This window comes from Actinosynnema sp. NPDC020468, from assembly GCF_040642015.1.
GTDB lineage: Bacteria > Actinomycetota > Actinomycetes > Mycobacteriales > Pseudonocardiaceae > Actinosynnema.
In genome coordinates this window covers 57,672-115,342 of sequence record NZ_JBFAEO010000008.1, presented here as the reverse complement: position 1 = coordinate 115,342, position 57,671 = coordinate 57,672, and the positions used below count along the sequence as shown (strand labels likewise).

Annotated in this window: 45 protein-coding genes (2 of these 45 cut by a window edge); 16 read left to right on the top strand and 29 right to left on the bottom strand. The window is 72.4% G+C overall.

Annotated features, from left to right (window positions below; all coding sequences use genetic code 11):
* From AB0G50_RS09185 to AB0G50_RS09175, 3 genes are all read left to right on the top strand, one after another.
* Positions 1 to 722, top strand: the final stretch of a protein-coding gene (locus AB0G50_RS09185) for an ABC transporter ATP-binding protein (RefSeq protein ID WP_360104322.1). 1,096 nt of this gene lie to the left of the window's left edge; only the last 722 of its 1,818 coding nucleotides appear in the window; its start codon lies beyond the left edge, outside the window; it ends in the stop codon at positions 720 to 722.
* 370 nt (positions 723 to 1,092) lie between these two features.
* The gene (gene ppk2, locus AB0G50_RS09180) at positions 1,093 to 2,001 is read left to right on the top strand and encodes a polyphosphate kinase 2 (protein ID WP_360104180.1); all 909 of its coding nucleotides are present in this window, start codon (positions 1,093 to 1,095) and stop codon (positions 1,999 to 2,001) included.
* A gap of 297 nt (positions 2,002 to 2,298) precedes the next feature.
* On the top strand, positions 2,299 to 2,547 hold the full coding sequence (locus AB0G50_RS09175; protein ID WP_360104177.1) for a hypothetical protein: 249 nt from the start codon (positions 2,299 to 2,301) through the stop codon (positions 2,545 to 2,547).
* Here the strand turns inward: AB0G50_RS09175 and AB0G50_RS09170 are convergent.
* A complete protein-coding gene (locus tag AB0G50_RS09170; protein ID WP_360104175.1) occupies positions 2,544 to 4,028 on the bottom strand; it encodes an amidase in 1,485 nt (494 codons plus the stop codon). The two genes, AB0G50_RS09175 and AB0G50_RS09170, sit on opposite strands and share 4 nt — an antisense overlap.
* Before the next feature lie 150 nt (positions 4,029 to 4,178).
* On the opposite strand from AB0G50_RS09170, the gene AB0G50_RS09165 reads away from it, so the two are divergent.
* Complete coding sequence (locus tag AB0G50_RS09165; protein WP_360104172.1) at positions 4,179 to 4,934, top strand: ion transporter; 756 nt, start codon at positions 4,179 to 4,181, stop codon at positions 4,932 to 4,934.
* Here the strand turns inward: AB0G50_RS09165 and AB0G50_RS09160 are convergent, their stop codons facing one another.
* Positions 4,935 to 5,774 carry a LysR family transcriptional regulator gene (locus AB0G50_RS09160; protein WP_360104169.1) on the bottom strand — a complete coding sequence of 280 codons (840 nt, stop codon included), beginning with the start codon at positions 5,772 to 5,774 and terminating at the stop codon, positions 4,935 to 4,937.
* Between the two features lie 70 nt (positions 5,775 to 5,844).
* On the opposite strand from AB0G50_RS09160, the gene AB0G50_RS09155 reads away from it, so the two are divergent.
* Positions 5,845 to 6,735, top strand: a complete 891-nt coding sequence (locus tag AB0G50_RS09155) for an EamA family transporter (RefSeq protein ID WP_360104166.1) — start codon at positions 5,845 to 5,847, stop codon at positions 6,733 to 6,735.
* 297 nt (positions 6,736 to 7,032) lie between these two features.
* Positions 7,033 to 7,737 carry a transglycosylase SLT domain-containing protein gene (locus AB0G50_RS09150; protein WP_360104163.1) on the top strand — a complete coding sequence of 235 codons (705 nt, stop codon included), beginning with the start codon at positions 7,033 to 7,035 and terminating at the stop codon, positions 7,735 to 7,737.
* Positions 7,738 to 7,785: 48 nt separating this feature from the next.
* Here the strand turns inward: AB0G50_RS09150 and AB0G50_RS09145 are convergent, their stop codons facing one another.
* Positions 7,786 to 8,343: a TetR/AcrR family transcriptional regulator gene (locus AB0G50_RS09145; protein WP_360104160.1), complete on the bottom strand. Its 558-nt coding sequence runs from the start codon at positions 8,341 to 8,343 to the stop codon at positions 7,786 to 7,788.
* A gap of 116 nt (positions 8,344 to 8,459) precedes the next feature.
* Between AB0G50_RS09145 and AB0G50_RS09140 the strand changes: the two genes are divergently transcribed.
* The gene (locus AB0G50_RS09140; RefSeq protein WP_360104157.1) at positions 8,460 to 9,401 is read left to right on the top strand and encodes an SDR family NAD(P)-dependent oxidoreductase; all 942 of its coding nucleotides are present in this window, start codon (positions 8,460 to 8,462) and stop codon (positions 9,399 to 9,401) included.
* A 1,263-nt stretch (positions 9,402 to 10,664) separates the two neighbouring features.
* Here the strand turns inward: AB0G50_RS09140 and AB0G50_RS09135 are convergent.
* Positions 10,665 to 11,111, bottom strand: a complete 447-nt coding sequence (locus AB0G50_RS09135; RefSeq protein WP_360104154.1) for a GNAT family N-acetyltransferase — start codon at positions 11,109 to 11,111, stop codon at positions 10,665 to 10,667.
* Between the two features lie 126 nt (positions 11,112 to 11,237).
* A complete protein-coding gene (locus AB0G50_RS09130; protein ID WP_360104151.1) occupies positions 11,238 to 12,101 on the bottom strand; it encodes a transglutaminase domain-containing protein in 864 nt (287 codons plus the stop codon).
* 357 nt (positions 12,102 to 12,458) lie between these two features.
* Between AB0G50_RS09130 and AB0G50_RS09125 the strand changes: the two genes are divergently transcribed.
* Both AB0G50_RS09125 and AB0G50_RS09120 read left to right on the top strand, forming a co-directional pair.
* Positions 12,459 to 16,241: a Pls/PosA family non-ribosomal peptide synthetase gene (locus AB0G50_RS09125; protein WP_360104148.1), complete on the top strand. Its 3,783-nt coding sequence runs from the start codon at positions 12,459 to 12,461 to the stop codon at positions 16,239 to 16,241.
* Positions 16,238 to 17,491 carry a M1 family metallopeptidase gene (locus AB0G50_RS09120; protein ID WP_360104145.1) on the top strand — a complete coding sequence of 418 codons (1,254 nt, stop codon included), beginning with the start codon at positions 16,238 to 16,240 and terminating at the stop codon, positions 17,489 to 17,491. The genes AB0G50_RS09125 and AB0G50_RS09120 overlap by 4 nt, the downstream gene beginning before the upstream one ends.
* Positions 17,492 to 17,896: 405 nt before the next feature.
* Here AB0G50_RS09120 and AB0G50_RS09115 read toward each other — a convergent pair whose 3' ends face one another.
* Genes AB0G50_RS09115 through AB0G50_RS09105 form a run of 3 tightly spaced genes read right to left on the bottom strand, consistent with a single transcriptional unit; the run spans position 17,897 to position 20,882 of the window.
* Entirely contained in the window at positions 17,897 to 19,204 is a 1,308-nt protein-coding gene (locus AB0G50_RS09115; protein WP_360104142.1) for an ABC transporter permease, read from the bottom strand.
* Positions 19,201 to 19,905, bottom strand: a complete 705-nt coding sequence (locus AB0G50_RS09110) for an ABC transporter ATP-binding protein (RefSeq protein WP_360104139.1) — start codon at positions 19,903 to 19,905, stop codon at positions 19,201 to 19,203. The genes AB0G50_RS09115 and AB0G50_RS09110 overlap by 4 nt, the downstream gene beginning before the upstream one ends.
* Positions 19,902 to 20,882, bottom strand: coding sequence for an efflux RND transporter periplasmic adaptor subunit (locus AB0G50_RS09105; RefSeq protein WP_360104136.1), 981 nt, complete (start codon positions 20,880 to 20,882; stop codon positions 19,902 to 19,904). Before AB0G50_RS09105 ends, AB0G50_RS09110 begins: the two co-directional genes overlap by 4 nt.
* A 264-nt stretch (positions 20,883 to 21,146) precedes the next feature.
* Here AB0G50_RS09105 and AB0G50_RS09100 point away from each other — a divergent pair, with 264 nt between their 5' ends.
* Together AB0G50_RS09100 and AB0G50_RS09095 are read left to right on the top strand one after the other, a co-directional pair.
* Positions 21,147 to 22,796 carry a heme peroxidase family protein gene (locus AB0G50_RS09100; RefSeq protein WP_360104133.1) on the top strand — a complete coding sequence of 550 codons (1,650 nt, stop codon included), beginning with the start codon at positions 21,147 to 21,149 and terminating at the stop codon, positions 22,794 to 22,796.
* 1 nt (position 22,797) lies between these two features.
* Positions 22,798 to 23,223, top strand: coding sequence for a DoxX family protein (locus tag AB0G50_RS09095; protein WP_360104130.1), 426 nt, complete (start codon positions 22,798 to 22,800; stop codon positions 23,221 to 23,223).
* A gap of 43 nt (positions 23,224 to 23,266) precedes the next feature.
* Here the strand turns inward: AB0G50_RS09095 and AB0G50_RS09090 are convergent, their stop codons facing one another.
* On the bottom strand, positions 23,267 to 25,036 hold the full coding sequence (locus AB0G50_RS09090; RefSeq protein WP_360104127.1) for a prolyl oligopeptidase family serine peptidase: 1,770 nt from the start codon (positions 25,034 to 25,036) through the stop codon (positions 23,267 to 23,269).
* A gap of 93 nt (positions 25,037 to 25,129) precedes the next feature.
* On the opposite strand from AB0G50_RS09090, the gene AB0G50_RS09085 reads away from it, so the two are divergent.
* The 3 genes from AB0G50_RS09085 to AB0G50_RS09075 all read left to right on the top strand — a co-directional run bounded on the left by AB0G50_RS09085 (position 25,130) and on the right by AB0G50_RS09075 (position 27,661).
* Positions 25,130 to 25,648 carry a helix-turn-helix domain-containing protein gene (locus AB0G50_RS09085; protein WP_360104124.1) on the top strand — a complete coding sequence of 173 codons (519 nt, stop codon included), beginning with the start codon at positions 25,130 to 25,132 and terminating at the stop codon, positions 25,646 to 25,648.
* Between the two features lie 62 nt (positions 25,649 to 25,710).
* Positions 25,711 to 26,868, top strand: a complete 1,158-nt coding sequence (locus AB0G50_RS09080) for a metallophosphoesterase (RefSeq protein ID WP_360104121.1) — start codon at positions 25,711 to 25,713, stop codon at positions 26,866 to 26,868.
* A gap of 34 nt (positions 26,869 to 26,902) precedes the next feature.
* Positions 26,903 to 27,661 (top strand): GntR family transcriptional regulator, encoded by a 759-nt coding sequence (locus AB0G50_RS09075; RefSeq protein ID WP_360104118.1) that lies wholly within the window; start codon positions 26,903 to 26,905, stop codon positions 27,659 to 27,661.
* A 27-nt stretch (positions 27,662 to 27,688) separates the two neighbouring features.
* Here AB0G50_RS09075 and AB0G50_RS09070 read toward each other — a convergent pair whose 3' ends face one another.
* The 8 genes from AB0G50_RS09070 to AB0G50_RS09035 all read right to left on the bottom strand — a co-directional run bounded on the left by AB0G50_RS09070 (position 27,689) and on the right by AB0G50_RS09035 (position 34,811).
* Positions 27,689 to 28,999, bottom strand: coding sequence for a hypothetical protein (locus AB0G50_RS09070; RefSeq protein WP_360104115.1), 1,311 nt, complete (start codon positions 28,997 to 28,999; stop codon positions 27,689 to 27,691).
* Complete coding sequence (locus tag AB0G50_RS09065) at positions 28,992 to 29,411, bottom strand: PTS sugar transporter subunit IIA (RefSeq protein ID WP_360104113.1); 420 nt, start codon at positions 29,409 to 29,411, stop codon at positions 28,992 to 28,994. Before AB0G50_RS09065 ends, AB0G50_RS09070 begins: the two co-directional genes overlap by 8 nt.
* Positions 29,408 to 30,298 (bottom strand): PTS system mannose/fructose/sorbose family transporter subunit IID, encoded by an 891-nt coding sequence (locus AB0G50_RS09060; RefSeq protein ID WP_360104110.1) that lies wholly within the window; start codon positions 30,296 to 30,298, stop codon positions 29,408 to 29,410. The genes AB0G50_RS09065 and AB0G50_RS09060 overlap by 4 nt, the downstream gene beginning before the upstream one ends.
* Positions 30,288 to 31,043, bottom strand: coding sequence for a PTS sugar transporter subunit IIC (locus AB0G50_RS09055; protein WP_360104107.1), 756 nt, complete (start codon positions 31,041 to 31,043; stop codon positions 30,288 to 30,290). The genes AB0G50_RS09060 and AB0G50_RS09055 overlap by 11 nt, the downstream gene beginning before the upstream one ends.
* Before the next feature lie 8 nt (positions 31,044 to 31,051).
* Positions 31,052 to 31,558 (bottom strand): PTS sugar transporter subunit IIB, encoded by a 507-nt coding sequence (locus tag AB0G50_RS09050; protein ID WP_360104104.1) that lies wholly within the window; start codon positions 31,556 to 31,558, stop codon positions 31,052 to 31,054.
* 177 nt (positions 31,559 to 31,735) lie between these two features.
* Positions 31,736 to 32,932, bottom strand: a complete 1,197-nt coding sequence (locus AB0G50_RS09045) for an NAD(P)/FAD-dependent oxidoreductase (RefSeq protein WP_360104101.1) — start codon at positions 32,930 to 32,932, stop codon at positions 31,736 to 31,738.
* A gap of 20 nt (positions 32,933 to 32,952) precedes the next feature.
* The gene (locus AB0G50_RS09040; RefSeq protein ID WP_360104098.1) at positions 32,953 to 34,182 is read right to left on the bottom strand and encodes an SLC13 family permease; all 1,230 of its coding nucleotides are present in this window, start codon (positions 34,180 to 34,182) and stop codon (positions 32,953 to 32,955) included.
* Between the two features lie 47 nt (positions 34,183 to 34,229).
* Positions 34,230 to 34,811: a TetR family transcriptional regulator gene (locus AB0G50_RS09035; RefSeq protein ID WP_360104095.1), complete on the bottom strand. Its 582-nt coding sequence runs from the start codon at positions 34,809 to 34,811 to the stop codon at positions 34,230 to 34,232.
* A gap of 109 nt (positions 34,812 to 34,920) precedes the next feature.
* Here AB0G50_RS09035 and AB0G50_RS09030 point away from each other — a divergent pair, with 109 nt between their 5' ends.
* Positions 34,921 to 35,388 (top strand): MarR family winged helix-turn-helix transcriptional regulator, encoded by a 468-nt coding sequence (locus tag AB0G50_RS09030; protein WP_360104093.1) that lies wholly within the window; start codon positions 34,921 to 34,923, stop codon positions 35,386 to 35,388.
* A complete protein-coding gene (locus AB0G50_RS09025; RefSeq protein ID WP_360104090.1) occupies positions 35,385 to 36,944 on the top strand; it encodes an MDR family MFS transporter in 1,560 nt (519 codons plus the stop codon). Before AB0G50_RS09030 ends, AB0G50_RS09025 begins: the two co-directional genes overlap by 4 nt.
* A gap of 38 nt (positions 36,945 to 36,982) precedes the next feature.
* Here the strand turns inward: AB0G50_RS09025 and AB0G50_RS09020 are convergent, their stop codons facing one another.
* The 12 genes from AB0G50_RS09020 to AB0G50_RS08965 form a co-directional block, all read right to left on the bottom strand.
* A complete protein-coding gene (locus AB0G50_RS09020) occupies positions 36,983 to 39,889 on the bottom strand; it encodes a hypothetical protein (RefSeq protein WP_360104088.1) in 2,907 nt (968 codons plus the stop codon).
* A 116-nt stretch (positions 39,890 to 40,005) separates the two neighbouring features.
* Positions 40,006 to 40,218, bottom strand: a complete 213-nt coding sequence (locus AB0G50_RS09015; protein WP_360104085.1) for a phosphopantetheine-binding protein — start codon at positions 40,216 to 40,218, stop codon at positions 40,006 to 40,008.
* On the bottom strand, positions 40,215 to 40,859 hold the full coding sequence (locus tag AB0G50_RS09010) for an isochorismatase family protein (protein ID WP_360104082.1): 645 nt from the start codon (positions 40,857 to 40,859) through the stop codon (positions 40,215 to 40,217). Before AB0G50_RS09010 ends, AB0G50_RS09015 begins: the two co-directional genes overlap by 4 nt.
* A gap of 1 nt (position 40,860) precedes the next feature.
* Positions 40,861 to 42,465 (bottom strand): AMP-binding protein, encoded by a 1,605-nt coding sequence (locus AB0G50_RS09005; protein ID WP_360104080.1) that lies wholly within the window; start codon positions 42,463 to 42,465, stop codon positions 40,861 to 40,863.
* Complete coding sequence (locus AB0G50_RS09000; protein ID WP_360104077.1) at positions 42,462 to 43,553, bottom strand: isochorismate synthase; 1,092 nt, start codon at positions 43,551 to 43,553, stop codon at positions 42,462 to 42,464. Before AB0G50_RS09000 ends, AB0G50_RS09005 begins: the two co-directional genes overlap by 4 nt.
* Before the next feature lie 24 nt (positions 43,554 to 43,577).
* Positions 43,578 to 44,312, bottom strand: a complete 735-nt coding sequence (locus AB0G50_RS08995; protein WP_360104074.1) for a 2,3-dihydro-2,3-dihydroxybenzoate dehydrogenase — start codon at positions 44,310 to 44,312, stop codon at positions 43,578 to 43,580.
* A gap of 105 nt (positions 44,313 to 44,417) precedes the next feature.
* The gene (locus tag AB0G50_RS08990) at positions 44,418 to 45,449 is read right to left on the bottom strand and encodes an iron chelate uptake ABC transporter family permease subunit (protein ID WP_360104072.1); all 1,032 of its coding nucleotides are present in this window, start codon (positions 45,447 to 45,449) and stop codon (positions 44,418 to 44,420) included.
* Positions 45,446 to 46,435: an iron chelate uptake ABC transporter family permease subunit gene (locus tag AB0G50_RS08985; RefSeq protein ID WP_360104070.1), complete on the bottom strand. Its 990-nt coding sequence runs from the start codon at positions 46,433 to 46,435 to the stop codon at positions 45,446 to 45,448. The genes AB0G50_RS08990 and AB0G50_RS08985 overlap by 4 nt, the downstream gene beginning before the upstream one ends.
* Positions 46,429 to 47,172, bottom strand: coding sequence for a hypothetical protein (locus AB0G50_RS08980; RefSeq protein WP_360104067.1), 744 nt, complete (start codon positions 47,170 to 47,172; stop codon positions 46,429 to 46,431). Before AB0G50_RS08980 ends, AB0G50_RS08985 begins: the two co-directional genes overlap by 7 nt.
* Positions 47,173 to 47,198: 26 nt before the next feature.
* Complete coding sequence (locus AB0G50_RS08975) at positions 47,199 to 48,179, bottom strand: iron-siderophore ABC transporter substrate-binding protein (RefSeq protein ID WP_360104064.1); 981 nt, start codon at positions 48,177 to 48,179, stop codon at positions 47,199 to 47,201.
* A gap of 64 nt (positions 48,180 to 48,243) precedes the next feature.
* Positions 48,244 to 50,436, bottom strand: a complete 2,193-nt coding sequence (locus AB0G50_RS08970; RefSeq protein WP_360104061.1) for a condensation domain-containing protein — start codon at positions 50,434 to 50,436, stop codon at positions 48,244 to 48,246.
* Positions 50,433 to 57,671: the final stretch of a non-ribosomal peptide synthase/polyketide synthase gene (locus tag AB0G50_RS08965; RefSeq protein WP_360104058.1), read on the bottom strand. Its footprint extends 12,816 nt past the window's final position; 7,239 of the gene's 20,055 nt are visible here — the last part of the coding sequence; its start codon lies beyond the right edge, outside the window — the gene reads right to left on this strand; the stop codon is at positions 50,433 to 50,435. The genes AB0G50_RS08970 and AB0G50_RS08965 overlap by 4 nt, the downstream gene beginning before the upstream one ends.

Sequence of the window (57,671 nt, the reverse complement as noted above, 5' to 3'; positions counted from 1 at the left end):
AGTTCCACCACGTCGGCTTCTCCTACCGCCCGGACCAACCCCTGATCGAAGACCTCTCCCTGGTCGCGGAACCCGGCCACACGGTGGCCATCGTCGGCCCGACCGGCGCCGGCAAGACCACCCTGGTCAACCTCGTCCTCCGGTTCTACGAACTGGACTCCGGCCACATCACCCTGGACGGTGTGGACATCACCCACCTGCGCCGCGACGACCTCCGCTCCAGAATCGGCATGGTCCTCCAGGACACCTGGCTGTTCGGCGGCACGATCCGCGACAACATCGCCTACGGCCGCCCGGAAGCCACCGAGGAGGACATCCTGGCCGCCGCCCAGGCGACCTACGTGGACCGCTTCGTCCGCACCCTCCCCGACGGCTACGACACGGTGATCGACGAGGAGGGCACCAACGTCAGCGCGGGCGAAAAGCAACTCCTGACCATCGCCCGAGCCTTCCTGGCCGACCCGGCCCTGCTGATCCTGGACGAGGCGACCTCCTCGGTGGACACGAGGACGGAATCCCTGGTCCAACACGCGATGGCCGCCCTCCGCTCCGCCCGGACGAGCTTCGTCATCGCCCACCGCCTCTCCACGATCCGGGACGCAGACCTGATCCTGGTCATGGAAGCGGGCCAAATCGTGGAACAGGGCACCCACGAAGAACTACTGGAATCCCACGGCGCCTACTACCGCCTGTACAACGCCCAATTCGCCGCCGCAGGCTAAAAACCGCCGGGCGCCAGCCCAAGCCAGGGGCCTCGTGTTCTCCCCGTATGGCCTGGGCGAAGCCCAACCGCATGTGTCAAGGGGGCGCGCTAAGCGCTACCGCCGGCCGAACTCGAAAACCGCCCCCTTGACGCATGTGGTTGCCTCTGGCAGGCCATACGGGGAGAACACGACGCCCTTCACCCCCGGAGGCGCTGCCCGTCCGGCGAGGACGCTTTTCACTCTCTCAACAGCACCTCATCACCCACCGCAACCACACCCCGCCCCACCACCCAGCCCAACCCCACCCGGAAACACCCCGACCAGCATGTTCAACCACAGGTGACACAGAAGTCGCCTGATGTTTCCACCAACGAGGTAAACCTTCCTCGTGTTCGACCAGTCGCCAGACATCGCCGCCCGCTTCCCCGAACTCCGGGACGACAGTCTCGTAGTCGACTACGAGGACGGAGACGACCCCGTCCTGCGGCGAGCCGACGGCTCCATGGTGGACACCTGGCGGGAGAACTACCCCTACGGCACCCGCCTGTCCCGCCAGGAGTACGACCTCCTCAAGCGCCTGCTCCAGATCGAGCTGCTGAAGCTCCAGTACTGGATCAAGGACACCGGCGGCCGGATGGTGATCCTCTTCGAGGGCCGCGACGCCGCCGGCAAGGGCGGCACCATCAAGCGCTTCACCGAGCACCTCAACCCCAGGGGCGCGCGCATCGTCGCCCTGGGCAAGCCCACCGACCGCGAGTCCGGCGAGTGGTACTTCCAGCGCTACGTCGACCACCTCCCCACCGCGGGCGAGATCGTGCTGTTCGACCGCTCCTGGTACAACCGCGCCGGCGTGGAACGGGTCATGGGCTTCTGCACCGACGACCAGTACCACCGCTTCACCCACCAGGCGCCGACGTTCGAGCGCATGCTCGTGGACGACGGCATCACCCTGGTGAAGCTGTGGTTCTCGGTCTCCAAGGCCGAGCAGCGCACCCGGTTCCTGATCCGCCAGGTCGACCCGGTCCGCCAGTGGAAGCTCAGCCCGAACGACCTGGCGTCGCTCGACCACTGGGACGCCTACACCGAGGCCAAGGTCGCGATGTTCCGCGCCACGGACACCGAGTCCGCGCCGTGGACCGTGGTGAAGAGCAACGACAAGAAGCGCGCCCGGGTCGAGGCGATGCGCAGCGTGCTGGCCCGCTTCGACTACTCGGACAAGGACGTGGAGGTCGTCGGCGAGCCCGACCCCCGCGTGGTCGGCCCCGCGTCGACCCTCTACGAGGAGGGCGAGGACTAGAGCCTCGCGCCCCCACAGCCCCGAGGAACGGCCGCGACGCCCCGTCGCGGCCTTCTCGCGCTCCCGCCGTCACGACCGCGGCGCGCAGCAGGGCCGAACTCGTTGCCACCGGCGGACTCCACGTCCCGAAGTCGACCTTCCCGGTGATCGACCGCCGACACGCGCCCCGACCGGACGACGGAGGGTGAGCACGACCGGACCTGCCCGGAGGACGTCACCCCCTGTGCGGGGTATCCGGCGGGCCGGCGCCGCGCGCCCGTCGTCTACTGACCCCACTCGACTCCAGGAGGTGGGCAGATGATCAAGGCACTGGTGCCGGCGGCGCTCGTCGCGCTGTCGGTGGCGGCCGGTCCGGTGGCGCACGCGGCGGACGCGACCGGGCGGACCGCCGCCGACTGCGTCGCGTACGCCGTGGACCGCGGCGTGGCGACCGGTCTCGCGCAGACCGCGTGCGGTCGACCGCTCACGGAGTGCCTCAGGACGTTCCACGAGTCGTCGGTGTCCGACCGGATCTCCTACACCGCCTGCAAGCGGGCCGGGTCCTAGCCGGGCAGGTACCGGGGCGCGCGACGGGCGTGCGCGACCTGTTCGAAGCCGTGCGCCAGGCGGAGCAGCCTCGCGTCCGCGCCCCGGCCGGCCATGAACGACACCCCGATGGGCAGTTCGCCCGCGAACCCCGCGGGCACCGACACGTTCGGGTAGCCCGCCACCGCGGCCGGTGTCGACGTGCCGAGCACGTAGGCGTCACCGTTGGCGTAGTCCGTCTTCCACGCGGCCGAGTTGGTCGGCGCCATGATCGCGTCCAACCGGTTCGCCGCGAGCACCTCGTCGATCGACCGCCGCGCCAACGTGGTCGCGGTCGCGCGCTGCTCCAGGTACGTCGGGTCGGTCAGCGGCGGCGCGACTGCGGCCTGCGCGAACAACTCCTGGCCGAACCGGCTCAGCTCCACCGGATCCCGCTCGTCGAACGCGATCAGCTCGGCCAGCGTGCGCGGCGCGCCCGGCCGCGACCCCAGGTACTGCTCGAGGTCGTGCTTGAACTCGGTGATCAGCGCCGGGTACTCGACCGCGTCGATCCGGTCCTGGTAGGGCAGGTCGACCTCGACCACGGTGGCGCCCGAGCGCCGCAGCAGGTCCACCGAGGACTGCACGACGCGGTCCGCGCCGGGGTCCGCGCCCGCCTTGCGCCACACGCCGATCCTCTTGCCCCGCAACGAGTCCGCCGTCAGGTTCGCCGCGTAGTCGCCGCCCGCGAGCACCGACAGCAGCAGCGCCGCGTCGACCACGTGCCTGGCCATCGGGCCCGCCGTGTCCTGCCGCGTCGAGATCGGCACGACGCCGTCGCCGCTGACCAGGCCGAGCGTCGGCTTCAGGCCCACCACGCCGTTCTGCCCCGACGGGCATACGATCGAGCCGTCCGTCTCGGTGCCCACGGCGACCTGCGCGAGCGACGCCGCGACCGCCGCGCCGGAGCCGGACGACGAGCCGCACGGGTTGCGGTCCAGCACGAAGGGGTTGTTCGTCTGACCGCCGACGCCCGACCAGCCCGAGGTCGACCGGGTGGACCGGAAGTTCGCCCACTCCGACAGGTTCGCCTTGCCCAGCAGCACGGCGCCCGCCCGGCGCAGGCGGGTGACCAGCTCGGCGTCGTCGCGCGGCGCGACCCGCAGCGCGCGGGAACCGGCCGTCGACGCCAGTCCGCGGGTGTCGATGTTGTCCTTGAGCAGCACCGGAATGCCGTCGAGCGGACCCCGGGCCCGGCCGTGCGACCGCCGCCGGTCGCTCTCCGCGGCCTGGGACAGCGCGGTCGGGTCGACCGCGAGGACGGCGTGCACCTTGGTGTCCACGGTGCGGATCCGGCCCAGGTACGCGCGGGTGAGGTCGACCGACGTCAGCCTCCCCGCGTCCATCCGCTGGACCAGGGAGGGGATGGTGGCCGCGTCCAGGTCGAACCCGAGGCCGGGCTCGGCGGACGCCGGTGGCGCCACGAGGGCGACGGCGACCAGGGCGGCGAGCAGGGGGCGCATGTGCCCACCCCAGTGCCGCCGGTGCGGCCGGTCAACCCGCCGATGGTCGCGATCATCCCCGGACCGGGTGAACCCGCTCAAGATCGTCCGCACGCCGTCCGATGCGGAAGTGGTCGGGAGGGGATCTTGGGGATGGTTTTTCGCGCGCGCGTGGGCGCTTTCGTGGACGGCAGGCGGTTCCAGCGGTTCGTCATCGCCGTCATCGTGGTCAACGCGGTGGCTCTGGGCTGCGAGACGTCACCGGCGCTGGTGCGGTCCTACGGCGGGTTGCTCGACGTGCTGGACTCGGCGGCGCTGGTGATCTTCGTGGCGGAGCTGGCCGCCCGGCTCTACGCGCACCGGTGGGAGTTCTTCCGCGATCCGTGGAACTGCTTCGACCTCGTGGTGGTCGGCATCTCGCTGCTGCCCGCGGCCGGCGCGCTGTCGGTGGTGCGGTCGCTGCGGATCCTGCGCGTGCTGCGGCTGGTGTCGATGGTGCCGAGCATGCGCCGGGTGGTCACCGCGCTGGTCCGCTCGATACCGGGGCTGCTGTCGTTGACCGGGTTGCTGCTCCTCATGTTGTACGTGGGCGGCGTGGTCGCGATCAACCTGTTCCGGTCCAGCGGCGACCCCCGGTTCGACGGGCTGGGCTCCACGCTGCTGACGTTGTTCCAGATCACCACCGGCGACGGCTGGTCGGACCTGATGCGCGACCTGATGGGCACCCAGCCGCTGGCGTGGATCTTCTTCGTCGTCTACCTGCTCGTGGGCACGTTCACCATGCTGAACCTGTTCATCGCGGTGGTGTGCAGCGCGATGGAGTCCGAGGTGTCCCAGCAGGAGAGCTCCGACGCGGCCGTGCTGGCCGAGGTGCGCGCGTTGCGCGAGGAGGTGCGTGCGCTCCGCTTGCAGCCGGCGGACGGGTAGCTACCCGGCCACCAGGGCGACGACCGCGGGGTGCCACTCGCGGTCGGGCGGCCCGCTGAGCACCAGCCGGCGGGTGAGCCGGGGCGTCAGCGGCACGAGCTTCAGCCCGGGCTGGAGCATGCCCGCCGCGAGCCCCGGCACGATCGAGACGCCGATGCCCGAGCGGACCATGGCGAACAGCGTGGCCAGCTCGCGGACCCGGTGCACCGGGTTGAACGGCGTGCCCTGGTGAGCCTGGCGCACGTGCCGCTCGCAGCCGCCCCGGGAGATCAGGAACGGGTCGTCGGCCAGGTCCCGCACGCGCACGACCGGCTCGCCGGCCATCGGGTGGTCGTTGCGCAGCAGCGCGTGGAAGGCGTCCTCGCCGACGAGGCGGCCCCCGGTGCCCGTCGGGTCGACCAGGACGGCGATGTCGACGGTGCCGTTGTGCAGCCAGTCGGCCACCTCGTCGTCCTCGCCCTCGAACACCCGGACCTCGATCCCCGGGTGGGTGACGCGCCAGCCGGCCAGCAGGTCGGGCAGCAGCCCCTGGCACACCGTCGGAGGGGCCGCCATTTTGACCGTGCCGCGTGGAACGCCCTGTCGGCGGTTCGAGAGGTCGGTGATCGCGCTCGAGGCCGCCACGGCCGTTCTGGCGTGCCCGAGGACCTCCGCGCCGAACGCGGTGGGCGTGACGCCGCCCTGACGGGTCAGCACGGGCTGCCCCAGGGTGCGCTCGAGAGCGGCCACGGCGTGGGACACGGCGGACTGGGTGAGCCCGAGCGCGTCGGCGGCCGTGCCGAAGCCGCCTTCGTCCACCACCGCCACGAAGGCCCTCAACTGGGCGAAGTTCAGCACCATGAGCTGCTCTCATGCGGGTCGCGAGCAAACTTGTTGGACTCATTGTGCCTGCTCGGGAGACGCTGCGGGGGTGTCGACTCCGGTGAAGTTCGTGCTGCTGTCCGCCATCTGGGGGTCCAGCTTCGCGTTGATCAAGGTCGCGGTGGACGCGGGTGTGCCGCCGGTCTGGGTGGCGTTCGCCCGGTGCCTCTTCGGCGCCGTGACGCTGTGGGCGATGTGCGGGCCGCGCCGGGTCGCGCGCCGCGTGTGGCTGCACGCGCTGGTCGTCGCGGCGCTGCTCAACTCGGTGCCGTTCACGCTGCTGGCGCTGGGCGAGAAGCTGGTGGGCTCGGTGGTGGCGGGCGTGGTGAACGCGACCACCCCGTTGACCACGCTGGTGTTCGCGCTGGCGCTGTCGGTGGAGCGGTTGACCGGGCGGCGGCTGGCGGGGTTGGCGATCGGGCTCTGCGGCGTGCTCGTGCTGCTCGGTGTCTGGGAGGGGTTGTCCGGGAACCTGCTGGTGGGCGGGTTGGCGTGCCTGGGCGCGACGGTCTGCTACGGGGCCGGGTTCGCCTACACGCGGCGGTTCTTCATGCCGGACGGGGAGAGCGCGCTGGTGCTGTCGGCGGTGCAGATCGGGTGCGCCTTCCTGCAACTGGCGGTGGCCGCCCCGCTGCTCGGTGGCGCTCCGTCGTGGCCCGGCGTGGGCGCGATGGCGGCGCTGGTGGTGCTCGGCGCGGTCGGGACCGGGTTCGCCTACGTGCTGAACTTCGACGTCATCCGGGGTTTCGGGCCGACCGCGGCGTCGACGGTGACATACGTGACGCCGCTGTGGTCGACCGCCCTGGGCGTGTGGTTGCTGGGCGAGTCGGTCGGGTGGAACGCGCTGGTCGGTGGGGTGATCGTGTTGGTGGGGGTGCTCCTGACTCGACCTCGTCACGTTGAGTCAACTAAGAGTGGGTCAATGGTCGAGAAAACGTGACCTGGGTCACCCATTTGTGGTGTCGCCTTGCCCGGACGCGTGACGAGCGGTTACGTTCCCGGCCGCAGATCACGGTTCGATTACTGAAAGGGCCAACGGGCGTGACATCCCCCGACACGTCCACCTGGATCCCCCGCCAGGTGCCCTGAATCGGACTCCCCGACGCAGGAGGCTGCTGCTTTGTCCCGCCACAGGCCGGCGAGCGGTCGCGCCGTACCCACGGTCGACACGCCGCCACCCCCCGGTTACAAGGGTGCCCACAGAGTCGAGCCCGAGAGGGCCAAGCTCGCGAGCAGGGTGTCCGCGGTCGCGATGGCCGTGGGTGTCGTGACCGGCTCCGGAGGCGCCGCCGCGTACGCGATGAGCGGCACGTTCAACCCCGTCGCGGGCGGCGCGGACTTCGGCGGCCTGCCGGACGAGAAGGCGTCGACGATCCAGGTCGACGAGCCGCAGACGGTCCACGCGATCGACCTCGGGTCGGAGACCGCGCGGATCCTCAAGCACGAGCAGTTGAACGCCCTGGCCGCGTTCACGCAGGCCTCCGACGTCGCCTCCGACGGGTACAACACCCGGCAGCAGGCGGCGGCCGAGCAGGCGGCGAAAGAGGCCAAGGAGGCCGAGGAGGCGCGCAAGTCGCCCCACCAGCGCCAGGTCGAGGGGTGGATCAAGGAGGCGATCGCGGTGCTCGCCGCGAACGGCACCCCGATCACCGAGGACGCGGTCGGCCAGCTGTACACGGTCATCGAGAAGGAGTCGACCGGCAACCCGAACGCCATCAACACCTGGGACTCCAACGCCGCGCGCGGCACGCCGTCCAAGGGCTTGATGCAGGTCATCGACCCGACGTTCCAGACCTACAAGCTCGCGGGCCACGACGACATCTACAACCCGGTGGACAACGTCATCGCCGGCGTGCGCTACATCTACGCCCGGTACGGCGGTCTCGCGGGTCACCCCGGTCTGGTCGGCATCTCGACGGGCTCGGGCTACCAGGGCTACTGATTCCCGTCAGGTCTCGGCGGGATTGTTGAACGATCCTACGATCACGGGTCAGCCCTGACCCGATCCCCGGTGCCGCAGGCCGTCCATCACGAGGTCGAGCATGCGCCCGGCCTGCTCCTGGTCGTTGGCCGCGAGCGCGACGCCGCCCACCGTGGTGAGCACGTCGAGCGGTTCGACGCCGGACAGCTCGGCCGCGTCCAGCAGCGTCGTGACGGCGCCCACGAGCCGGTCGCGACTGCCCGAGAACGGGTCCGCACCCGAGGCGATGACCGCCTTCAGCGCGTCCGCCATGCCCTGCTTCGTGGCCATGTACTCCACGAACAGGTCCATCCACTCGCGGGTCGCCTTCTCCGGCGCGTATTCGACCAGCAGCTGCGACGCCGCGTCGCAGAGCTTGCCCAACTCGGTGTGGTAGACGACGTCGATCAGCACCTCCCGCGTCGGGAAGTGCCGGTAGAGCGTGCCGATGCCCACGCCCGCCTTCTTCGCGATGGCCTCCATCGTCACCTCCCCGCCGGACCGCTCGCGGGTGAACTCCTCCAGCGCCGTTTCGATCAGGCGCTCACGGTTGCGCCGCGCGTCCGCGCGCAGGGGTCGCTCCACCACCGAACCTCCACGTGACACAGATCACACTCAAACCGGAGGCCCCTCCGGTTACGCTGTCCTCAGCCGGAGGCACCTCCGCTTGAGCGAGTCTACGACATCCACGACGAAGGAGAACCATGTCCGAGCCCAGCTACATCGACACCCCGTTCACCGGTGAGTCCACCGCGGCCGAGGTGGTGGAGGGCATCGACCTGACCGGAAGGCGCGTGGTGGTGACGGGCGGCGCGTCCGGCATCGGCGTCGAGACGGCGCGTGCGCTCGCGGGTGCCGGCGCGGAGGTCACCCTGGCCGTGCGCGACCCGGTCGCGGGTGAGCGCACCGCGGCCGACATCGAGTCCACGACGGGCCGCCGCGTGCACGTGGCGCCACTGGACCTGGCCGACCTGGCGTCCGTGCGGGCGTTCGCGGCGGCGTGGGAGGGTCCGCTGCACGTGCTGGTCAACAACGCGGGCGTGATGGCGTCACCGGAGACCAGGACGCCGCAGGGGTGGGAACTCCAGTTCGCGACCAACCACCTGGGCCACTTCGCCCTGGCGACAGGCCTGTACCCGGCGCTGGCGGCGGCGGGCGACGCGCGGGTGGTGTCGGTGAGTTCGAGCGCGCACCTGCGCTCGCCGGTGGTGTTCGAGGACATCCACTTCCACCGCAGGCCCTACGACCCGTGGCTGGCGTACGGCCAGAGCAAAACGGCGAACATCCTGTTCGCGATCGAGGCCACCAAGCGCTGGGCCGCCGCCGGCATCACCGCGAACTCCCTCATGCCGGGCAGCATCCGCACCAACCTCCAACGCCACGTCACCGAAGCCGAACTGGACCGCCTCCGCGCCGCCCTGAAGTCCACGACCCAACCGAAAACCCCGCAACAGGGCGCCGCCACCACCGTCCTGCTGGCCACCTCCCCCCTCCTGGCCGACACCGGCGGCCACTACTTCGAAGACTGCGCCGAAGCCCGCCCCACCACCCCCACCGCCCCGAACCGAGGCGTCGCCCCGTGGGCCCTGGACCCGGACGCCGCCACCCGCCTGTGGGAGGTGTCGGAACAAACCCTCAACTCCTGACCCCCGTGGCCCCGCAGACCGACACCCAGCAGCCGCTCGTCGACCGGCACCGCGCCCAGGACAACAGAGCCCCAGACCCTCGTGCGACACCCCACGAAGATCACCCCACACCGCACACCGCACCCTCGCTCAGCACTCCCCGCGCCCGCGCCGCTCACCCGCGCCGTCGCCCGATCCGTCCACCCGCCCAGGACGACCCCACTGGCGACGAGGAGCAGGCCACCCTCCTCAACTCCCGGGTGGCGCGAACCAGCCGGACCACACGAGAACGCAGGTGATCACCACTCCCCGACCAGCCCCAGGACCGGCACCCGGTGACCTCCGTCCCCCGGCGTCGAGACAGCACGCAGCGCCGACACCCAACACCCGGTGCCAAGCCACCCGGTCGACCTCGGACAGCGCTCCAAGCCGAACGGCGTGGTCGACCACGGGCACCACCGAGCTGATCCGGCAGGCGCGGGCAACTCCGAACAACACAGGCACCAAACCACGCGGTCCACCACAGACAACACCGAACCACCCCGGGCGCCACCGCCGGACCGAACGCGCCAATGCCGAACGAACCAGACGCCACACCGCACGCTCGAACACGGGCAACATCGACCTGTCCTGGCAAGCGCGGGCAGCGCCGGGCAACACCGGCACCGAACCACGTGGTCGGACACAGCCGGCACCAAACCGCCCCAGGCGCCAAACCCCCGGATCCAACGCGGCAACGCCGAACGAACCAGGGGCCGCGCGCGGTCGAGCACGGGCAACGTGGAGCTGACCTAGCAAGTGGTGGGCAGCACGGGCACCGAACCGCGCGGTCGGGCGCAGGCAACACCTATCGCCCCAGGCGCCAAACACCCGGACCGAACGCGCGAACGAACCAGGGGCCACGCCGCGCGGTCGAGCACGGGCGACACCGGCCTGCCCTGGCAAGCGCGGGCAGTGCCGAACGGCACAGGTGCCACACCGCGCGGTCGAACGCAGGCGGCCGGGTGGCGGGCGTGGGCGGGGTCGGGTTGCCCAGGTTCCCGGCTCCCGGGTCAGGCGCGGGCGGTGCGGAACTGACGGACAGGTGGGCGTGGGTGGCGAGCGGGCTGCGGTTGCCGTTGGTGCCGGGAGGCCGCACTCGAACCGATCGTGGCTGTGGAGGGCGGGCCGACCCGCGATGCCGCGGCTCGGCGTCCTCCATGAAGATCCTGACCAAGCTCAGCCGAGCGCGGTGAGTCCGGCCGACCGCGCCGCGTCCGACCGGTCCACCCGAGGTCCGTCCGGTCACTCCAGGTTCAGCTTGAACCCCTCGTGCGACCCGACGAACCCGAGCCGCTGGTAGAAGCGGTGCGCCCCCTCCCGGGACTTGTCCGACGTGAGCTGGACGAGCACGCAGCCCCGTGCGCGCGCCTCCTCCACGGCCCACCGCACGAGCACCTCGCCGATCCCCTCGCCCCGCGCCTCGCGCGCGACCCGGACCCCTTCGACCTGGCCCCGCACCGACCCACGCCGCGACAACCCGGCGAGCACCGTGAGCTGCAAGGTCCCCACCACCACCCCGTCCCGCTCGGCGACGACCAGCACCTCGTCGGGATCGGCGTCGATCTTCCGGAAGGCCGCGACGTAGGGCTCCAAGTCGTCCACCGCCTCGCGCTGCCTCCCGAGGTGGTCGTCGGCCAGCATCCCGACGATGGCCGGCACGTCCTCGACACCCGCACGACGAATGATCACCACGACACTCCGCTCCCCGACCTGCCCTTCCCCTGAATCCTGCCACCGGGTGGCAGTCCCCTGCCCTTGTTGAATGGTGGGATTGTTCAACAAGGGGACAAGTCGGGAGCGTGGAGTGACGCAGAATTAACGGAGGGTCACCTCTCGGGGGAGGTTCGTGGTCGGAGGGATGGTGACGATGGTGCCGGGGACCTGGTAGCGGTCGTTGGTGAAGGCCTCGGCGGATTGGGGGATTGTGGGGTTGTTCAACGATTGAGCGAGGATGTCGGCGGCGTGGGCGTCGTGCTCCGGGACGTGGTCGGCGGTGGTGAGGGCGCCCCAGATGTCCCACAGGATCATCTCGTGCTTGTTCAGGGCCGCCAGGTCCAGCACCAGGTTGTGGTGCAGGTAGGGGAAGCCGCGGAGGAAGGGCTCCGGGAGGTCCGGCGAGACCGCGAAGCGGGTCGGGTCGAGGGTGCCGGCGCGGGTGGCGAGCCAGGCTTCGGGTGCGGTCAGGAAGCTCGTCCGGGGGACGTCCAGGACGTCCACCGCGGCGTGGTCGCGGTCGAACTGCGGCTCCACCAGCCGCCACTCCCCCGCCACGAACACCTCGGCCACCACGTGGTCCAGGTGCCAGCCGGGCACCAGGTACGACGCGAAGCCCACCCGGGAGCGGGCCGGGATGCCGTGGTGGCGGGCCAACGAGACGAGCAGCAGCGTCGAATCCCGGCAACAGCCCAGGATTCGATCCGCCTCACGGCGTCGCGCGCCCAGCGGCGACGGGTCCAACTCGCGCAGCCGGCCGAACATGTCCGACGCGTACCGCAGGTTGATCTCCTCGTACCGCTCCGCCGCGATGCCCCGTCGCGCGATCTCCTCGTTCCCCCAGTAGTGGAACACCAGCCCGGACGCGATGTCCCGCAACGACTCCACGTCGCCCGGCGTCCCCCGCAACCACCGCTCGTGCGGCCCCGGGTCGCTGAACCTGCTGTGTTCCGCGTAGTACTCCATGAAGTACTCCATCACCACGCCCCCCTGCGTCGAAAAACTGTGCACCCCAAGGTGTAAGCCCTCCACCCTGGTCGCGGTCAAGACCCGGTCGTACACGGCAATTTGGCCCAGTCGTGGGTCGCCCGTTCAGGTGATCTTGCCTCTTTCGTGGCAGCACAAGGGGTTCGTTACCCACTGTGAGGTCCCGCACCTTGCGTCTCGTTGAGGCGACTACCGGGTTAATCACCGGTAAAGTCACTGTTCGGCTTGTTCGCGGTGCGAACGCCCAGGCTGCTTGGCCGGTCCCCGCCGGGGTGGAGCAGCTGCTTCCCGAACTCGGAGGACCGCCATGTTGTCCCGTTCCACCGGTACGCGCCGTTGACCGTCGCCGCCGATACCTCGATCTCACTCTCCGCTGTCTTCCACTCCGGACGCGCCGCCGCGCCGCGGACCCTGGTCGACGTGGTCGCCGACACCGCTCGGCGCCACCCGCACGCCGCCGCGCTCGACGACGGCTCCACGTCCCTCGACTACCGCGCCCTGCTCGACCGCGTCGAGTCGCGCCGCGAGGAACTCCTCGCGCACGGCATCGGCGTCGGCGACCGGGTCGGTGTCCGGATCGCCTCCGGCACCGTCGACCTCTACATCGCGATCCTCGCCGTGCTCGCGGCCGGCGCGGCCTACGTGCCGGTGGACGCCGAGGACCCGCAGGAGCGCGCCGACCTGGTGTTCGGCGAGGCCGCCGTGTGCGCGGTGCTCACGCCCGAGCTGACCGTCGTCGGCACGCCGCTGGGCCTGGGCGACCGGCCCTCCCCCGACGACGACGCGTGGATCATCTTCACCTCCGGTTCGACCGGCAAGCCCAAGGGCGTCGCCGTGTCCCACCGCTCCGCCGCCGCGTTCGTGGACGCCGAGGCGCGCCTGTTCCTCGCGGACGACCCGATCGCCGCCGACGACCGCGTGCTCGCGGGCCTGTCGGTCGCGTTCGACGCCTCCTGCGAGGAGATGTGGCTGGCCTGGCGCAACGGCGCGTGCCTGGTGCCCGCGCCGAGGTCGTTGGTGCGCACCGGTTTCGACCTCGGCCCGTGGCTGGTCGAGCACGAGATCACCGTGGTGTCGACGGTGCCGACGCTGGCCGCGCTGTGGCCGGTGGACGCGCTGGACGACGTGCGGCTGCTCATCTTCGGCGGCGAGGCGTGCCCGCCCGAGCTGGCCGAGCGGCTGGCGGTCGACGGTCGCGAGGTCTGGAACACCTACGGCCCCACCGAGGCCACCGTCGTGGCGTGCGCCGCGCGGATGACCGGCGAGGGCCCGGTGCGCATCGGGTTGCCGCTGGACGGCTGGGAACTCGCCGTCGTGGACGCCCAGGGCGAGCCGGTCGACCTCGGCGGCACCGGCGAACTCGTCATCGGCGGCGTCGGGCTCGCCCGGTACCTGGACCCGGTCAAGGACGCGGAGAAGTACGCGCCGCTGGCGTCGCTGGGGTGGGACCGCGCGTACCGCAGCGGCGACCTCGTGCGCGCCGACGCGGAGGGCCTGGTGTTCCTGGGCCGCACCGACGAGCAGGTCAAGCTCGGCGGGCGGCGGATCGAGCTGGGCGAGGTCGACGCCGCGTTGCAGGCGCTGCCGAACGTGGCGGGCGCGGCGGCCGCGGTCCGCACCACGGCGGGCGGCAACCAGATCCTCGTCGGCTACCTGGTGGCGCAGGACGGTTTCGACCGCCAGGAGGCGTTGACGACGCTGCGCTCCGCGCTGCCGTCCGCCCTGGTTCCGTTGCTGGCCCTGGTCGACACGCTGCCCACCCGCACGTCCGGCAAGGTGGACCGCAACGCCCTCCCGTGGCCGCTCGCGACCGCCTCCGACGACGAGGTCTCCGAACTCGCGGGCACCCAGGCGTGGCTCGCCGAGCAGTGGGGCGAGGTGCTGGGCTCGCGGATCACCGACCCGGCGACGGACTTCTTCGGCGCGGGCGGCGGCAGTCTCGCCGCGGCCAGGCTGGTGTCGCTGATCCGCGCGGAGTACCCGAGCGGCTCGGTGAGCGACATCTACCAGCACCCGACGCTGGAGACGCTGGCCGCCCGGCTGGACGAGCTGGCCGCGCACGACGCGCCCAGCCGCTCGGTCGCGCCGACCCCTCGGCGCGCGACGCTCGTGCAGACGTTGTTGCTGGCGCCGCTGATGACGCTGGTCGGGTTGCGCTGGACGGTCGCGCTCGCCGCGCTGTCCAACGTGCTGCACCTGGCCGCGCCGGTGTCCTGGTGGTGGGTCGCGGCCGGCTGGCTGCTGTTCGTGAGCCCGCCCGGCAAGGTCGCGATCGCGGCCGGTGGCGCGCGGGTGCTGCTGCGCGGCCTCAAGCCCGGCCGGTACCCGCGCGGCGGGAGTGTCCACTTGCGACTGTGGACGGCCGAGAAGCTGGCCGAGTACAGCGGCGCGACGAACCTGTCCGGCTCGTGGATCACCACCTATGCCCGCGCGCTGGGCGCGAAGGTCGGCGCGGACGTCGACCTGCACTCGCTGCCGCCGGTCACCGGCCTGCTGAAGCTGGGCCGCGGCGCGGCGATCGAGCCCGAGGTGGACCTGTCCGGCACGTGGGTCGACGGCGACGTGGTGCACGTCGGCAAGATCCGGGTCGGCGCGGGCGCCACGATCGGCGCGCGCAGCACGCTGCTGCCGGGCGCGCGGATCGGCAAGCGGGCCGAGGTGGCGCCGGGTTCCGGTGTCACGGGCTCGGTGCCGACCGGCCAGCGCTGGTCGGGTGTACCCGCGGCGCGGTCCGGCAAGGCGTCCCGGTCCACCGTGCGTCCGGGTCGGTCCGGGTGGTGGAAGTTCGTCTACAGCGTCACGACGTCCGCGCTCGGGTTGCTGCCGGCGCTCTCCGCGCTGCCCGCGCTGCTGGTGGTCGTGTCGCGTCCGCTGACGCTGTCCAGCGCGTTGCTCGCGGTGCCGCTGGCAACCGTGGCGTACCTGGGCACCTACGCGCTGCTGGTGCTGATCTCGGTGCGGCTGCTGGGCATCGGGCTGCGCGCGGGCACGTACCCGGTGCACAGCCGGGTCGCCTGGCAGGCCTGGACGACCGAGCGGTTGATGAACACCGCGCGCACCACGCTGTTCCCCTTGTACGCCAGTCTGTTCACGCCGGTGTGGCTGCGGGCGCTCGGCATGCGGGTCGGCCGCGGCGTCGAGGCCTCGACGGTGGTGGCGCTGCCGAAGATGGCACGGGTGGACGACGGCGCGTTCCTCGCCGACGACACCATGGTCGGCACCTACGAGCTGGGCGGCGGCTGGTTGCGGATCGGCTCCGCGCGGGTCGGCAAGCGGGCGTTCCTGGGCAACTCCGGGATGACCGCGCCGGGTCGCAGCGTGCCGAAGCGCGGTCTGGTCGGTGTGCTGTCGGCGACGCCGAAGGGCGCCAAGGCCGGCGACTCGTACCTGGGCATGCCGCCGATGAAGCTGCCGCGCGCGGCCGAGGAGGGCGACCAGAGCCGGACGTTCGACCCGCCCAAGCGGCTCGTCGTCGCGCGGGCGCTGGTCGAGCTGTGCCGGATCGTGCCGGTGATGGGGCACGTGGCGCTGGTCGTCGCGGTGCTGTTCACGTTGCGGGCGCTGGGTTTCTGGGCACCGCTGCTGGCCGGCGTCGTGCTGCTGGGCGCGGGCGTGCTGGCGTGCGCGGTGGCGGCGCTGGCGAAGTGGGTGCTGGTGGGGCGGTTCCGCACCCGCGAGTACCCGCTGTGGAGCGGTTTCGTGTGGCGCAACGAGTTGGCGGACACGTTCGTCGAGGTGCTGGCCGTGCCGTGGCTGGTGGGCTCGGCGGGCGGCTCGCCGGTGATGGGCGTGTGGCTGCGGTCGCTGGGCGCGAAGGTCGGCCGCGGCACGTGGATCGAGTCGCACTGGTTCCCCGAGTCGGACCTGGTGACGCTCGGCGACGGCGCGACGGTGAACCGGGGCTGCGTCGTGCAGACGCACCTGTTCCACGACCGGATCCTGCGGATGGACGAGGTGGCGGTCGCGGAGGGCGGCACGCTCGGGCCGCACGGGATTGTGCTGCCGGGCGCGACGATCGGCGCGCACACCACGGTCGGCCCGGCGTCGCTGGTGATGCGGGGCGAGCAGGTGCCCGCCGGCAGCCGCTGGCTGGGCAACCCGATCTCCGCGTGGCGATGACCCCGTACCTCCCCACGCACGGCAGCACGCGCCTGCGCGTCGAGCACTACGACCTCGACCTGGAGTACAAGCCGCTGTCCGGTCGGCTCGCCGGCCGGGCCCGGCTCACCGCAGTGGTCGGTGGGCCCGACCTGGAGCTGGACTTCGGGCCGCTGACGGTGAACCGCGTGCTGGTCGACGGCCGGGACGTCCGGTACGCGCACGGTGGCGGGAAGTTGCGGCTGCGCGGTCGGTTCCGCGGCCGGCACGAGGTCGAGGTGCGGTACGCGGGCATCGCGCGGCCGGTGCGCACGCGGCACTGGGGCGAGCTGGGCTGGGAGCAGCTGTCCGACGGCGCGCTGGTGGCGAGCCAGCCGGTGGGCGCGCCGTCGTGGTTCCCGTGCAACGACCTGGTGCGGGACAAGGCTCCGTACCGGATCGCGGTGACCGCGCCGTCGCAGTACACCGTGGTGGCCAACGGGTTGCTGGTGGACGGGCGCACCGGCGGGTCGACCACGCGCTGGGTGTACGAGCAGCGCGAGCCGATGGCGACCTACCTGGCGTCCGTCCAAATCGGACAGTACGAGCGCTTTCCGCTGTCCGTCGGGCAGGACGTGGTGTTCCCGTCGAGCCTCGCTCGGCGGGTGGAGCACGACTTCGCCCGGCAGCCGCGGATGATGGCGCTGTTCGAGGAGCTGTTCGGGCCGTACCCGTTCGCCGAGTACCACGTGGTGGTGACCGAGGACGAGCTCGAGGTGCCGGTCGAGGCGCAGGGCATGTCCGTGTTCGGGTCGAACCACGCGGACGGGCGGCGGTCGTTCGAGCGGTTGGTGGCGCACGAGTTGGCGCACCAGTGGTTCGGCAACAGCGTCGGGTTGGCGCAGTGGCGGGACATCTGGCTGAACGAGGGGTTCGCCTGCTACGCCGAGTGGTTGTGGTCGGAGAACTCCGGTGGCGACCCGGCGGCGGTGATCGCGGCGCGGACGCGGGCGCGGCTGGCGCGGGAGCCGCAGGACCTGCGGATCGGTGATCCCGGGGTGGCGGACATGTTCGACGACCGGGTGTACAAGCGGGGCGCGTTGACCGTGCACGCGGTGCGGCAGGTGTTGGGGGACCACGCTTTCTTCGCTGTGCTGCGCGAGTGGACCCGGACCCACCGGCACGGCACGGCGACGACGGCGGACTTCGTGCTGCTGGCGCAGCGGCACACCGACACGCCGCTGGCGCCGCTGTTCCACGCGTGGTTGCAGGAGACCCGGCTGCCGGCGTAAGCGGTTTTCGGCTTCGCCCGGGTGGTGGCCTGATGTCAGGCTTTCGGGTGACCGGCCGGTGTCTTGAGCTCGGCCCGCGCGGTGGCCTGGTTTCGGGGCGGCCTGCGCGGCGGCTTGCGCGGTGGCTTGCGGATGGCGCCGGGCGCGACGGGTGGTTCCGGGCGGGTGGCGGGCGGTTCGGGGCGTCGAGCGGCGGTTTCGCGGGGTGTTGTGCGCAGGCCGGTCGCCCGTGTGGGCGACCGGCCTGTGGCCTCCGGCCCCCGCTTCCATTGTCCCACGAGGCACCGACAGTTTTGGCGGGAGCACCGACAGGTCCGGCGGGAGCACCGACACGGCCGGCGGGAGCACCGACAGGTCTGGCGGGCCGCGCGGCGGGCAGGGGGTGGCGGGGGAACGGCGGGTCGGCTAGGCGCGCATCACCGTGGCGATCGGGATCCTGGCCGCGCGCAGGGCGGGGATCAGGCCGCCGAGGATGCCGGCCAGGAGGCCCGCGGCCACGCCTGCCACGCCTGCCTGCCAGGGGAACTGGGTGCCGATCAGGGACGGGAACCTGTTGCCCACCATGCTGATCGCCAGGGGTAGGCCCACGGCTCCCACGCCGATCGCGGCGGCCGCGGTGAGCAGGCCGGTCAGGAGGGTTTCGGCCAGGACGATGCCCGCCAGGAGCATTCTGGAGGTTCCGACGGCCCGGCGTAGCGCGAACTCCTCCACGCGTTCGCCCACTGTCGCCAGGCCCACGTTCAGGATGCCCGCCACGCCGATCAGCAGCACCAACGCCGCCATGCCGAGGAACAGCCAGCGCATCAGCGCCAACTGGCCCGCCATCTGCTCCAGCGAGTCGATGGTGCGGACGGCCAGCTGCTCGCGCGGGTAGCCGGCGCCGGCCAGCTTGGCGATCAGCAACTGCTCGGTGTCCGACGCCGTCGCCGCGAAGCGGACGTCCAGGCCCGGGCCGCGACTGCCGTCGGCCAGCTGGTCGGCGGGCATCCAGTTCAGGAGTTCGTCGATGCGCGTGTACGCGGCGGGTTGGTAGTCGCCGTCGTCCACGACGCCCAGGATGCGCGGTGTCGGGTTCGCGGTGGCGCCCTTGATCCGCATCTCGGCGGGCACCTGGTAGCGCAGGAACGCCTTCGCCGCCTCCTTGTTCAGCACCAGGCCCGGCGACAGCGAGGGCTCGCCGCCGAACTCGAGCCAGCGGCCCATCGACGGCCGGAACGGGCGGAACGGGCGGATGTCGCCGGTCAGGCCGCGCAGCGACAGCTCGACCGCCTGACCCTGCGGCGCGTCCGCGTTCGGGTCGACCACCTTCTGGCAGCCGTTCTCGTCGCACACCATCTGCGGACCGCTGTACCCGGGCTGGTCGATCGGGCCGCCGCCCTCGTTGACCGGTCGCACGCCGGGTTCGCCGATGATCACCTGGACGCTGGTCGTGGCGACCGCGTCGGACCGCCCGCGCAACGTCTCCAGCGTGGTGGACACGGCGCCGTTCTGCGCCGACAGGTAGAGCTCGCGGGTGCCGTCCTTGCCGACGGACAGCTCGACGTCGGTCAGCAGGGCGCGTTGCGCGATCTCCGCGCCCGCCTGCACCACCACGACCGCGAGCACGCCGAGGAACAGGCTGATCATGGACAGGAACGTGCGCAGCTTGCGCGACCTGATGCCCTGGCCGCCGATCACCAGCGCGGAGCGGAACCGCCCGGAGAACCCGATCACGCGTACACCTGCCCGGACACCGACACGGGGTGCAGCGTGCCCTCGGACAACCGCAGCACGCGACCCATCTTCGCCGCGTGGTCCTGGTCGTGGGTGACGAGGACCAGCCCGCAGCCCACGTCGGTGGTCGACCGCAGCACCTCGACCACCAGGTTGCCGGTCTCCGCGTCGAGCGCGCCGGTCGGCTCGTCGGCGAGCAGGATCCGGGGTTCGCGGACCAGCGCGCGGGCGATCGCCACCCGCTGCTGCTCACCGCCGGACAGCCGGGGTGGCCGGTGCTTGGCCAGGTGCGCGACGCCGACGCGCTCGAGCGCGGCCATCACCTTGGCCTTGCGCTTGCGGCGCGGCAGCCAGCCCTGGCCGTTCACCAGCGCCATGGCCACGTTCTGCGCCGCGGTGAGGTGCTTGAGCAGGAAGAAGCGCTGGAACACGAACCCGAACTCGGCGCTGCGCAGCGCGGCGGCCCGCCGTTCGGGAATCCGGGTGATGTCCCGCTCCCCCAGCAGGTACTGGCCGCCGTCGGGTCGGTCGAACAGCCCGATCAGGCTCAGCAGCGTGCTCTTGCCCGAACCGGAGCGGCCGAGGATGGCAACGCTGTCTCCACTGTGGACGGTCAGGTCGACGCCGGAGAGGATGGTGCGCGGCTCGTCCTGCCCCTTCAGCGTCTTGGTGACGCCGGTGAGTCGGAGCAGTGGGGTCATTTCCCGGGACCGTCCTGCTTCGGCTCGGCGCCCGCGGGCAGGTTCGGCCCCGGCACGGCCAGTGTCTCCTCGCCGGTGAGACCGGACTTGACCTCGACCACCTTGCCGTCGGTCAACCCCAGCACCACGTCGCGGGTCTGCCGGACGCCGTTCGGGTCGAGCACGTCGACCTTCCCCTTGCCCTGGCCGCCCGCGACCGCCTCGACCGGCACCACGAGCGCGTTCTGCACCGTCGCGGTCACCACCTCCAGGGTCGCCTCGGCGCCGTTGACCATCCTCACGTCGGCGGGCGGCGTGCAGATCAGCCGCAGCCCGGTGGCCTCGGACCCGGTGGAACCGGTCTGGCCCTGGGGTTCCTGGGCGGTGGTGGTGGCCGCCGGCGCGTCCTCGTCCTTCTTCTCGTCCTTCTTGTCCGGCGTCGGCACCGGCACGGTGCCCGCGGGCAGCGCGGCGATCGTGCCGAGCGGCGCGCACGCGAACGGGCCGGGCCCGTTCTTCACCTGCGCCTGGACCTTCGGCTGCCCCTCGGTGAGCTTGTAGGCCTGGGCGGAGCCGACGACGCCGACGAGCGCGTAGCCCGAGTACCGGGCCGACACGATCGGCATGCCGGCGGTGACCGTCGAGCGGTCCGCGACCAGCCTGCCCTCGAACGTGGAGCCGGCGGGAACGTCCACGTAGTACGGGACGTCGTCCACCCACACGGTGGCGGCGCGGGTCGCGTACGTCGGCGTGCCGTTCGCCTTCGGCACGTCCCAGTAGCGGATCTGGCCCGCGACCGGCGCGGTGAGCCCGAACACCGGGTCCATCGACACCGTGCCGGTCAGCGACACCTTGTTCGACAGGTCCTGCCTGGTCGGCTTCGCCGTCGTCATCGTCGTGCCACGCGGCGCGAGCGCGGGATCGGCCTCCGGGCCGCTCTGCGCGCTGCACGCGGTCAGCGCGAAGGCCGACGCGCACACCAATAGTCGTCCGGACACCAATGGTCCCCCCATTTGGAAATCCCGCGCGCGCGGGATCGTGCTCAGATTTCGGTCAACCTACCCACACGACGCCCGGCGCCGGGTCCGGGTTGCACTCAAAGACGATTCCCCGTCGGATGGCGTGGAAGCGTTACCACGGGCGATTTTCACTGTCTACCGCCGAAGGACGTATCCAGCGTCCGTTTCGTGGTACTTGTGGAGATGAGAGCGGCGCCCAGGGGAAGGCCGTCGCCTCGGTTGAGAGGCTTGGGGGAGTCTTCGGTGAAACAACACGGCAACAGCAGCTTCTTCGTGGTGGGCGAGGGAGTTCTCGAATTCGACCGCGAGGGTGGGCCGGCCGTCCGGCAGCCGCTCACGGTCGAGGAATTGCGTCGGTTCCGGTTCTCCCGGCTCGGCCCCGAGGGTCCGCAGCTCGACGAGGCCACCCGGACCGCGCTCGCCAAGGCCGTCACGGCGGCAGGCGGCCAGCCCGATTCGGCCGACCCGGCCATCCCGGCCGGGTTCACCTACCTCGGCCAGTTCGTGGACCACGACCTGACCATGGACCGCACCGAGTCGCAGCTCGGTGAGGATGTGAACCTGGACGACCTGATGCAGGGCCGCTCGCCCGCGCTCGACCTGGACTCGCTCTACGGCAGGGGCCCGCTCGACCCCGCCGACCGGGTCTTCTACGCGGCGGACGGCGTGCAGCTCAAGGTCGGCACCAGCCTGGCCACCACGTTCCCGGACGACCGGGTCAACGTGGACCTGGAGGGTTTCGACCTGCCCAGGTCCGGCACCGGCGTCACCGCCGCGGACCGCAGGCAGCCGTTGATCCCGGACCTGCGCAACGACGAGAACCTGGTGGTGGCGCAAACCCACCTCGCCTTCATCAGGTTCCACAACCGCGTCGTCGCCGAGTCCGGTTTCAAGGGCCTGAGCGGGCACCGCCTGTTCACCACCGCGCGGGCGCAGGTCGTGCGGCACTACCAGTGGATGCTGCGGCACGACTACCTGCCGCGGATCGTGGACCCGGCGATCGTGGACGACGTGTTCGCGAACGGCCGGAAGTTCTTCGAGGCGCCGGGTCACGGCCGGGTACCGACGATGCCGCTGGAGTTCTCGGTGGCCGCGTTCCGCCTGGGGCACAGCATGATCCGCGACGTGTACCAGTGGAACCGGGTGTTCAACAGCACGGGTCCCGGCGGGATCGCCACGCTCCTGCTGCTGTTCACGTTCACCGGCACCAGCGGCAACTTCAGCCCCGGCTCGGGCGTTCCCGAGCTGGACGACCCGAACTCGGGCGCCTTCGACCGGTTGCCGACCAACTGGATCGCGGACTTCCGCCGGTTGTTCGACTTCACCGAGGCGGACCGCCCGGACCTCGCGCCGCCCGCCGAGGCGGGCGGCGGCAACGTGGCCAAGCGGATCGACTCGCTGCTGGTCGACCCGCTGGTGAACCTGCCGGCCGGCACGTTCGGCGGTCGGGGGACCACGACCACGGACATCCAGCGCAACCTCGCCTTCCGCAACCTGACCCGGGCGTCGATGGTGCGCCTGGCGACCGGTCAGCAGATGGCGGAGCTGCTCGGGGTCGAGCCGCTGACCGCGGAGGAGATCCTGCGCGGCAACGGCGGCGCGTCCTTCGACGGGCTCACCGACGAGCAGAGGGACGCCGTGGCGACCGACACCCCGCTGTGGGTCTACGTCCTGCGCGAGGCGGAGTTCAACGGCGGCAGGCTGGGCGCCGTCGGCGGCCGGATCGTCGCCGAGGTGTTCCACCGCGCGATCGAGGGCAGCCGCACGTCGATCGTGCGGGAACCGTGGTGGCGTCCGGAGTTCGGGCCGGACTCGGAGACGTTCCGGATGACCGACCTGCTGCTGTTCGCCTTCGAGGGCAAGGCGGACCTGCTGAACCCATTGGGCGACTGACGTGGCGACCGACGTCGCCGTCCGGCGGACCAGGGTGCTCGACCGGTACGCGATGCCCGCGCTGCGGTGGGCCATCGGGCTGGTGTTCGTCTGGTTCGGACTGCTGAAGGTCATCGGCGAGTCGCCGGTGGCGGAACTGGTGAAGGCGACGCTGCCGTTCGTGCCCGGCGGATTCCTGCTGCCGGCGCTCGGCTGGTTCGAGATCGCCCTCGGGCTCGTGCTGGTGTGGGGCCGTTTCCGCGGGCCGGCGCTGACCGTGGCGGCGGCGCACCTCGTGGGCACGTTCCTGGTGTTCCTCCAGGCGCCCGGGATGGTGGTGGTCGGCGGCAACCCGTTGCTGCTGACCGCGAGCGGGGAGTTCGTGCTGAAGAACCTGGTGCTGATCTGCGCACTGGCGGTGCTGACGCGCGAGCCGGAAACCCGGTGAGACGGGAGGGGGCGTCCGTGGGGGACGTCCCCTCCCGCTCGTTCTACAGGTGTTCGGCGAACCAGCCGGTGACCAGCTCGACGGTCCGGTCGAAGGCGGCGGGGTCGAGGCCGTGGCCGACGCCGGGGTGCTCGACCAGGCTGACGGGTCGGCCGAGTTCCTTGAGCCGCTTGTACATCCGCTCGGACTCCTCGGGGGCGACGTTGGTGTCGTTCTCCCCGTGCAGCAGGAGCAGCGGCGCGGTGACGCGGTGGGCGTTGCGCAGCGGGCTGCGGTCTTCCAGCCGCGCGACGTCGGCCGGGTCGTCCAGGTCGCCGATCCAGGCCTTGCCTCGGCTGCGCCACGTCGGCGGGAACGCGCGCAGGTCGCTCACCAGGTCCGACGGGCCGCACTCGCTCACACCGGCGCGCCACGACCCGGGTTGCCTGCTCAGGCAGGACAGCGCGGCGAACCCGCCGTAGGACGCGCCGTGCACGCCGAGCCTGGTCGGGTCGACCCAGTCGACCTCGGCCAGCGCGCGGACGAACGCGGCGAGGTCGGCCAGGTCGACACCGCCCCAGTCCCGGTAGATCGCCCGCTGGAAGCGCAGGCCGTAGCCGGACGAGCCGCGGATGTCCGGCGCCAGCACGCCGATGCCGCGCGCCAGCAGGGCGTGCACCAGCGGGTCGTACTTCGGCTGTGCCCGCACCTCCGGTCCACCGTGGATGGTCACCACCAGGGAACCGTTGGCGCGCAGGGGTTTGTACAGCAGACCGGCCAGCAGCGCGCCGTCGTCGGCGCGCACCCGGCACCGCCGCAGCAGGAACGGGTCGACCGACAGCCGCTCGCCGCTCGAGGTGAGCCGGCGCGCGGTGTCCGCGTCGAGGTCGACCAGGTACAGCTCGGCGGCCGCGTCCGGGCGGCCCAGCAGCACGAGCAGTTCGCCGGTCGCGGTGAACCGGAGTTCGTGGCCGTCGAGGCCGAACTCGCTCACCGACACGCCGGGCGGCAGGCAGCCGACCTCGTGCACCACGCCCGAGCCGACGTCGGTCCAGCGCAGCCGGGTGTAGCCGTCCTCGTGGATGCCCCAGGCGAGCCGGCCGTCGGCGAAGGCCGCGCCCTCGACGTCGGTGTCCGGGGTGTCGACCCAGGTCAGCTCGCCGGTCAGGGACAACTCGGCCAGACCGGTGTAGTCGCGGCCGCGCGTGGTGCACACGTAGACGCCGGAGGAGTCGGGTGTCCAGGCCACCGGCAGGTACTTGTCCGGTCCGGTGCGCCCGGTGATGTCGCGGGTGGTGCCGTCGACCAGGTCGCACACGAACAGGTCGTGCTCGGTGTTCTGGTGCAGCCGCAGCACGAGCAGCAGCCGGGAGTCCGGCGAGAACGCGATCGGCAGGTAGCGGTCGTCGCCGGGCAGCACGGTCCGCTCGACGCCGGTCCCGAGGTCGCGCACCACCACGTCGAACACGCCGGGGTCGCGGGCGTTGCTCGCGTACGCCAGCAGCGCGCCGTCCTCGCTGTACGGCCGGCCGCAGTGCCCGTGCGGTACGCCGATCTCGACGCGCACGCCGTGCTCGGGCGTCAACCACTCGACCTCGCCGGACGCCAGGTCGACCTCGCCGAGCCGGTGGTCCTCGCGGCCGTCCGGGTCGACCAGCACCAGCAGCCGCCCACCGCCGGGGTGCCACACGCACCGCCGCACCGCGCCGTCGACCGGCACGTGCCGCCCGCCGAGCAACCACGGCTGCGGCCGACCCGTCCGATCGCCCAGGTACACCACGTCGGTGCCGTCGGGCGAGGGGTCCGCCCCGGACAGCCACTCGAAGTCGATCATGGAAGCCCCCAGTGATTTCACCATGTGCAATCGATTTCAGTGAACCAAAACGATGACCGGCGCCGCAACCGCCGCTGGGCTAGCCTTCCGCCCGTGGACGAACCACCCCGCACCGCGACCGTCGAGGAGCTGAAGGCGCTGGCCCACCCCCTGCGCTGGCGCATCCTGCGGCTGTGCGCCCACCAGGAGTTGACCAACCGCGAGTTGGCCGACCGGCTCGACGTGGCACCCGCGACCGCGCTGCGGCACGTCCGGGCGCTGGTGAAGCACGACTTCCTGGTCGCCCAGCCGGTGCGCAGCGGCGCCCGCGGCGCGCTCGAGCGGCCCTACCGGTCGACCCGCCGGACCTGGCGGCTGGGGCTGGAGGACGAGGGCGAGGGGCTCGTGCAGCGGGTGGACCTCGCGCTGCTCGCGGCGCACCGGGCCGAACTGCTGGAGGCCGGACCGGAGGCGTTCCGGGACTCCCGGCGGGGCGCGCTGCGGCTTGGCCCGCGGGCGCAGGCCGAGCTGAGCCGGCGGCTGCTGGACCTGGTCGAGGAGTTCTCCGCCCGCGCGGAGCCGGACGGCGAGCCGCTGAGCTACCTGTGGTCGCTCGGCGCCCGGAAGGACTAGCCGCGGGAACATTTCCGAGGTCGCGGCCGTTGCCACGCCCAGTACCCGAACGAGGAGTCGCCATGTCCACCGCCGCACCGGCCCGCCCACCCGTGCGCAGGCGGGTCGTGTTCATCGGCGTGCTCGCGCTCGTGTCCACGCTGCTGTTCGCCGTGCCCTACTTCGGGTTGATCGCGCCGGGCGCGCAGTGGCCGTGGCCGGTGGTGCTCCTGGGCACCGTGGTGTTCGCGGCCGGCTGGATCGCGCTGCCGGTGCTGCTCGTGGTCTACCGGCACTCGGACCGCGCGGCCCGGGTCGCCTACCCGCTGCTGGGCGTGGTGTGGGTGCTGTTCGCGTGGACTCTCGTGACCGACGTGCTGCGGGGCGTGCTGGCGCTCGCCGGGGTGGAGAACCCGTTCCGGGCGCGGCTGGTCGCGGTGCTGCTGTTGGCGATCGTGGTCGTGCTGGTGGCCTACGGCGTCGCCGAGGCCCGGCGGATCCCGCGGGTGAAGCGGGTCGACGTGGTGCTGCCGCGGCTGGACCCGGCGTTCGACGGGCTGACCGTCGCGGTGCTGGCCGACACCCACTACGGCCCGATCGACCGGACGAAGTGGTCGCGCGGCACCGTCGACGCGGTCAACGCGCTGAACCCGGACGTGGTGGTGCACGCGGGCGACCTGGCCGACGGCACGCCCGCGCAACGCGGTGGGCAGGCCGCGCCGCTGGCCGACGTCCGCGCCGCGCACCGGTTCTACGTGTCGGGCAACCACGAGTACCTGGGCAACGCGCAGGCGTGGCTCGAGCACATGGCCGGCCTGGGCTGGACGAGCCTGCACAACCAGCACCGGGTGCTCGAACGCGGCGCCGCGCGGTTGGTGTTCGCGGGCGTGGACGACGTCACCGGAGCCTCGTCCGGCGAACAGGGTCACGGCGCGGACCTCGCGGCCGCGCTGGAGGGCGTGCGACCCGACGACGCCGTGGTGTTGTTGGCGCACCAGCCGAGCGAGGTCGGCAAGGCCGTGCGGTCCGGAGTGGACCTCCAGTTGTCCGGGCACACGCACGGCGGCCAGATCTGGCCGTTCCACTACCTGGTGCGGCTCCAGCAGCCCGTGGTCGCGGGGTTGAGCAGGCACGGCGAGCGGACCGCGCTCTACACCAGTCGGGGCGCGGGTTTCTGGGGTCCGCCACTGCGCGTGTTCGCACCCAGTGAGATCTCCTTGCTCACCTTGCGCGCCGGCTGACCCACGAGGGCCCCGCTCGTAGATACTGGGGCCTGTGTCGCGCACCAAGCACGGGCTGCCACCGACGACGGCGATGCCGGCGGAACTCGCGGTCGGCCGTCCCAAGGGCGGTCAACTGCGCGAATTCCTGGAGGCGTTGGTCAACGAGCTCGGTCCTGGCGTGCTGCTGCCGTCGGAGCGGGTGCTCGCCGAGCGGTACGGCGTGGCGCGGATGACCGTGCGCCAGGAACTCGACCGGCTCGCGGCCGACGGGGTGGTCGTCCGCCGACCGAGGCACGGCACGTTCGTCGCCGAGCTCAAGGTGGCACAGGTGGACCTCGTGACCTCGTTCAGCGACTACGCGCGGCAGAAGGGCATGATCCCGGGCGCCCGCGTGGTCAGCACCGTCGTGGAACCCGCGACGCCCCGGTTGGCCGACCAGCTGGAGGTGCGGCCGGGCAGCCCCCTGCTGCGCCTGGTGCGGTTGCGGACCGCGGACGGCGTGCCGATGGCGTTGGAGCGCACCCACCTGTCGGTCGACCGCTTCCCCGGCATCGGCGAGCTGGAGTGGGAGAACCGGTCGCTGTACCGGGAGTTGGCGCAGCGCTGGAACGTGCGCATCGCGAGCACCCGGGCCCGGATCTCGGCCGTGCTGCCGGAACCGGAGGAGGCCAAGGTGCTCGACATCCCGCGCAACCAGCCGTGCTTCGTGATCGAGGGCATCCCGCGCGACCCCGAGGGCGTCGTGGTCGAAACCGGCCGGTCGATCTACCGGGCCGACCGGTACGAGGTCATCACCCACGTGCAGCACTAGGCGCGGCCCGATCGGGTGGACCCCGCGCTAGCCGCCGGCGGCCAGTCGGGTGCCGCCGACCCCCGAGGCCCGGGCGCGGCGCAGCAGCTCCACCGCGTGCGTCACGAGCAGGTCGCCGGCGGGCGCGTCGAACAGGCTGATCATCGCCTCGTACACGTGCCCCTCGTGGCCCTCCGCGTCGGCCACGTAGCCGAAGTAGCCGTCGCTGTAGCCGACCACCCTGGTCACCGGGAACGGGCTCGCGGCGCGGATGCGCAGGCCGAGCGAGCCGAACAGCTCGACCGGCAGGTGCACCCAGGCGATGTCGCCCAGCGCGACCACGCTCAGCGGCAGGTCGAACGTCGTCGGCAGGTCGACGGGCAACCCCGCCAGGGCCCGCGCGCCCTCCAGCCTGGTCTGCCGGATCCGGTCGGCCGGGCTGTCGCCGCACGGCGTGTCCCGCTCGGCCCGCGTCACGAGCCGCCGCACGTCGTCCCGCCCCGGCGCGCGCCGGGCGGGCAGCGACACGGTGACCCGGTGCACGACGGGCGCGACCGGCGGCAGGAAGCGGGACCGGGAGTCGAGCGCGGTCAGGATGGTGTCGGCCAGCAGCACGCCGATCCGCTCCACCTCGGGGTGGCCGCGTCCGCGCCGGGTGAACCGGGGGCTCGCGTCGCCGGCCGCGCCCTGGAGGAAGCCGACCGTCGGGTGGTCCGGCAGCGCCGAGGTCAGCGCCCGCCGCGTCACGCCCGGCCAGTCCGCCGACCACGTCAGGTTCTCCGGCCCCAGCACGGTCGGGTGGCTCGCGTAGTCGAACAGCAGGCCGTCCACCCGGTCCGGCGTGCCGACCGCGAGCACGCCCGTGGTGTTGTCGTGCGGACCGTCCGGCCGGTTGCGGTTGGTGCCGACGCCGTCCGCCGGCACCGCGCACCAGGCGAGCCGGGACGGTTCGCGGCGGCCGGGCAGCGAGCGCAGCAGACCGTCCACATCGGACATCAGCCGGGACACCAGGTGCTCGTCGCGCGCGCCCGGTATCGCCGGGTGCAGCCGGGTCGTCCACCCCAGCGGCGCGGCGTGCGTGTGCGAGGCGCACACCACCACGCGGTCGGCGGGCACACCGGCGTGCGCGGCGGCGCTCTCGGCGACCAGGTCGACCAGGTTCGCGTCGACGGCCAGCGAGTCCAGGCACAGCCACAGCACGCCGGGGTCCTCGGCCGTGCTCAGCCACAGCGCGCTGACCTCCAGCGCGTCGTGCGACCCGGTGGCGCCGCTGTCGCCGCGCGCGACGTAGCCCGCGAGGGGGAAACCCGGTGGCGGCGTGACGTCCGCCCGTGCGCCCGCGAACAGCAGCTCACCCATCGACGGCGCCCGGCGGCGGTACCCGGGTCATCAGGCTCGTGTGCATCGCGCCCTCGCGGCCGGCCCGCACACCGACCTCGGCCAACTCCCGCGCCCGGTCCGCGCCGCTGGTGATCACCTCGACCAGCATCGGCAGGCTGAGCCCGGTGAGCACCTCGACGTCGTCCCGCCCGGCGGCCACGACCGCGGCCACGTTGTGCGGCGTGCCGCCGAAGACGTCGGTCAGCACCACGGCGGGGGTGCCCTCGTCGAGCACCTTGAGCAGGTGCCGGCGGAAGCCCTCCGGGGTCTGCTCGGGCGGGAGCTCGGCCACCCGCAGCCGCGGCTGCTCGCCGAGGATCAGCTCCACGGCGTCGCGCATCCCGCTGGGTAACGAGCCGTGGCCGGCGAGCACCACGAGCGTCCTGGTCATCTCGCCACCTCCGGGAGGGTCGGTGCGAACCAGCCGAGCCAGCCGAGGGTCACGCCCACGACGGCGACCAGCGCGATGATCCACACCGGCTTGAGTCGGAACTTCTTGATCAGCAGGTAGGTGCCCGCGGTGACCAGCACCGGCAGCAGGTACGGCGCCAGCGCGTCGAGTTGGTGCTGCACCTGGACTTCCTGCGTGGACGCGCGGCCCTGAACGGTCACCTCCTGCCGGTATGTGAGCGTGGTGACGACCTTGACGATCGACGGCACGAACCCGCCGAGCACGATCAGCCCGAGCACCGTCGCGCCCTCGGTGAGCCGCGCGAGCGCGCCGCCCGCGAGCCTGGCCGCGAGCTTGCGCCCCTGCGCGTAGGCCCAGAAGAACTGCCACCGGCGCACCGCGAAGTACGGCACCAGCACCATGAGCGCGGTGAAGATCGGGCCGAAGATGTTGCCCTGCAACGCCCACGACGCGCCGATGGTGAAGACGACGCTGTTGTACAGGGCGAACACCAGCGTGTCGCCGATGCCCGCGAGCGGTCCCATCAGCGCGACCTTCACCCCGTGCGCGGACGACTTCGCGCCCGCCTCCTCCATCGCGACCGCCGCGCCGAGCACCAGCGGTCCGCCGATGAACGGCGAGGTGTTGAAGAACTGGAGGTGCCGCCGCAGTCCCTCGGCGTAGGCCTCGCGGTCCGGGTTCAGCCTGCGCAGCACGGGTTCCATCGCGTAGGCGAACCCGAGCGCCTGCATGCGCTCGTAGTTCCAGGAGATCTGGAACGACCAGAAGTACCGCCAGAACGCGCGGGTCAGGTCGGACCGGGTCAGCGCCCGGTCCGCGGTGGACGAGCCCTCGTCGGGCTCGTGGTCTCCGGGTTCACTGGGCACCGGCCGGTTCCTCCCGCTTCACCGTGAGGTACAGACCCGCGATCGCGAGCCCGAACAGCGCGATGCCGAGCAGCGGCACCTTGAGGTAGGCGAACAGGACGTAGCCGAGGATCGGCAGGAACCACAGGCGCCGCACCGGCATCACGGTCAGCAGCAGCCCGAAGCCGACCGCGGGCAGCAGCGAGCCGGCCAGCGTCATGCCGGCCACGAAACCGGGTGGGATCGAGTCGGTGATCCGCGGCACGAGCCCGCTGGAGGCGGCCCACGCGGCCAGGAACGTCGGTATCGCGCGCACCGCGGCCCACGGGATGAACGCGGTCCAGTGCGTCAGCGCCAGGCCCCTGGCGTCGCCGACCGCCGCGTACCGGTCGGCGCGGTGGATCCAGAACGTCGGCAGGAACCGGCCGATCGGGTCCAGCGCGGCCAGCAGCAGCGCGGCGGGCAGACCGACGCCGAGGCCGACGGCGACCTGCGCGGACAGCGGGCCGGACGCCGAGGCGGCCAGCGCCGTGCCGACGATCGCGCCGGTCTGGTAGTCGGGGATGGTCGCGCCGCCGTAGGAGTACACGCCGAGCGCGGTCAGTTCGAGGGTCGCGCCGACCGCCATGCCGAGCACGGGTTCGCCGACCAGCAGGCCGGCGAGCGTGCCCGCGATGAGCGGTCGGGACGCGAAGATCAGGTTCGGGCCGAGCGCATCGTAGATGCACGCGACGCTGAGCAGGGTCAGCAGCACCGCGGCGAGCACGTGTCCCCCTACAACGACTTCCGATCCAGCAGGGTGATGAAATCGGTGGGCTTGTCGGTCGGCATCAGCTGCGCGACCACCGTGACCCCGGAGTCGGACAGGGCGCGGAACCCGGCGGCCTGCTCCCGGGTGACCGCGACCGACCGGGTGACCCGGTGGAAGTCGCCGCCCGGCTCGGGAGCCGCGTTGCCCACGTTCACCACGGCGGCAGGCAGGCCTTCCCGCACGAGCGCGAAGGCGTCCTCTGCCTGCCGCGCGACGACCAGCACCCGTTCCGCGTCCCTGGTGCGGCAGTACTCCACCGCGTCCCCGATGCCCAGCACCGCAGTCGACACCCCTCGAGCCGACTGTGGCAGCAGCACCCGTTGGAACTCGTCGGCCGCCACCTCGTCGTTCGCCACGACCAGGCGGCCGACGTCCAGGTAGCCGACCCAGGCCAGGGTGACCTGACCGTGGATCAACCTGTTGTCGACGCGGAGTTGGATGACCGGCACGTCGCCCCCCTCCGTTTGCACACCGACAATACTGGTCTAGCCCAGAACTTGTCACGAGCGCCAACCGGGGGACATTGGGCAGGCGTGCGAGGGAGGACAGGGCGTGGACCTGCCTCGATCGGGTGAGGACAGTCGTCACCTGAACAGTGGACGAACGTCGGGTGAGCAGCGTTGCGCAGCGCCGGTTCCGCCGCTGGTCTAGCGCCCGTCGAGGTCGCGCCGCACCGCGCGGGCGGCCCGTTTGCCCGACACCAGCGCGCCCTGGATCGAGCTCGTGTCGCGGTGGTCGCCGCACACGTACCGCCGTGCGCCGACCCGCACGGGTTTGCGCAACGCGTGCGGCGCGGGCATGGCGGGCAGCGCGCGCGGGATCTCGTAGCGGGCGAGCAACTCCCAGCGCCGGGTGTCCGCGGTGTAGAGCCGGGCCAGGTGCGCGCGGACCTCGGGCTCGCCGCTGTGGTCGAGGACGGACGCCTGCACCAACGGCGCGTCCGGCGAGTAGGCGCGCGCCACCTCGGAGACGACGGCCGTGTTGACCACCGGGCCGCCGTGCGCGTCGACGACCAGGGTCGGGTCGCGCAACGGCGCGGTCGGCGGCCGGAAGTACCAGGTGGTCACGCCGTTCCAGCGGGGCGCGGCCACACCGGGCAGCAGGCGGGCCGCGGTCGTGCCGTCGGTGGCGACCACGACGGCGTCGGCCCGCAGGTGCCCGTCGGCGGTGTGCACACCCGTGCCGTCGACCGCGAGCACCTCGACGCCGGTGCGCACGTCGAGCCCGCGCGCGAGCTGCCGGGGCAGTGCGGCCATGCCCCGCGCGGGCAGCGCCGCGCCGCCCTTGGCGAAGCAGCGCCACACCAGGTGGAAGAAGCGGGACGACGTGGTGAGGTCGGCTTCCAGGAACACGCCCGCGAGGAACGGCTTGAGCACCCCGTTGACCGCGCGGTCGGACAACCGCTCCAGCAGGTCGGCGCGCGTGGTCCGGTCGTCCTCGGCGAGGATCGTCTCCGCCGGGCCGAGCCAGTCGCGCGCCGTCATCGTGCCGAGGGCGACCAGGTCGCGGGTGGTGAGCATCCGCTGGCGCAGGAACCCCCGCCACGCCGCGAACCCGGCGCGCGGGTCGGCGAGCAGGTCGTGCCGGCCCGCGTCGTGCACGAACACGCCGGAGCGGAACGGGCACAGGTCCAGCCGCGTGGTGTCGACCTGGCGGACGACCTCGGGGTAGGCGGGCAGCAGGATCTGGAAGCCGCGGTCGAGCGTGACTCCGTCGACCACGTCGGTCCGCACCCGGCCGCCGACGTCGTCGGACGCCTCCAGCACCACCACGTCCAGGTCGCGCAGCTCGCGCGCCGCGCTGAGCCCGGCCAGGCCCGCGCCCACCACCACGACATCCGCCACGATCCGACGCTATCGGTGGATCAGGTCGCCTGCACGACCAGCCAGAGCGCGGTCGCGGCGAGCACCAGCGCGGCCGGCGTGGTGAGCAGTCCGAGCCGGGTGAACTCGCCGAGGTCCGCGCGGTCGTCGTGGTGGTGCAGCACGCGCCGCCACAGCAGGGTGGCGAGCGACCCGACGTAGGTCAGGTTGGGTCCGAGGTTCACGCCGAGCAGCACGGCGAGCACCGTCGGCGTGCTGGTGGCCAGCGGCAGGAGCACCAGCACGGCGGGCAGGTTGTTGATCAGGTTGGCCAGCACCGCGGCCACCGCCGCCGCGCCGAGCAGCGCGACCCAGCCGTCGCCGTCGGGCAGCACGTCCGCGAGCGCGGTCGCGAGTCCGTTGTCCACCACGGCTTTCACCACCACGCCGAGCGCGAGCACGAACGCCAGGAACGGCACCGCGGCGGCGTGCGCGAGACCGCGCGCCGTGGTGTGCCCGCGGCGCAGCGACCGGACCGCGAGTACGACGGCGCCCGCGACGGCCACCCAGACCGGCTCGACGCCGACCGCCGAGGCGAGGGCGAACCCGGCCAGCGTCGCGCCGAGGACCACGAGCACGAACACCGGCACGTCGGGCGCGGGCGCGTCGACCGGTTCGGACGGGCGGCGCAGGTCGTGCCGGAAGAACCACCGGAACACCGCGTACTCGACCGCGACGGCCACCGCCCAGGGCGCCGCCATGAGTCCGGTGAAGTGCAGGAACGTCAGGCCGGTCGCGGTGAACGCGAGCAGGTTCGTCAGGTTGGACACGGGCAGCAGCAGGGACGCCGAGTTGGCCAGGTGCGCGCATGCGTAGGCGTGCGGCTTGGCCGGCACCCCGACCCGCGCGGCGGTGGCGAACACGACCGGCGTCAGCAGCACGACCGTGGCGTCCAGGCTGAGCACCACCGTGACGACGGAGGCGACCGCGAACACCGCGCCCAGCAGCCGCCGGCCGTCACCGCGCGCCACCCGGGCCATCGCGGCGCCGGCCGCCTGGAACAACCCCTCGTCCGCGCACAGCTTCGCGAGCACCAGCACGGCGGCCAGGAACCCGACCACTCCCCCGAGCCTGCCGACCTCGGCCAGTGCCACGGACGGCGACACCGCGCCCACGAGCACGACGATGACGGCGGCGGGCACGGCGGCCACCGCCTCGGGCAGCCCCCGGGGTCGCACCACCGCGAACACCAGGACGACCACCAGCAGCGCGACGGCGAGGGCTTCGATCACGGCACCATCGTGGGCGAGCGCCCGCCGGGACGCCGCCGTGGGGTGCGCTACGGCGCGGTCAGGTACTCGAGGGCGTCGTCCACGAGTTCGCGCAGCGGGCGGTCCGGCTGGTCGAGCCACACGTGGGAGGCGGCGCGGACGGCGGCGAGGAACGTCGCGGCGAGCACCCGGGAACGCAACGCGGCGTTGCCGTCGGGTGGCATGCGCAGCGCGAGGGCGGCGGCGAGGTCGCGTTCCACGACGGCGTAGGCGGCGACCTGGTGGGCGGCGAGGCTCGGGTGACCGCGCAGCAGCCGGCGCTGGGCGGCCCACGCCGGGTCCGGGTGGTCGCTGCGGGCCACGAGTTCGCGCGCCGCGCCGAGCAGCGCCGCGCGGGGCGGCTCGTCGACCGGGCGTTCGTGCACGAGCGCGAGGAGGCGGTGCATCCGGGCGCGCTCGCCGTAGAAGATCGCCTCCTCCTTGTTCGCGAAGTAGTTCGAGAACGTGCGGCGGGACACCGACGCGGCGTCCGCGATCAGCTCGACCGTGATCCGGTCGGGGCCGAACTCCAGCGCCAGGCCCAGCGCCGCCTCGTGCAGCGCCTGCCGGGTGGCGGCCTTCTTGCGTTCGCGCAGCCCCAAAGTCTCCATCGGACTCCAGGGTACGCGGCGTCACAGCTGGATTCTCACTGGGCAAACTTGCACACTGTGCAAGTTGGGTCGATACTTGCTTGGGACAACCAACGAGGGGAGGGCTGCGATGGACAACGACGACCTCGCGGACCGACTGCGTGACCTGCTGCGGGTCGTCCGACTGGTGAAGCAGGTCCGATCCGAACAGCACCCGAGCGTGCCGACCGGCCTGGTCGGCACGTTGACGCTCATCGACCGGATGAGCGCCGACGGGTGCCACGCCAAGGAACTGGCCCTGCGGTCCGGGCTCGACCCGTCCACCGTCAGCCGGGCCGTGGGCGCGCTGGTGGCGCACGGGCTGGTCGAGCGGCGGCTGGACCCCGGCGACCGGCGGGCCAGCGTGCTCGTGGTCACCGACGCCGGTCGGGCCGCGCTGGCGGACGCGCGGTCCTGGTACGGCGAGCTGACGCGGCGGGCCCTCGCCTCGTGGTCACCCGACGACGTCCGCGCGCTGACCACCGCGCTCGGCCGCGTCACGTCCGACCTCGAACGGGCCGCGTGCCCGAACCACCACTTCCAGGAGGCCGCGCGATGAGCGCACCCACCCGCACGGGCGCCGCCCCGATGTCACATCGGCAGATCCTCGAGGCGCTCAGCGGCCTGCTGCTCGTGCTCTTCGTCGCGATGCTCAGCAGCACGGTCGTGTCGACCGCCCTGCCGAAGATCATCGGCGCGTTGAACGGGTCCCAGACCCAGTACACCTGGGTGGTCACCGCCACCCTGCTCACCGCGACCGCGACGACCCCGATCTGGGGCAAGCTCGCCGACCTGTTCGACAAGAAGTTGTTGGTGCAGCTGGCGATCGTGGTGTTCCTGATCGGCTCGATCGTGGCCGGGTTCGCGCAGAGCGCCGGTCAGCTGATCGCGGCGCGCGCGTTCCAGGGCATCGGCGTCGGCGGGTTGCAGGCGTTGGTGCAGATCGTGATCGCGGCGATGATCCCGCCGCGCGAACGCGGTCGGTACAACGGTTACCTGGGCGGCGTGATGGCCGTGGCGACCGTGGGCGGCCCGCTGCTGGGCGGTCTGATCGTGGACACGTCGTGGCTCGGCTGGCGCTGGTGCTTCTTCGTCGGCGTGCCGATCGCGGTGCTCGCGCTGTTCGTGTTGCAGGCGACGTTGAAGCTGACCACCGTTCGACGCGAGGTGAAGATCGACTACCTGGGCGCGACGCTGATCTCGGCCGGCGTGAGCCTGCTGCTGATCTGGATCTCGTTCGTGGACGACTCGTTCGCGTGGGTGTCGTGGGAGAGCGCCCTGATGGTGCTGGGTTCCCTGGCCCTGCTGGCGGCGGCGGTGTTCGTGGAGAAGCGGGCGGCCGAGCCGATCGTGCCGCTGGACATCGTGAAGCGGCGCACGACCGCCCTGGCGATCCTGGCGAGCCTCGCGGTGGGCATGGCGATGTTCGGCGGAGCGGTCTTCCTCGGCCAGTACTTCCAGATCGGCCGCGGCTACACGCCGACGCAGGCGGGCCTGCTGACCATCCCGATGATGGCGGGCGTGCTGGCGTCGTCCATCGTGTCCGGCCGGATGATCACCAAGTCCGGCCGCGTCAAGCCGTTCCTGGTGGTCGGCACGGTCGCCCTGGTCGCGGGTTTCGCCGCCCTGGGCACGATCGACCACGATACGTCCCTGGTGTTCGTGGGCGCGGCGATGCTGTTGGTGGGCATCGGCGTCGGCATGAGCATGCAGAACCTGGTGCTGGCGGTGCAGAACACGGTGCCGTTGCGCGACATCGGCGCCGCCTCCTCCACCGTCGCCTTCTTCCGCTCACTGGGCGGCACCATCGGCGTGTCGGTCCTGGGCGCGGTCCTGGCACGTCGCGTGACGTCCCAGATCACCCACGACCTGGCCGCGGCGGGCTACCCGACCACCGGCGGCGGCGGAGCCAGCAACCTCAACATCACCGCCCTGCCGGAGGCCGTACAACACATCGTCCGCGCGGCTTACGGTGACGCCACGGGCCACATCTTCGTGATCTCGGCGGTCATCGCGGTGGTGGGCGTCGTGGCGACGCTGTTCCTGAAGCCCGTCACCCTTCGGACGAGTTTGGACCTGGACGAGAAGCCGGCCGAGAAGGCGGCTGTGGGCTGATCAGATCGCGGTGGCAGAGGTCGTGGCTCTTCGAAGAGTCACGACTTCTTCCGCCTCGCCGGCCGCAACCCGAAGTGGCTGAGCAACTCCGAGTCCCTCAACAACTTCTCCGCTCGCTTCACAAGGTCCAGGTCGGCGGTTCGCGCGCGTGCCAAACCAGGGTGCGTCGACAGGCCGTAGTGGTCGGATGCCAGCAACGCCAGCAGAGCCGGATCCCCGCCGCGCCTATACAGGTAGTCGACAAGCACGTCCAAGGCAGTCGAGTCAATGGCGCGCGCACGGTGTTCCAACACACGCTCCACCAACTCGATGACGCGGTGATCCGAGCTCGCGTACCCGAATGATTCCTTGAGTCGACTGACATCGACCGCAGTCGTGAAGGTGCCGAACGCGAGAAGTGCGACCAACCAGCGCAGTTGGTGCTCCAAGTCCGCCTCCACCCGCGGAAACGTCGGCGCTGACCGGATCTCCAAGCCCATGAGCACAGTAAGCGCGTGGTCCTGGTCACCGGCCAACTCGGCGTCGAGCACCTCGACGTTCGCCGCGCGCCAATCGAACGATCGAAGCTGTAGGACACCCTGCCGGTTCTGCACCGCTGTGAGCATCGCCTGCCTGCTGTCCGCGCTCAGCCCCGCCCGCCACCCAGCCACCATCGCCGGCCACCCCGGCGGCACTTCCCGAGTGGCGATCAACACACGCAGGAGCACGAGGTTCGCCGAGTAGGCGGCCATGTCCCGCAGGTGGTCCACAGGGGTGGGGCGGTACGCCTCGTACCGCGACCCTCCACGACGAGACCGGTACGAGGCGAGAAGCACATCCAGCGTGGAGGTGATCCGGAGGCGTTCCTCGTCCGGGAGTTCGCCGAGCAGATCCCCCAGGAATCGCGGGATCGACTCCCGTACGGCCAGGGCGTCGTGGGACAGCAAAGCGTGCAGCAGATCGTCGTCGGGGTCCTGGAAGCCGCGGCGGCCGATCGTGCTCGCCGCCGTGTCGCGCAGGACCTCGACCACCTCGCGGGCCACCAGGTACTCGCCGAAGGTGGCGTGGAGGAACTCGTAGCTCTGAGAATTCCTCCCGCCGCCGAGCACCGCCTGTGCGGTGTGGACGAAGAAGAACCGGGAAACGACAGCCTGGGCGGCGTCCTCGATCCGCAGGTGCGACGGACCGTCGGCAAGAGCGGCCAGGTCCGAGCCCAACTCGGAGTCCGAGACGTGCTGCCGGCTGCGGTTGAACATGGCCAGCGCCACGATCGAAAGCCGGTGGATCTGGTCCGCCGGATCACCGGTCACGGGTTTCCCCGACTCGCGCAGTGCGAAGCCTTCCAACAGCCGTCGGTACAGGGTGGTGGTCGACGTCGCGGAGTCGATCGGAGGGAAAGAGGGATCCGCCGAGTACAAGGCGAGCAGCAGAAGGAGTAGCGGTTGGCAGACCAGGTCCGGCTGAGCAGCGGTCGCCTCGAGCGAAAGGGCACGGACCCGACCTCCCCCGATACCGTCGTGGTTGGCGTCGTTCCACCTCGTGCGCCACTGCTCGACCTGGTTCTGGTCGAAGACTTCCAGCCGCACGATCGCGACGTCGGTCGGAACGTCCACCCGATCCGCCACCAGTGTTCGCGACGTTACGACCACGACCACCGGCCTGGACAGTTCGGCCGATCTCCGCTGGAAGTCGACCACCTCGGCGAGGTAGGCGGTCCGGTCCTTCTCCGCAGCCTGCAACAACTCGTCCAGCCCGTCGAGCAGGACAACCACTGTGGTGTCGGGCCGTTCCTCGCACAGCGACGCCCAACCGTGCCGGCCGTGCGAATCCCGGCGCACGGCCTGGTCGACCTGCTCCCACACCGGCGCGTTCGCCGAGACCTGGCGCAGCGGCACGAGCACAGCGGTGAACGAGGACGCGGGCAGCCGCGCGGACACGACCCTAGTCAACAGGCTCTTGCCCGCACCGGGGTGACCGAGGACCACCAGCGGCATCCGGGTCGCTTCAGGTGAGGTGAAGTGGGCGGCCAACAGCAGGTCCAGGTCCCTGTGGAGGCTCTGCTCGCACCAGAACTGTTCGTTCGACACCTGGATTCCAGGAGCCATCCGCACGAGCCGGTAGTGGGGCTGTTGGTAGATCTCCCGCACCGACGGGAACCGCACCCCGCCCGGTTCAGCCCGGGTGGCCTCGTCCACCACCAACGACTCGTCCAGAAGGGGGTGCCTCGTCGGTCCCGGCGCGCCGCCTACGAGCATCAGCAACGATTCCAGTCGCAAGAGCGCCGAATCCCGCACCACGAGCGCCGCCCTGATGTCGTCGCGGAGGCGGTCGATCTCCAGCGGTAACCAATCCTCGTCAGCGGCGAAAGCCACCCACACCGCGAACTCCGGCACCTGCGCCGCCACCCTGAGGTACGCCCATCTGTAGTTGTCCGCGACTGTGGTGGACAGGTCGTCCCTCACTGAGGAATCCCCGACGCTACGGCTTCCGAGCACCGCGTCGATAATTTCGGCGCCCCAGTCCTCCACCAGGGAAACGATGGCGCGGAATCCGCAGGCAGCCCAGGGAATCGGGACCTCCGACCGGAACAGGAACTCCGCTGCCGACTGTGCCATCTTGGGTCGCAGTCGCCCCAAAACGGCGGTGTGGCGCGACAGGAAATCGGCGGCGACGCCGATCAACGCGCTCGCTGCCAACACCGTGTGGGTGGCGGTGATCAACTCGACGCGGCGGTGGCCGACCAGGCGCACGTGAGGATCGGAAGCCGTGGTCCACAGGGTGCGGAGCAGGCTGATGACCTCGTTCTTCCGGTCGACCGAATCCCACGGCGCGAGCACTTCGCGAATCGGGGTTCCACCGCTGATTACGCCACCGAGCATCCGGTCCAGGCGTTCCAGCGCCGCCGGGTGGTGGTGGCCGAGCACCTTCAGCGCGCCCGACAACGTCATCGCGTCGATCAGCCCCATGCACAACCCCACCGTCGGCCGCGGTCTGCCAGTTGGGCGCAGATCCTACGACCTAACAGGGGGACGCGTCCCGCTTCGCCGCCGACAGCGTGTCGGCGGCGGCGAAGCGGCACGGGTCAGTCGAGGAGTTTGGCCCACGCCTCCACGGTCGGGGTTTCGGCCAGGTCCACGAAGGCCACGGTGGCGCCGGCTGCTCGCCAAGCTTCCACCAGCGACATCACCCGGACCGAGTCCAGGCCGTGGTCGAGGAGGTTGTCGTCGTCGGCGATCTCCGACTCCGGGATGTCCAGCACCTGCGCGATCCGGGAACGCACCTCGTCCGTGGTCATGTGGCTCCATTCAGCTCTTCGATCAACCGGGAGGTCGTGGTGGTGACGGCGCAGCGGCCGGCGGCGTAGCGGACGGCCATGTGGTGGTCGGCCGCGGAGAAGTCGGCCACCGCGTCGGCGACGAAGAAGGCCTCGATGTCGTGCATGAAGGCGTCCGCGGCGGTCATCAGGCAGCCGATGTGGGCGTAGATGCCGGTGATCACCAACTGGTCGCGGCCCGTGGTGTCCAAAATGGACTTCAGGTCGGTTCGGTGGAACGCGTTGTATCGCCACTTCGTCAGGCGCACGTCGGTGGCGGACGGCGCGAGCGGGGTGACGATCTCGGCGTCGGTCGGGTCGGCGCCGATGCCCGTGCCCCACATGTCGAGTTGGAGGCCGCGTTGGCGTTCGGTCTGGCCGCCCGGTTGCGCGGAGTACACCACCGGGATGCCGATCGACCGGCAGAGGTCGCGCAGGGATCGGATGTTCGCCACGAGTTCGGTGATCGGCGGGCTGTCCGGCCGGAACGCGTTGACGAAGTAGTTCTGCATGTCGTGCACGAGCAGGACCGCGCGGGACGGCGAGGCGGTCCACTCGACCCGGTTCGCGGGCAGGTCCGCCTCGGTCGGCATCGGGTACGGCTCGATGGTCGGCAACCCCATCTCAACGGCCCTTTCTGTACTCGTCGGCCAGAGCGCGGCGCAGGTCGCGCCGGCTCGTCTTGCCGACACCGGTGTGCGGGAACGCGGCGACCACCTCGACCCGGTCCGGGATCTTGTAGGCGGCCAGGCCGCGCGAGCGCAGGAACGCCCGCAGCGCGGGACCCGTCGGCGCCTCGCCCAGCGGGATCACGAACGCGCACGTCCGCTCGCCCAGGTACTCGTCGGGGATCGCGACCACGGCCGCGTCGTGCACGGCGGGGTGGGCCAGCAGGTGGTTCTCGATCTCCTCGGCCGCGACCTTCTCGCCGCCCCGGTTGATCTGGTCCTTCACCCGGCCCTCGACCACCAGGTGCCCGGAGGGCAGGGCGCGCACCAGGTCACCGGTGCGGTAGAAGCCGTCCGCGGTGAACGACTCGGGCGCCGCGCCGCGGTAGTAGCCGCGGATCGTGTACGGGCCGCGGGTCAGCAACTGGCCGATCTCGCCCGCCGGCACCTCCACGTCGTCCTCGTCCACCACGCGGACCTCGTCGTCCGGCGAGATCGGCCGACCCTGCGTGGTCACGACCAGCTCGTCGGGATCGTCGGACCTGGTGTAGTTCACCAGCCCCTCGGCCATCCCGAACACCTGCTGCAACCGGCACCCCAGCTCGCCGCGAACCCGGGCCGCCGCCTCCGCCACGAACTTCGCGCCACCGACCTGGAGAACGTCCAAAGAGGACAGGTCGTGGTCGTGCCGGGCGGGCGAGGCCATCCACTGCAACGCGACGGGCGGTACGACGCCGGTGGTCGTCACCCGCTCGGCCGCGATGAGCGGGAACGCCACGTCGGGGCTGGGCGCGGGTGCCAGCACGATCCGGCCGCCCGCGTGGAGCACGCCCAGGATCCCCGGCGAGGACATCGGGAAGTTGTGCGCGATCGGCAGCGCCACCAGGTAGACGGTGTCCGGCGACAGCTCGCAGATCGCGGCGCTTTCCCGGACGCTGTACAGGTAATCGTCGTGCGTGCGCGGGATCAGCTTCGGCACGCCCGTGCTGCCGCCGGACAGCTGGAGGAACGCCGGCTCGTCGGACCGCAGCTCGGGCAACGAGCCGGAGTCGCACGGCACGTCGGCCAGCGCGGTGTGCTCGCCCGGGTCGTCGCCCAGCACCAGCACGAGCGCCAACGACGGCACGGCCGCGCGCACCTGCGCGGCCAACGAGCGGAAGTCGAACCCGCCGACCTCGGCCGCCACCACGTAGCCGAAGGCGTCGGTGATCCGGCAGAACTCGGAGATCTCGGCGAACCGGTGCGACGGCAGCGCGAACACCGGCAGCGCGCCGGCGCGGAACAGCCCGAACACCACGGAGGTGAACTCGGCGACGTTCGGCAGCTGCACCACGACCCGGTCACCGGGCCGGATCCCCTGCCGCCGCAAGCCGAACGCCATCCTGGTGGCACGGTGGTCCAGCTCGGCGTAGGTCCACCGGCGGTCGCCGTCGACCACCGCGACCCGGGAGCCGAACGCGGCGGCGCGCGCCGCCAGGAAGTCGCCGAACGTCTCGCCGGTCCAGTACCCCTTGGCCCGGTACCGGGCGGCGAACTCGGCGGGGAAGGGTGTCCAGGTCACGCCGTCTCCCGCAATCCCAGCGCACCCAGGAAGGTGCGGAACTTCGCACTGGTTTCGGCCAGCTCGGACTCGGGCGTGGAACCGGGCACCAGACCCGCGCCGGCGAACAGCCGCAGCCTCCGGTCGGCCACCTCGCCGCAGCGCAGCGCCACGACCCACTCGCCGTCGCCGCGGTCGTCGGTCCAGCCCACGACACCGGTGTAGAAACCGCGGTCGAACGGCTCCAGCTCGTCGATCAGGTCGCGGGCGGCCTGCGCCGGCACCCCGCACACGGCGGGCGTCGGGTGCAGCGCCCTGGCCAGCTCCAGCGCCGTCGGCGAACCCCGGAGCACGCCGGTGACCCTGGTCGACAGGTGCCACATCGTCCTGGTGGGCAACAACTCCGGCGTTTCCGGCACGGTCAGCCGGGCGCAGAACGGCGCGAGCCCGTCGGCGACCGCCTGCACCACCAGCGCGTGCTCGCGGCGGTCCTTGGCCGACGACAGCAGCTCGGTGGCGTTGCGGCCGTCCTGCTCGGGGTCCGCGGCACGGGGCCGGGAGCCCGCCAGCGGGTTGGACACCACGGCGTCACCCACCCGGCGCACCAGCAGTTCCGGGCTGGTGCCGACGAGCGTGCTGCCGCCGAGGTCCGCGGCGAAGGTGTAGCCGCGCGGGTCGCGGGCGGCCAACGCGGTCAGCACCTGGCGGACGTCGATCCGGTCGGCGGCGGTGAGGTCGAGGGCACGGGCCAGCACGACCTTGCTCAGCTCGCCCGCGTCCATCAGCTCGACCGCGCGTCGCACGCCGGAGGTGTAGGCGTCCGCGTCGGTCCGCTGGTCGAGCCACCGGTCACCGGACGGCGCCGAGGTCGGCAGGTCGACGGTGTGCAGGGGCGCGCCGCAGCGCAGGACGAGCGGCGAGGTGAGGCGGGCGGGCCGGTCGGGGTGGAACGGCAGCGCGCCGACCACCACGGAGCCGGACGCGGCGTCGGCGGCGGGTGCACCCGCGTCCTCGGCGACGAGCACGCCGGCGGGTGAGGCGAAGAAGAACCCGCCCTCGCGGTAGGTGTCGAGGTCGGACAGGGCGGTGGGGGTGTCGGCGGCGAGCACCGGGTCGCTCCGTTCTGGGAGGGGTCAGGCGCGGAGGGTCGCGCCACCGTCCACGTAGAGGTTCTGCATGGTGATGTGCCGGGCCCGCGCGGAGGCCAGGAAGACCACGGCGTCGGCGATGTCGGACGCGTCCGCGATGCGGCGCAACGGGATTCCGGCCTTGAAGGTCGCGAGGTCGCCCGCGACGACGCGGTCCGGCGCGTCGTCGGAGGTCCACAGCGCGCGTTGCATGTCGGTGTCGGTCGACCCGGGCGAGACGACGTTGCAGCGGATGCCGTGCTCGGCCAGCTCGAGGCCGAGGCACCGGGTGAAGTGCAGCGAGGCGGCCTTCGACGCGGCGTAGGCGGCCATGTCGGTGCGCGGCACGCCGGCCGCGTTGGAACCCACCGTGACGATGGAGCCCCTCTTCCGGGGGACCATCCGTCGGGCGACGGCTCGGGACACCCGGAACACCCCGTCGGTGTTGACGGCGAACGTGGCCCGCCAGTCCTCGTCGGTCGTGTCCAGCGCGCGGGCGGGCCGCAGCACACCCGCCACGTTGACCAGCACGTCGATCGGGCCGAGCGTGTCCTCGACCTCCCCGACCACCCGGACCACCGCGTCCGGGTCGCTCACGTCCAGCACGAGGTCGGTGCCCGCGAGGTCGACACCGGCCACCTTCGCGCCCTCGTCGGCCAGCGCGGCGGCGACGGCGGCCCCGATGCCGCGGCCGGCCCCGGTCACCAGTGCGACCGCTCCCGCGATCCCACGATCGGCCATCTTGTCACTCCCGGTAGGCGCGTGAAACCTGGTTGCCACACTATAGGGTATTTAGGTAAGGCTAACCTATATGAGCACTGGTGGGCCTGCCTACACTCGGCGCTGTCACCCGCGGCCGGACCGCCACTCGCGCGCCAGCAACCAGGCCAGGTAGACACCGCCGACGGCGCCGGTCACCACGCCCACCGGCAACTCGCCCGGCGAGGTCACCCGCTGCGCCACCAGGTCGCTGATCAGCAGCAGCGCGCCGCCGAGCAGCCCGGCGGGCAGCAGTCCCGGGCCCGGCGACCCGGTCAGCCTGCGCGCCACCTGCGGCGCGACGAGCGCGACGAACGCCACGGGTCCCGCGCACGCGGTGGCCACGGCCGTCAGCGCCACGGCGACCACGATCAGCGCCAGCCTGGCCCGCTCCACCCGCACGCCGAGCCCGGTGGCGCCCGCGTCCCCGATGTCCAAAATGGACAGCACGCGGCCGAGCACCACGGCGAGCGGCACCAGCACCGCCACCGCGACGGCCATCAGCACGGCCTCCGGCCAGCGCCGTTCGAAGAGGCTGCCGACGATCCACACGGTGGCCGCGCGCGCGTCGTTGAGGTCCGCACGGGTCACGAGGTAGTTGTTGAACGCGATGAGCATCGAGCTGACCCCGATGCCGACCAGCACCAGCCGGTACCCGTGTGCGCCCCGGTTGAGCGCGAGCAGGTAGACCACGGCCGCGGCGAGCAGGCCGCCGACGAACGCGCCGGCCGCGGTCTGCGTCGTGCCGCCGCCGAACACCAGCAGCACCAGCACCGCGCCGGTCGACGCGCCCTGGCCGAAGCCCACGATGTCGGGGCTGCCCAACGGGTTCCGGGTCAAGGACTGGAACACCGCGCCGGACACGCCCAGCGCCACACCGACCAGGACCGCGGTCAGCGCGCGGGGCAACCGGCGGCGGGTGACGAACAGCTCGGCCATCCGCGACCCGTCGCCGAACACCGCTGTGAGCGCGTCGGACAGCGGCACGGGGTAGTCGCCGAGCATCATCGCCGCGCCCAGCGCGCACGCCGTGACCACCAGCAGGGCCAGGCACACCCACAGGGTCCGGGCGTGCAGCCGGAACGAGACGCGTTCACCGAACAACCGCACCGTCGTCACAGCTGCACCACCCGACGGCCGCGCACCAGCGCGACGAACACCGGCGCGCCCAGGAACGCCGTCACCAGACCGGCTTCGAGCTCGCTCGGCGGCAGGACGACCCGGCCGAGCACGTCCGCGCCCAGCAGCAGGCACGGCGCGAGCAGCGCGGAGTACGGCAGCACCCAGCGCTGGTCCGCGCCGACCAGCCGGCGCGCGATGTGCGGCACGGTCAGGCCGATGAAGGAGAACGGGCCGGCGGCGGCGGTCGCGGCGCCGCACAGCAGCGTGATCGAGACGGCCGCGGTCAACCGGACCTTGCCGAGGTTCGCGCCGAGGGCCTTGCTCGTCTCGTCGCCGAGCGCGATCACGTTCAGCGGCCGGGCGAGCAGCAGCCCGACCACGATGCCGACGACCAGGAACGGCGCCACGCGCGTCAGCACGTCCAGGTCGCGGCCCGCGAGACCGCCGACGATCCAGAACCGGAACTGGTCGAGCGCCTTGTCGTCGGCCAGCTGCACCGCGTAGGTGTAGGCGACCAGGACCGCGCTGATCGCGGTGCCCGCCAACGCCAGCCGCACCGGTCCGCCCGCGCGTCCCGTGGTGCCCAACAGGTACACCACGAACGCCGCTCCGGCCGCGCCGACGAACGCGAACCAGATGTACTCCAGCGGGCTCGACAGCCCGAAGAACGCGATCGCGGACACGACGGCCGCCGCCGCGCCGCTGTTCACCCCGAGCAGACCGGGGTCCGCCAACGGGTTGCGGGTCAACGACTGCATCAGCGCGCCCGCCAGGCCCAGCGCGGCGCCGACCAGGATGCCCAGGATCGTGCGCGGAACCCGTTGTCCCACCACGACGAGCGCGTCGTAGGAGCCGTCGGGGTGCAGCAGCACGTCCACGACGGTGCCCAGTGGCACGGACCGCGCGCCGACCGCGATGCTCAGCAGCGCGAACAGCACCAGCACCGCCGTGCACAGCACCAGGCCGGCGGCCCTGGTCAGCACGTCAGCACCCGCGCGAACTCCGTGAACAGCTCCGCGTAGACGGCGTGGTCGAAGGCGTGCCACCGATCCGTCCACGTGTGTGCGCCCGGCACGTCAACCCCTTCGTCGAACACCAGCACCACATCCGCGTCCGGTTTCTCGTCCAGCGGCCGACGACCGGCCGGCGCGAGCCGGACACCCAACTCCCCCAGCGTGACCAGCCACGGGTACCGCTCCGGCTCGACCACCGCGAGCCGGCCGTGCCGGGCGAACGCGAACCCCACCGACCGCGTCGAGCCGGCCGCGCGCACCCGCTCCTTGGCCTCCTCGTACGCCGCCACCGCGGCCGGGTCCGGCCTGGCCGCGCCCAGTGCCGCGGCCAGCGCGCCGACCTCGGCGAACAGCGCGTCCAGCGACTGACCCGGCGCTTTGAGCGTGAGCCCGACGGCGGGCAACGCCGTGTCGCCCAACGACATCAGGGTCGCGCCGTGCGTCCGGTCCACCACCAGGTCGACGTCGTGCAGCAGCTCCAGTCGCGGCGTCGGATCGTCCACTGTGTCCAGTCGACGCACGCCGCGCGCGGAGAACCCCACGGCGGACAGGCAGTCGTCGGCCGGGTTCTCGCCCAGCGCGGCCGCGATCGGTCGCACGCCGGCGGCCCACAGGGTGGAGGTGGCCAGGAGGTCGACCACCGCCACCCGCTCGGGCCGACGGGGCAGGGTCAGCTCGACCCCGCGCCCGTCGGTGTACCGCCACACGCGCTTCTCCCCCGGGTGCCGCGATGCTAGGCCTTGCCGAGCGCCTTGCGGATGTCGTCCAGCACGATGCCCGCCGCGACGGGGCCACCGCGCGAGGTCCACGGCACGCCGTCGACCGTCACGACGTGCTTGTCCTTCACGGCCTTGAGCTGCGTCCAGGTCGGGTTCTGCTCGGCCTGCGCCAGCGCGGACGCGCCGTCGGAGTTGAGCGTGCCCAGGAACAGCCAGTCGGCGTCGAGCACGTCGAGCTTCTCCAGGCTGACCGGCTCGGACGGCCCGGTGCCCTCGGTCTGCTGACCCTGCGGGCGCTTGAGGCCGAGCTCGGAGACGATCGTGGACGCGAAGTGCTGCTTCTGGAGGTACGACGGCCCCTGCGGGTTCCAGCGGACCAGGCTGACCTCGGCGGTCGCGTTGGCGCCCAGCGCGTCCTTGGTCTCCTTGACCTTCTTGTCGTAGTCCTTCAGCACCTCGTCGGCCTTGGCCGACAGGTTCAGCGCGGCGGCCACGCCCTTGAGGCTGGCCTTCCAGTCGTCCTTGACCAGGCTGGTGATCACCACCGGCGCGATCGCGTTCAGGTCGGCGATCTGGGCCGGGTCCGGCTCGATGAAGTGGCCGTAGAGGATCACGTCCGGCTTCGGGTTCAGCGCGGCGATGGCCTCGACGTCCGGCTCGGTGATCTCGCCGACCAGCTTGACGTTCGGCACCTTCGCCGACAGGTAGCCCGCGACCGTGTCGCCCTGCCGGGACTTGCTGGCGCCCACCGGCGTGACACCGAGCGCGATCGCCGCGTCCAGGTCGGTCTCGGCCAGCGCCACCACGTTCTTCGGGTTCGCCGGGACCGTGACCTTGGCGCCGGAGGCGTCGGTGATCTCGCGCGGACCGCTGTCCTGCGCGGCCGACGAGGGCGCCGCCGAGGTCGACGTGCTCGCGGCGTCGCCGGGGCTGCACGCGGTCAGGGCCAGCGCACCGGCCAGCACGGCGCCGACCAGGTTTCTACTGCGGAACATCGTTCTCCCAACGGATACGGGCGGGAAGCGACTGCACCTTAACCCACACTAAGGGGAGCCTTACCTAATGAGTGGGATAACTTTTCCGCATCGCCGCGCCGAGATCGGCCGCCGTCGCGACGACGGTCGCCTCCGTCGGGCCGTAGGTGTTGATCAGCTCGACGCCGGGCGCGGTGGATCTCCACTGGTCGACGCGGGTGCCGAGGGCGGCCTCGCCCCCGATCACCACCGCCCGCACGGACTCCGGCACGGGCGTGCCGCCGGCCACGACGTGTGCCACCTCATGCCAGAACGCCGTAGGCAGGTCCAGGAACGTGATGTGGGCTTCGTCGCACGCGCGCAGGAACCCGTCGACCGACGCGGTCATCTCGTCGGTGCGCAGCACGAGCGTCGCGCCCGCGCAGAGCGCGACGAACACCTCCTCCACGCTGGCGTCGAAGTGCAGCGCGGCGAACTGGAGCACCCGGTCCGCCGCGGTGACCCCGTACCGGGCGGTGGCGGCGCGCACGAAGCCCGCCAGGGCCTTCCGGGTCACCAGCACGCCGTTGGGCCGTCCGGTCGAACCCGAGGTGTGGATGACGTAGGCCAGGTGGTCGGGCGTGACGGCACCCTCGCCCGAGGACCGTCCACTGAGGACCAGCCCGTCGCCGATCACCAGGTGCGCCGCGTCGTACACCGGTTTCGTCCGCTCGACCGGCGCGTCCGGGTCCACCGGCACGTACGCCGCGCCCGCGAACAGCACGCCGAGCAGCGCGGTGATCGTCTCCAGCCGACGGCCGGAACCCAGTGCCACCAGCACGTCCGGTCCCGCGCCGCGCTCGCGCAGCCGGGCGGCCAACGCGTCGGCCTCGGCCACCAGCTCGGCGTAGGTCAGCGTCGCCTCGCCGCGTTCGACCGCGATCGCCTCGGGCCGTTCGGCGGCCCGGGCCCGGATCAGGTCCACCACGTCCGGCGCGGGCGGTTGTGGTTGATAGGCCACGACGGCGGTGTCCGCCAACGGGAGGCGGCCGATGGGCCGTTCGGGCGTGCGGACGGCCTCGTGCAGCAGGCGCGTCAACCGGTCCCGGTGCCGGTCGAGCTCGTCCTGGTCGTACAGCGCGGGGTTGCCGTCGAGCTCGACGCTCAGGCCCGCGCCGTCGGAGAAGTCCCGGACGCCGATCGCCAGGTCCTCCACCGGGCCGGCGGCGAGGTTGCGCATCCGGCCGGGGTGCCCGCCGAACCGCAGGTCGTTGTCGAACGGCATGACGTTGACGACCGGGCCGAACAGCTTGCGGTTGCCGCCGACCAGCGACAGGTCGCGGCGGATCTGCTCGTGCCGGTACCGCTGGTGCGGCCGGGTGCGGCGGATCTGCGCGGCGACCTCGCGGGCCAGCTCGGGCAGCGTCGCCGCCGAGGACACCGGCACCCGCAGCGGCACGATGTTCATCACGATCGCGGGCACCCGCAACAGCGGCGTGCCGAGGCGGCCCATCACCGGCAGGCCCAGCACGACCTCCTCCGCGCCGGTCGCCCGGTGCAGGTACGCGGCCACCGCGGCGGTGACCAGGTCCGGCCACCCGACGCCCTCGGCCTTCGCCAGCGCGCGCAGGTCCTCCGCCGCGACCCGGGTCACCGCGCGCACGGTGTGGTCGCCGATGCCCGCGAGCCGGTCGACCAGACCGGGCGGCTCGGGCAGGTCGGCCAGGTAGTCGGCCCAGAACGCGGCGTCCGCGGCGTGCTTCGGTGAGTCCACATAGGACTGCTCGACGTCCAGCACCTTCCCGAACGGGCCGAACTCGGTGCCGCCGCCGTCGGTGTAGAGGTCGGCGACCCGCCTGGCCAGCAACGAGAACGCGTAGCCGTCGACCGCGATGTGGTGCACCCGCTGGTGCCACACCCACCGGTCGTCGGCCAGTTTCAGCAGCGCCTGGGCGAACAGCGGACCGGTGGCCAGGTCGACCGGCAGGCGCACGTCGGCGCGCATCCAGTCCTCGGCCGCCGCCAACGGGTCCGGCGCGCCGGACAGGTCGAGCACCGGGAACGGCCAGTCGACCGGGTCGTGCACCTGCCGGGGTTCCTCGTGCTCCAGGAAGAACCGGGCGTGCAGCGACTGCGCCTCGGCCACCGCCGCGCGGACCGCCGGCTCGAACCGGCCGGCGTCGACCGGTCCTTCGACCAGCACGTAGTCGGCCGTGTTGTACACCGGGTTGGCCGGGTCGAGCTGCTGCCCGAACCAGATGGAGGACTGGGCCGCGGACAGCGGCAGGCTCGCGGTCATGACTGGCACTCCCGGTGCAGGATCGGCCCGATCACCGCGAGGGCGCCGGGGTCGGTCATCTCGTCGTGGGTGGCGTCGACCTCGACGACGCGCACCCGGCCCACGTACTCGTCCCAGCGGGCCGGGGTGAACGCGGGCTCGGGCTCCTCGCGTGCCGCGGTGAACAGCAGGAGTTCGCCGTCCACCACACCGAGTTCGGCGCCCGCCACCTGGTCGGCCGACGCGAGCAGGTTGTCCAGCACGGCGTTCAGCGCGACCCGGTCCAGGCCGAGCGAGCCCTGCTCGTGGACCAGCTCCACCACCAGGTCCCGATCGTCCACATCGGACGATTCGAGGCCTGCCATGTGCAGCAGGAACCGGGTGGCGTCGGCCACGTCGGTGCGCTCCGGGCCGCCGGGCGGGTAGGCGTCGAGCATCGCCAGCAGCGCGACCCGCTCGCCGTCCGCCTGGAGCAGGCTCGCGATCCGGTGCGCCACCAGGCCGCCGAGCGAGAAGCCCAGCAGGTGGTACGGCCCGTGCGGCTGGACCTCGCGGAGGTGCGCCAGGTACTCCCGGGCCATCTCCTCCACCGACGGCGGCGCGCCGGGCGTGCTCAGCGTGCGGGCCTGCAACGCGTACAGCGGTCGGTCGGGCAGGTGCCGGGCCAACCCGGCGAACGACCAGCCGAGCCCCGCCGCCGGCGGCAGGCAGAACAGCGGCGCCGCGCTTCCCCTCTCCCGCAACGGGAGCAGCGTGCGCACGGCCGCGGCCGGGTCCTGCACCTCGGCCAGCCGGGCGGCGAGCGCGGCGGGCGTCGGACAGGCGATCAGGTCCGGCAGCGCGATCGTGCGGCCGAGCGCCTGACCCAGTGCCGCCTGCAACCGCACCACCAGCAGGGAATGACCGCCCAGCGCGAAGAAGTCGTCCGACAGCCCGACCTCCGGCAGCCCCAGCACCTCGGCGTACGCGACGCACAGCAGCCGCTCGACCGGGGTGCGCGGCGCGCCGCCCTTCGCGCCCGCGTCCGGCGCCGGCAGCGCGCGCCGATCGAGCTTGGCGTTGGGCGTGAGCGGGAAGCTCTCCAGCACCACGATCGCGCCCGGCACCAGGTGTTCGGGCAGCAGCTTCGCCACGTCCCGGCGCACCTGCGCGGGGTCGAGGTCGCCGACCACGTACCCGACGAGCTGCTTGACCCGGTCCTCGCGCAGCACCACCGCGGCCTGACGCACGCCGGGCAACGTGGCCAGCGCGTTCTCCACCTCGCCCGGCTCGACCCGGAACCCGCGCAGCTGCACCTGGTCGTCGGTGCGGCCGTGGAAGTCCAGGTCGCCGGTGTGCCGCAGGCTGACCAGGTCACCGGTCCGGTAGAGCCGGGATCCGGGCGGCCCGAACGGGTCCGCGACGAACCGCAGCGCGGTCAGGTCCGGCCTGCCGTGGTAGCCGCGGGCCAGTCCAGGCCCGCCCAGGTACAGCTCGCCGGGCACGCCGACCGGCACCGGGCGCAGGGCCGCGTCCAGCACGTACGCCCTGGTGCCCGGGTCCGGCACGCCGATCGGCACCTTGGTGCCGTGCCAGTCCTGGTGGTGCCGCCACAGCGTCGAGTTGACCGTGGCCTCGGTGGGGCCGTACGCGTCGTGGAAGCGGACCGTGCCGCCCCAGCGGTGCACCAGGTCGGGTGTGACGGCCTCGGTGCCGCACAACAGGGTCGCGCCCGTCGGCAGCGCGCACTCCTCGGGCAGCGCCCCCAGCACGGCGGGCGGCAGCGCGAGGTGCGTGACACCGGTGGCCGCGATGTAGTCGGTCAGCTCGGCGGAGGCGACCCGGCGGTGCGCCGGCACGACGACGGCCGTGCCGCCGACCAGGATCGCCATCGCCCACTCGAAGAACGCCAGGTCGAAGCTGATCGACGCGAACAGCAGCACCCTCGACTCCGGCGTGACGTCCAGCGACCGGGTCGCGGTGGCGACCAGCGCCGGCACGCCCTCGTGCGTCACGACGACGCCCTTGGGCACACCCGTCGAACCGGACGTGTAGATCACGTACGCCGGGTGCTCCGGCCGCAGCCCGTGATCGGGCTCGACGGCGGGCGCCGCGTCCCAGCGGGCCCGGAACTCCGGGTCGTCCAGCGCGAGGCCGTCGACCGCTCCGTCCGAAGTGGACAGCACGACGACCGGACGAGCGTCGGCCACCAGGTGCTCGATCCGCTGCCGCGGGTAGTTCGGGTCGATCGGCAGGTAGGCCGCGCCGGACCGCAGCACGCCCAGCACCGCCACCACCATCTCGGCGGTGCGCGGCAGCGCGAGGCCCACCGTGCTCTCCGGGCCCGCGCCCAGTTCGGCGAGCACGTGCGCCAGCTTGGCCGACCGCTCGTCCAGCTCGGCGTAGGTGAGCACCTCGTCCTCGCACACCACCGCGACGGCGTCCGGCCGGGTGCGGGCGTGCGCGGCGAACAGCTCCGGCACGGTCCGCACCGGGTCGTCGACCTCGTTGTCGTTGAACGATTCCACGACCTGCGTCCGCTCGGCCGGCGTGAGCAGCGAGAGCCGCCCGACCGCGACGTCCGGCCGGTCGACCACCTGCTCCACCACGGCGTGCAGCCGCGCGGCGAGCGCGCCCATCTCCTCGGCGGAGAACACGTCCGACCGGTAACCCAGTTGCAGCACCAGGTTCACGCCCGGCAGCACGGACAGGCTCAGCGGGTAGTGCGTGGCGTCCTGGTCGACCGCGCCGGTCACCCGCACGCCGGCGAACTCCTCCGCCGCCGCGTCCGGGTCGAACGGGTAGTTCTCGTACACCGCCAGCGTGTCGAACAGCTCGCCGATCTCGGCCAGTCCCACGTGCTGGTGGTCCAGCAGCGCCGACTGCTCGGCCTGCACCCGCACCGCGAGGTCGGCCACCGACTCGGCCAACCGGAGTCGCACGCGCACCGGCACGGTGTTGATGAACAGGCCCACCATGTCCTCGACGCCGGGCAGCTGCGGCGGCCGGCCGGACACCGTGGTGCCGAACACCACGTCCGTGCGACCGGTCAACCCGCCGAGCACCAGCGACCACACCACCTGCACGACGGTGTTCGCCGTCACGCCGGTGGTCCGCGCCCAGCGGTCCAGCCGCGCGGTCAGCTCGGTCGACAGCTCGACCGACACCTGGTCCGGGCGCAGCGGCTCGCGGTCGCCGGGCGGCGCGACCAGCGTCGGCCCGTCCACATCGGACAGTGCCGAGCGCCACGCGGCCAGCGCGCGGTCGTGGTCCTGCTCGGCCAGCCAGCGCAGGTAGTCCCGGTACGGGGTGCGGCGCTCCGGCCGCTCCCCCGCGTACCGGGTGAACAGCTCGCGCACCAGCAGCGGCGTCGACCAGCCGTCCAGCAGCAGGTGGTGGTTGGTCACCAGCAGCCGGAACCGCTCGGAACCCAGGCGCACCACCGTGATCCGCAGCAACGGGGGCAGCGCCAGGTCGAACCGCGCCTTGTCCTCCTCGGCCGCGTCGGGCGAGTCGGTCACCCGCCACCAGCCGGCCACCCGCTCCGGCACGACCGACACCACGCGGCCGCTCGGCGCGGTGCGGAAGCCGGCACGCAGGTTCGGGTGGTCGCGCAGCAACCCCTCGGCGGCGGCGCGCAGCCGGTCGAGGTCGAGCGGACCGGCGAGGTCCAGCGCGAGTTGCACCGTGTAGACGTCCGGGCCGCCCTCGTGGTCGAGCAGGGCGTGGAAGTACAGGCCCTCCTGCAACGGCGTGGCGGGCCACAGGTCCTGCACGCCCGGCGAGGCGAGCGCGTCCACGTCCTGCTGGGTCAACGCCACCAAGGGGAAGTCCGACGGCGTGTGCCCGCCACCGGTGTCCGCCGCCAGCACCCGCACCTCGCGGGCGAACGCGTCGGCCAGCTCGCGCGCCCGGTCGTCCGGGAGCACCCGGGAGGGCCAGGAGAACGTGGCGACCAGCTCACCCGCGACGTCCTCGACGTTCACCTCCAGCACGTGCGTGGCCGGCATGTCCGCGTCCGCGCCGCCGGTCAGGTCGGCGCTCTCCGGTGCGGCCGACCACACACCCTCCGGCGCGCTCGTCGCCTTGCCCAGGTAGTTGAACGCGATCTGGGCGCGGGACGCGGGAAGCCGGTCGCCCAGCAGCCCGAAGCCGATCGCGGACGGCGTCGCGCGCACCTGTTCCTTGACCGCCTGGAGACCGCGCCTGCCGTCCAGCCGCACCGGGTGCACGGTGGTGAACCAGCCGACCGTGCGCGAGGTGTCCAGCCCGAGGTCGGCCCGACCGTGCCCCTCGAGGTCGACCAGCACCGGCCCGGTCGGCCGGACCGCCCTGGCCAGCGCGGTGAGCAGCACGTCCTCGACCCGCGCGTGGTACGCCGCGACGACACCGGTCGGCGTCGGACCCGCCGACACCTTCAGGTGGCTCATGGTCGCGGAGGTGTCCCTCGTCGGGTCGAGCGCGTCGAACAACGGCTCGGCGTCGGCCAGAACCCCGTGCCAGTGCGGCAGTTCCACGCTCACGTCGAGGTCGCGCAGGTGGTGCGCCCAGCGCCGGAACGACGCGCTCGGCGGCGGCAGCTCCTCGCCGCGGCACGCGGCCGCCAGGTCCGGCACCAGGATCCGCCACGACACCTCGTCCACCACCAGGTGGTGGATCACCAGCAGCAGCCGGCCCGGCGTCGCCACCGCGCGCAGCAGCACACCACCGGCCGGGTCGAGCGCGGCCTGCGCCAGCTCGGCCTCCGCCTGCCAGTCGGCCTTCTCCAGCCACCGCACCGGGATCTCGCCGGGACGGGACACCACGAGCGTGCGGCCGTCGAGTCGACCGGCCAGCACCGGGTGCGCCGCGACGACCTGCCGCAACGCCGTCCGCAGCACGTCCTCGGTCAGGTCCTCGGGCGTGCGCAGCAGCACCGCCTGGCTGAACCCCCCGACACCGGCCGGGAGGTCGAGCAGCCACCGCATGATCGGGGTCGGCGGCACCTCGCCGAACGGCTCGTCCGGTTCCGCCACGACGACCGCGTCGCTCGCGATCGCGGCCAGCGCGGCGGGCGTGCGGTGGTCGAACACCTGGCGCGGCGTGAGCACCACGCCCGCCGCGCGCGCCCGGCTGACCAGCTGGATCGACACGATGCTGTCGCCGCCCAGGTCGAAGAACCCGTCGTCGACGCCGACCCGCTCGACCCCGAGCAGGTCCGCGAACAGCCCGCACAGCACGGTTTCCGCCTGGGTGGTCGGCGCGCGGTAGCCGGCGGTCGACCACCGCGGCGCGGGCAGCGCGGCCCGGTCCACCTTCCCGTTGGGCAGCAGCGGCAGCGCGTCCAGCACCACGACCGCGCTCGGCACCATGTGCTCGGGCAGCACCCGCGCGGCGTGCGCGCGCACCGCGTCGGCGGACGCGGAACCCTCGACGTAGCCGACGAGTCGACCGTCCAGCACCACGACCACCGCCTGCCGCACGCCGTCGTGACCGCTCAGCGCGGCCGCGACCTCGCCCGGTTCGATCCGGTAACCCCGCACCTTCACCTGGTCGTCGGCCCGCCCGAGCAGCTCGAGGCCGTTCGTGGTCCACCGGGCCAGGTCGCCGGTGCGGTACAGGCGGTCGCCCGGGCCGCCGAACGGGTTGGCCACGAAGCGCTCCGCGGTCGCGCCCGGTCGGCCGAGGTATCCCCGGGCCAGGCCGGGACCGGCCAGGTACAGCTCGCCGGGAACACCGGTCGGCACCGGGCGCAGCGCCGCGTCCAGCACGTGCAGCGACGTGCCCGCCACCGGGGTGACCGTGCCGTCGACGTGCCGGTCGTAAGCGTCCACTGTGTACTCGGTGGGACCGTAGAGGTCGTGCACCACGACGCCTTCGGCCTGGCCGAGCGCGCGCCACAGCGACTCCGGCACGGCCTCGCCGCCGACGCACAGCACGGCGGGCGGGTCGGCCAGCAGGCCGCGCTCGACCAGCTGTGCCAGGTAGGACGGGGTGAAGTCCAGGTGACCGAGGCCGCGTTCGGCGACCAGCGCGAGCACCCGGTCCGGGTCCCGGTACGTGTCGCCGTCCAGCACGTGCAACTCGTGGCCCGCCAGCAGCCACAGGATCGGGTCCCAGGACGCGTCGAAGGCGAACGACGCGGTGTGCGTGACCTTGATCCGCTCGGCGGTGAACACGGACGCGCGGTGCGACGCCAGCAGGTTCGCCAGCGCCCGGTGCTCGACCACGACGCCCTTGGGCCGCCCGGTCGAGCCGGACGTGTGGATCGCGTACGCCGCGCTGCCCGGCCGCACCTCCACCCGCAGCCGTTCGGCGGGCAGTTCCGGCAGGGAGTCCAGGCGCAGCACGGGGTTCGCGTCCGCGAGCACCTGTGCGATCCGCTCGGCCGGGTAGTCCGGGTCCACCGGAAGCACGGCAGCGCCCGACTTGAGCACGCCGAAGATCGCCACGATCGCGTCCGCCGCGCGCGGCAGCGCCAGCGCCACGAACCGCTCGGGTTCCGCGCCCCGTGCCGCGAGCCAGGCGGCCAACCGGTCGGACTCGGCGTCCAGCTCGGCGAACGTCAGCGTGCGGTCCGCCACCACGGCGATCGCGTCCGGCGTCGCCTCCGCCTGCGCGGCGAGGACTTCGGTGACCGGCCGCGCCTCGACCGGGCCGGACGCCAACCGGTCCCGCTCACCGGGCAGCAGCGCGGTGGTCGCGGCCAGCGCGCGGTCGGGCTCGGTGGTGATCACGTCGAGCAGCGCGGTGAGCCGGTCGCCGATCGCGGTGACCTCGGCCGCGGAGCGCAGGTCCGGCCGGTACTCCAGCAGCAGTCGCAGGCGCGCGCCCGGCAGCACGGACAGCGCCAGCGGGTAGTGCGTGGTGTCCCGACCGCCGACGGCCTCGATCGTCACGCCGTCGACCACGTGCGCGGCGCTCTCCGGGTCGAACGGGTAGTTCTCGAACACCACCAGGGTGTCGAACAGCGGCCCGAAGCCGGCGATCCGCTGGAGGTCGGCCAGCGCCACGTGGTGGTGCTCGCCCAGCAGCGCCTGTTCCCGCTGCACGCGGGTGACCAGTTCGCGGAACGTCCACTCCGGACGGAGCCCGACACGCACCGGAACGGTGTTGATGAACAGGCCGATCATCGCGTCCACGTCCGGCAGGTCGCCCGGTCGCCCGGACACCGCCGCGCCGAACACCACGTCGTCGCGCCCGGTCAGGTGGCCCAGCAGCACCGCCCACGCGACCTGCACGACGGTGTTGACCGTGACGCCGAGGTCCTGGGCGAACCCGACGAGCCGGCGCGTCCC

Bases quoted from the DNA above. Each gene is read 5' to 3' on its own strand.
- AB0G50_RS09175 (WP_360104177.1), top strand. From the start codon at position 2,299: ATGATCAAGGCACTGGTGCCGGCGGCGCTCGTCGCGCTGTCGGTGGCG.
- AB0G50_RS09170 (WP_360104175.1), bottom strand. From the start codon at position 4,028: ATGCGCCCCCTGCTCGCCGCCCTGGTCGCCGTCGCCCTCGTGGCGCCA.
- AB0G50_RS09160 (WP_360104169.1), bottom strand. From the start codon at position 5,774: ATGGTGCTGAACTTCGCCCAGTTGAGGGCCTTCGTGGCGGTGGTGGAC.
- AB0G50_RS09140 (WP_360104157.1), top strand. From the start codon at position 8,460: ATGTCCGAGCCCAGCTACATCGACACCCCGTTCACCGGTGAGTCCACC.
- AB0G50_RS09130 (WP_360104151.1), bottom strand. From the start codon at position 12,101: ATGGAGTACTACGCGGAACACAGCAGGTTCAGCGACCCGGGGCCGCAC.
- AB0G50_RS09120 (WP_360104145.1), top strand. From the start codon at position 16,238: ATGACCCCGTACCTCCCCACGCACGGCAGCACGCGCCTGCGCGTCGAG.
- AB0G50_RS09110 (WP_360104139.1), bottom strand. From the start codon at position 19,905: ATGACCCCACTGCTCCGACTCACCGGCGTCACCAAGACGCTGAAGGGG.
- AB0G50_RS09090 (WP_360104127.1), bottom strand. From the start codon at position 25,036: ATGATCGACTTCGAGTGGCTGTCCGGGGCGGACCCCTCGCCCGACGGC.
- AB0G50_RS09080 (WP_360104121.1), top strand. From the start codon at position 25,711: ATGTCCACCGCCGCACCGGCCCGCCCACCCGTGCGCAGGCGGGTCGTG.
- AB0G50_RS09070 (WP_360104115.1), bottom strand. From the start codon at position 28,999: ATGGGTGAGCTGCTGTTCGCGGGCGCACGGGCGGACGTCACGCCGCCA.
- AB0G50_RS09065 (WP_360104113.1), bottom strand. From the start codon at position 29,411: ATGACCAGGACGCTCGTGGTGCTCGCCGGCCACGGCTCGTTACCCAGC.
- AB0G50_RS09035 (WP_360104095.1), bottom strand. From the start codon at position 34,811: ATGGAGACTTTGGGGCTGCGCGAACGCAAGAAGGCCGCCACCCGGCAG.
- AB0G50_RS09030 (WP_360104093.1), top strand. From the start codon at position 34,921: ATGGACAACGACGACCTCGCGGACCGACTGCGTGACCTGCTGCGGGTC.
- AB0G50_RS09025 (WP_360104090.1), top strand. From the start codon at position 35,385: ATGAGCGCACCCACCCGCACGGGCGCCGCCCCGATGTCACATCGGCAG.
- AB0G50_RS09020 (WP_360104088.1), bottom strand. From the start codon at position 39,889: ATGGGGCTGATCGACGCGATGACGTTGTCGGGCGCGCTGAAGGTGCTC.
- AB0G50_RS09015 (WP_360104085.1), bottom strand. From the start codon at position 40,218: ATGACCACGGACGAGGTGCGTTCCCGGATCGCGCAGGTGCTGGACATC.
- AB0G50_RS09010 (WP_360104082.1), bottom strand. From the start codon at position 40,859: ATGGGGTTGCCGACCATCGAGCCGTACCCGATGCCGACCGAGGCGGAC.
- AB0G50_RS08995 (WP_360104074.1), bottom strand. From the start codon at position 44,312: ATGGCCGATCGTGGGATCGCGGGAGCGGTCGCACTGGTGACCGGGGCC.
- AB0G50_RS08975 (WP_360104064.1), bottom strand. From the start codon at position 48,179: ATGTTCCGCAGTAGAAACCTGGTCGGCGCCGTGCTGGCCGGTGCGCTG.
- AB0G50_RS08970 (WP_360104061.1), bottom strand. From the start codon at position 50,436: ATGACCGCGAGCCTGCCGCTGTCCGCGGCCCAGTCCTCCATCTGGTTC.